56 protein-coding genes (2 of these 56 running past the window's edge) are annotated in these 54,818 nt (G+C 70.0%); 28 read left to right on the plus strand and 28 right to left on the minus strand.

Translation table 11 applies throughout. The features are described from left to right. Together ACIBVQ_RS35120 and ACIBVQ_RS35125 are read right to left on the minus strand one after the other, a co-directional pair. Positions 1 to 328, minus strand: partial view of an NAD-dependent epimerase/dehydratase family protein gene (locus ACIBVQ_RS35120; RefSeq protein ID WP_399182893.1) — the beginning only. Its footprint begins 527 nt before the window's first position; the window shows 328 of its 855 coding nt (coding positions 1–328); it begins with the start codon at positions 326 to 328; its stop codon lies beyond the left edge, outside the window. Continuing rightward, entirely contained in the window at positions 325 to 1,356 is a 1,032-nt protein-coding gene (locus ACIBVQ_RS35125) for an NADP-dependent oxidoreductase (RefSeq protein WP_399182895.1), read from the minus strand. Before ACIBVQ_RS35125 ends, ACIBVQ_RS35120 begins: the two co-directional genes overlap by 4 nt. An 89-nt stretch (positions 1,357 to 1,445) precedes the next feature. Between ACIBVQ_RS35125 and ACIBVQ_RS35130 the strand changes: the two genes are divergently transcribed. After that, positions 1,446 to 1,889 (plus strand): MarR family transcriptional regulator, encoded by a 444-nt coding sequence (locus ACIBVQ_RS35130; RefSeq protein ID WP_362912929.1) that lies wholly within the window; start codon positions 1,446 to 1,448, stop codon positions 1,887 to 1,889. Positions 1,890 to 1,969: 80 nt separating this feature from the next. Here ACIBVQ_RS35130 and ACIBVQ_RS35135 read toward each other — a convergent pair whose 3' ends face one another. Both ACIBVQ_RS35135 and ACIBVQ_RS35140 read right to left on the minus strand, forming a co-directional pair. Beyond that, complete coding sequence (locus ACIBVQ_RS35135) at positions 1,970 to 2,251, minus strand: hypothetical protein (protein WP_399182897.1); 282 nt, start codon at positions 2,249 to 2,251, stop codon at positions 1,970 to 1,972. Further along, positions 2,248 to 2,526, minus strand: coding sequence for a DUF4158 domain-containing protein (locus ACIBVQ_RS35140; RefSeq protein ID WP_399182899.1), 279 nt, complete (start codon positions 2,524 to 2,526; stop codon positions 2,248 to 2,250). Before ACIBVQ_RS35140 ends, ACIBVQ_RS35135 begins: the two co-directional genes overlap by 4 nt. Positions 2,527 to 2,776: 250 nt before the next feature. Between ACIBVQ_RS35140 and ACIBVQ_RS35145 the strand changes: the two genes are divergently transcribed. Continuing rightward, complete coding sequence (locus ACIBVQ_RS35145) at positions 2,777 to 3,217, plus strand: nitroreductase family deazaflavin-dependent oxidoreductase (RefSeq protein WP_352012194.1); 441 nt, start codon at positions 2,777 to 2,779, stop codon at positions 3,215 to 3,217. Positions 3,218 to 3,403: 186 nt separating this feature from the next. Here ACIBVQ_RS35145 and ACIBVQ_RS35150 read toward each other — a convergent pair whose 3' ends face one another. From ACIBVQ_RS35150 to ACIBVQ_RS35175, 6 genes are all read right to left on the minus strand, one after another. Then, a complete protein-coding gene (locus tag ACIBVQ_RS35150; protein WP_399182901.1) occupies positions 3,404 to 4,888 on the minus strand; it encodes an FAD-dependent monooxygenase in 1,485 nt (494 codons plus the stop codon). Then, positions 4,885 to 5,520 carry a PadR family transcriptional regulator gene (locus ACIBVQ_RS35155; protein WP_386196852.1) on the minus strand — a complete coding sequence of 212 codons (636 nt, stop codon included), beginning with the start codon at positions 5,518 to 5,520 and terminating at the stop codon, positions 4,885 to 4,887. Before ACIBVQ_RS35155 ends, ACIBVQ_RS35150 begins: the two co-directional genes overlap by 4 nt. 443 nt (positions 5,521 to 5,963) lie before the next feature. Further along, positions 5,964 to 6,827, minus strand: a complete 864-nt coding sequence (locus ACIBVQ_RS35160; protein ID WP_399182904.1) for an alpha/beta fold hydrolase — start codon at positions 6,825 to 6,827, stop codon at positions 5,964 to 5,966. 160 nt (positions 6,828 to 6,987) lie between these two features. Further along, complete coding sequence (locus ACIBVQ_RS35165; RefSeq protein ID WP_399182906.1) at positions 6,988 to 7,602, minus strand: TetR/AcrR family transcriptional regulator; 615 nt, start codon at positions 7,600 to 7,602, stop codon at positions 6,988 to 6,990. Between the two features lie 122 nt (positions 7,603 to 7,724). Further along, positions 7,725 to 8,180 (minus strand): hypothetical protein, encoded by a 456-nt coding sequence (locus ACIBVQ_RS35170; RefSeq protein ID WP_399182909.1) that lies wholly within the window; start codon positions 8,178 to 8,180, stop codon positions 7,725 to 7,727. Positions 8,181 to 8,425: 245 nt separating this feature from the next. Then, complete coding sequence (locus ACIBVQ_RS35175) at positions 8,426 to 9,928, minus strand: MFS transporter (protein ID WP_399182911.1); 1,503 nt, start codon at positions 9,926 to 9,928, stop codon at positions 8,426 to 8,428. A gap of 303 nt (positions 9,929 to 10,231) precedes the next feature. Between ACIBVQ_RS35175 and ACIBVQ_RS35180 the strand changes: the two genes are divergently transcribed. From ACIBVQ_RS35180 to ACIBVQ_RS35190, 3 genes are all read left to right on the plus strand, one after another. After that, positions 10,232 to 11,098, plus strand: coding sequence for a TetR/AcrR family transcriptional regulator (locus ACIBVQ_RS35180; RefSeq protein ID WP_399182913.1), 867 nt, complete (start codon positions 10,232 to 10,234; stop codon positions 11,096 to 11,098). A 333-nt stretch (positions 11,099 to 11,431) separates the two neighbouring features. After that, positions 11,432 to 12,775, plus strand: coding sequence for an MFS transporter (locus ACIBVQ_RS35185; protein WP_399182915.1), 1,344 nt, complete (start codon positions 11,432 to 11,434; stop codon positions 12,773 to 12,775). A 640-nt stretch (positions 12,776 to 13,415) separates the two neighbouring features. Beyond that, positions 13,416 to 13,841, plus strand: coding sequence for a nuclear transport factor 2 family protein (locus tag ACIBVQ_RS35190; RefSeq protein ID WP_362912911.1), 426 nt, complete (start codon positions 13,416 to 13,418; stop codon positions 13,839 to 13,841). A 336-nt stretch (positions 13,842 to 14,177) separates the two neighbouring features. Here ACIBVQ_RS35190 and ACIBVQ_RS35195 read toward each other — a convergent pair whose 3' ends face one another. Next, complete coding sequence (locus tag ACIBVQ_RS35195) at positions 14,178 to 14,690, minus strand: GtrA family protein (RefSeq protein WP_399182917.1); 513 nt, start codon at positions 14,688 to 14,690, stop codon at positions 14,178 to 14,180. A gap of 185 nt (positions 14,691 to 14,875) precedes the next feature. On the opposite strand from ACIBVQ_RS35195, the gene ACIBVQ_RS35200 reads away from it, so the two are divergent. From ACIBVQ_RS35200 to ACIBVQ_RS35210, 3 genes are all read left to right on the plus strand, one after another. Further along, positions 14,876 to 15,283, plus strand: coding sequence for a hypothetical protein (locus ACIBVQ_RS35200; protein ID WP_399182919.1), 408 nt, complete (start codon positions 14,876 to 14,878; stop codon positions 15,281 to 15,283). A gap of 110 nt (positions 15,284 to 15,393) precedes the next feature. Beyond that, complete coding sequence (locus ACIBVQ_RS35205) at positions 15,394 to 15,999, plus strand: sensor histidine kinase (protein ID WP_399182921.1); 606 nt, start codon at positions 15,394 to 15,396, stop codon at positions 15,997 to 15,999. Next, positions 15,996 to 16,712, plus strand: coding sequence for a response regulator (locus ACIBVQ_RS35210; protein ID WP_399182922.1), 717 nt, complete (start codon positions 15,996 to 15,998; stop codon positions 16,710 to 16,712). The genes ACIBVQ_RS35205 and ACIBVQ_RS35210 overlap by 4 nt, the downstream gene beginning before the upstream one ends. On the opposite strand, the gene ACIBVQ_RS35215 is transcribed toward ACIBVQ_RS35210, so the two are convergent. Beyond that, complete coding sequence (locus tag ACIBVQ_RS35215; protein ID WP_399182924.1) at positions 16,677 to 17,801, minus strand: alpha/beta hydrolase family protein; 1,125 nt, start codon at positions 17,799 to 17,801, stop codon at positions 16,677 to 16,679. The genes ACIBVQ_RS35210 and ACIBVQ_RS35215 overlap by 36 nt on opposite strands. Positions 17,802 to 18,115: 314 nt before the next feature. Here ACIBVQ_RS35215 and ACIBVQ_RS35220 point away from each other — a divergent pair, with 314 nt between their 5' ends. From ACIBVQ_RS35220 to ACIBVQ_RS35230, 3 genes are read left to right on the plus strand one after another with little or no spacing between them, the layout of a single operon-like run. After that, positions 18,116 to 18,538 carry a hypothetical protein gene (locus ACIBVQ_RS35220; RefSeq protein WP_399182926.1) on the plus strand — a complete coding sequence of 141 codons (423 nt, stop codon included), beginning with the start codon at positions 18,116 to 18,118 and terminating at the stop codon, positions 18,536 to 18,538. Positions 18,539 to 18,557: 19 nt separating this feature from the next. Beyond that, positions 18,558 to 19,706 carry a sensor histidine kinase gene (locus ACIBVQ_RS35225; RefSeq protein WP_399182928.1) on the plus strand — a complete coding sequence of 383 codons (1,149 nt, stop codon included), beginning with the start codon at positions 18,558 to 18,560 and terminating at the stop codon, positions 19,704 to 19,706. Beyond that, on the plus strand, positions 19,703 to 20,368 hold the full coding sequence (locus tag ACIBVQ_RS35230; protein WP_362912896.1) for a response regulator transcription factor: 666 nt from the start codon (positions 19,703 to 19,705) through the stop codon (positions 20,366 to 20,368). The genes ACIBVQ_RS35225 and ACIBVQ_RS35230 overlap by 4 nt, the downstream gene beginning before the upstream one ends. A 137-nt stretch (positions 20,369 to 20,505) precedes the next feature. Here the strand turns inward: ACIBVQ_RS35230 and ACIBVQ_RS35235 are convergent, their stop codons facing one another. Further along, positions 20,506 to 21,738, minus strand: coding sequence for a sensor histidine kinase (locus tag ACIBVQ_RS35235; RefSeq protein ID WP_399182930.1), 1,233 nt, complete (start codon positions 21,736 to 21,738; stop codon positions 20,506 to 20,508). Positions 21,739 to 21,749: 11 nt separating this feature from the next. Further along, a complete protein-coding gene (locus ACIBVQ_RS35240; protein WP_399182932.1) occupies positions 21,750 to 22,406 on the minus strand; it encodes a response regulator transcription factor in 657 nt (218 codons plus the stop codon). Between the two features lie 155 nt (positions 22,407 to 22,561). On the opposite strand from ACIBVQ_RS35240, the gene ACIBVQ_RS35245 reads away from it, so the two are divergent. The 3 genes from ACIBVQ_RS35245 to ACIBVQ_RS35255 all read left to right on the plus strand — a co-directional run bounded on the left by ACIBVQ_RS35245 (position 22,562) and on the right by ACIBVQ_RS35255 (position 25,282). After that, positions 22,562 to 23,887 (plus strand): hypothetical protein, encoded by a 1,326-nt coding sequence (locus ACIBVQ_RS35245; protein ID WP_399182934.1) that lies wholly within the window; start codon positions 22,562 to 22,564, stop codon positions 23,885 to 23,887. A gap of 172 nt (positions 23,888 to 24,059) precedes the next feature. Then, positions 24,060 to 24,908: an HAD family hydrolase gene (locus ACIBVQ_RS35250; RefSeq protein ID WP_399182936.1), complete on the plus strand. Its 849-nt coding sequence runs from the start codon at positions 24,060 to 24,062 to the stop codon at positions 24,906 to 24,908. Positions 24,909 to 24,997: 89 nt separating this feature from the next. Continuing rightward, positions 24,998 to 25,282: a pyridoxamine 5'-phosphate oxidase family protein gene (locus ACIBVQ_RS35255; protein ID WP_399182938.1), complete on the plus strand. Its 285-nt coding sequence runs from the start codon at positions 24,998 to 25,000 to the stop codon at positions 25,280 to 25,282. Positions 25,283 to 25,393: 111 nt separating this feature from the next. On the opposite strand, the gene ACIBVQ_RS35260 is transcribed toward ACIBVQ_RS35255, so the two are convergent. The 3 genes from ACIBVQ_RS35260 to ACIBVQ_RS35270 form a co-directional block, all read right to left on the minus strand. Continuing rightward, entirely contained in the window at positions 25,394 to 26,239 is an 846-nt protein-coding gene (locus tag ACIBVQ_RS35260) for an alpha/beta hydrolase (RefSeq protein WP_352012174.1), read from the minus strand. After that, positions 26,239 to 27,171: a VOC family protein gene (locus tag ACIBVQ_RS35265; RefSeq protein ID WP_399182941.1), complete on the minus strand. Its 933-nt coding sequence runs from the start codon at positions 27,169 to 27,171 to the stop codon at positions 26,239 to 26,241. Before ACIBVQ_RS35265 ends, ACIBVQ_RS35260 begins: the two co-directional genes overlap by 1 nt. 62 nt (positions 27,172 to 27,233) lie before the next feature. Beyond that, positions 27,234 to 28,793, minus strand: a complete 1,560-nt coding sequence (locus ACIBVQ_RS35270; protein WP_399182943.1) for a bifunctional 3-(3-hydroxy-phenyl)propionate/3-hydroxycinnamic acid hydroxylase — start codon at positions 28,791 to 28,793, stop codon at positions 27,234 to 27,236. A 138-nt stretch (positions 28,794 to 28,931) separates the two neighbouring features. On the opposite strand from ACIBVQ_RS35270, the gene ACIBVQ_RS35275 reads away from it, so the two are divergent. Then, positions 28,932 to 29,582: a TetR/AcrR family transcriptional regulator gene (locus ACIBVQ_RS35275; protein ID WP_399182945.1), complete on the plus strand. Its 651-nt coding sequence runs from the start codon at positions 28,932 to 28,934 to the stop codon at positions 29,580 to 29,582. Between the two features lie 3 nt (positions 29,583 to 29,585). Here ACIBVQ_RS35275 and ACIBVQ_RS35280 read toward each other — a convergent pair whose 3' ends face one another. Further along, positions 29,586 to 30,338, minus strand: coding sequence for an IclR family transcriptional regulator (locus ACIBVQ_RS35280; protein WP_386196880.1), 753 nt, complete (start codon positions 30,336 to 30,338; stop codon positions 29,586 to 29,588). 91 nt (positions 30,339 to 30,429) lie between these two features. Here ACIBVQ_RS35280 and ACIBVQ_RS35285 point away from each other — a divergent pair, with 91 nt between their 5' ends. From ACIBVQ_RS35285 to ACIBVQ_RS35300, 4 genes are read left to right on the plus strand one after another with little or no spacing between them, the layout of a single operon-like run. Beyond that, positions 30,430 to 31,584 (plus strand): cupin domain-containing protein, encoded by a 1,155-nt coding sequence (locus ACIBVQ_RS35285; RefSeq protein ID WP_352012169.1) that lies wholly within the window; start codon positions 30,430 to 30,432, stop codon positions 31,582 to 31,584. Continuing rightward, the gene (locus ACIBVQ_RS35290) at positions 31,581 to 32,414 is read left to right on the plus strand and encodes a fumarylacetoacetate hydrolase family protein (protein ID WP_399182947.1); all 834 of its coding nucleotides are present in this window, start codon (positions 31,581 to 31,583) and stop codon (positions 32,412 to 32,414) included. Before ACIBVQ_RS35285 ends, ACIBVQ_RS35290 begins: the two co-directional genes overlap by 4 nt. After that, a complete protein-coding gene (locus tag ACIBVQ_RS35295; RefSeq protein ID WP_352012167.1) occupies positions 32,414 to 33,061 on the plus strand; it encodes a maleylpyruvate isomerase family mycothiol-dependent enzyme in 648 nt (215 codons plus the stop codon). Before ACIBVQ_RS35290 ends, ACIBVQ_RS35295 begins: the two co-directional genes overlap by 1 nt. Beyond that, complete coding sequence (locus ACIBVQ_RS35300) at positions 33,052 to 34,344, plus strand: FAD-dependent monooxygenase (RefSeq protein WP_352012166.1); 1,293 nt, start codon at positions 33,052 to 33,054, stop codon at positions 34,342 to 34,344. Before ACIBVQ_RS35295 ends, ACIBVQ_RS35300 begins: the two co-directional genes overlap by 10 nt. Positions 34,345 to 34,463: 119 nt before the next feature. Here the strand turns inward: ACIBVQ_RS35300 and ACIBVQ_RS35305 are convergent, their stop codons facing one another. Both ACIBVQ_RS35305 and ACIBVQ_RS35310 read right to left on the minus strand, forming a co-directional pair. After that, entirely contained in the window at positions 34,464 to 35,348 is an 885-nt protein-coding gene (locus tag ACIBVQ_RS35305) for an esterase-like activity of phytase family protein (protein WP_362785272.1), read from the minus strand. A 491-nt stretch (positions 35,349 to 35,839) separates the two neighbouring features. Next, a complete protein-coding gene (locus ACIBVQ_RS35310; RefSeq protein ID WP_399182950.1) occupies positions 35,840 to 36,424 on the minus strand; it encodes an RICIN domain-containing protein in 585 nt (194 codons plus the stop codon). Between the two features lie 920 nt (positions 36,425 to 37,344). On the opposite strand from ACIBVQ_RS35310, the gene ACIBVQ_RS35315 reads away from it, so the two are divergent. The 4 genes from ACIBVQ_RS35315 to ACIBVQ_RS35330 all read left to right on the plus strand — a co-directional run bounded on the left by ACIBVQ_RS35315 (position 37,345) and on the right by ACIBVQ_RS35330 (position 40,766). Continuing rightward, the gene (locus tag ACIBVQ_RS35315; RefSeq protein WP_399182952.1) at positions 37,345 to 38,493 is read left to right on the plus strand and encodes an alanine racemase; all 1,149 of its coding nucleotides are present in this window, start codon (positions 37,345 to 37,347) and stop codon (positions 38,491 to 38,493) included. Beyond that, positions 38,490 to 39,776 carry a ferric iron reductase gene (locus ACIBVQ_RS35320; RefSeq protein WP_399182954.1) on the plus strand — a complete coding sequence of 429 codons (1,287 nt, stop codon included), beginning with the start codon at positions 38,490 to 38,492 and terminating at the stop codon, positions 39,774 to 39,776. The genes ACIBVQ_RS35315 and ACIBVQ_RS35320 overlap by 4 nt, the downstream gene beginning before the upstream one ends. Before the next feature lie 75 nt (positions 39,777 to 39,851). Beyond that, entirely contained in the window at positions 39,852 to 40,124 is a 273-nt protein-coding gene (locus tag ACIBVQ_RS35325; protein ID WP_399182956.1) for a helix-turn-helix domain-containing protein, read from the plus strand. 93 nt (positions 40,125 to 40,217) lie between these two features. After that, complete coding sequence (locus ACIBVQ_RS35330) at positions 40,218 to 40,766, plus strand: NAD(P)-binding domain-containing protein (protein WP_399182958.1); 549 nt, start codon at positions 40,218 to 40,220, stop codon at positions 40,764 to 40,766. Positions 40,767 to 40,788: 22 nt separating this feature from the next. Here the strand turns inward: ACIBVQ_RS35330 and ACIBVQ_RS35335 are convergent, their stop codons facing one another. Then, the gene (locus ACIBVQ_RS35335) at positions 40,789 to 41,751 is read right to left on the minus strand and encodes an alpha/beta hydrolase (RefSeq protein ID WP_399182960.1); all 963 of its coding nucleotides are present in this window, start codon (positions 41,749 to 41,751) and stop codon (positions 40,789 to 40,791) included. A 108-nt stretch (positions 41,752 to 41,859) separates the two neighbouring features. Between ACIBVQ_RS35335 and ACIBVQ_RS35340 the strand changes: the two genes are divergently transcribed. After that, positions 41,860 to 42,513, plus strand: a complete 654-nt coding sequence (locus tag ACIBVQ_RS35340; protein ID WP_362785251.1) for a TetR/AcrR family transcriptional regulator — start codon at positions 41,860 to 41,862, stop codon at positions 42,511 to 42,513. An 88-nt stretch (positions 42,514 to 42,601) separates the two neighbouring features. Here ACIBVQ_RS35340 and ACIBVQ_RS35345 read toward each other — a convergent pair whose 3' ends face one another. Continuing rightward, positions 42,602 to 43,252 carry a DUF3159 domain-containing protein gene (locus ACIBVQ_RS35345; RefSeq protein WP_386196899.1) on the minus strand — a complete coding sequence of 217 codons (651 nt, stop codon included), beginning with the start codon at positions 43,250 to 43,252 and terminating at the stop codon, positions 42,602 to 42,604. Continuing rightward, positions 43,249 to 44,436, minus strand: coding sequence for an FAD-dependent oxidoreductase (locus ACIBVQ_RS35350; RefSeq protein WP_399182963.1), 1,188 nt, complete (start codon positions 44,434 to 44,436; stop codon positions 43,249 to 43,251). The genes ACIBVQ_RS35345 and ACIBVQ_RS35350 overlap by 4 nt, the downstream gene beginning before the upstream one ends. A 102-nt stretch (positions 44,437 to 44,538) precedes the next feature. On the opposite strand from ACIBVQ_RS35350, the gene ACIBVQ_RS35355 reads away from it, so the two are divergent. Then, on the plus strand, positions 44,539 to 45,141 hold the full coding sequence (locus ACIBVQ_RS35355; RefSeq protein ID WP_352012153.1) for a TetR family transcriptional regulator: 603 nt from the start codon (positions 44,539 to 44,541) through the stop codon (positions 45,139 to 45,141). Positions 45,142 to 45,167: 26 nt separating this feature from the next. On the opposite strand, the gene ACIBVQ_RS35360 is transcribed toward ACIBVQ_RS35355, so the two are convergent. Next, positions 45,168 to 46,241 (minus strand): FAD-dependent monooxygenase, encoded by a 1,074-nt coding sequence (locus ACIBVQ_RS35360; protein WP_399182965.1) that lies wholly within the window; start codon positions 46,239 to 46,241, stop codon positions 45,168 to 45,170. 85 nt (positions 46,242 to 46,326) lie between these two features. Here ACIBVQ_RS35360 and ACIBVQ_RS35365 point away from each other — a divergent pair, with 85 nt between their 5' ends. Further along, positions 46,327 to 46,818: a TetR/AcrR family transcriptional regulator gene (locus ACIBVQ_RS35365; RefSeq protein ID WP_386196925.1), complete on the plus strand. Its 492-nt coding sequence runs from the start codon at positions 46,327 to 46,329 to the stop codon at positions 46,816 to 46,818. Between the two features lie 36 nt (positions 46,819 to 46,854). Here the strand turns inward: ACIBVQ_RS35365 and rox are convergent, their stop codons facing one another. After that, a complete protein-coding gene (gene rox / locus ACIBVQ_RS35370) occupies positions 46,855 to 48,375 on the minus strand; it encodes a rifampin monooxygenase (protein ID WP_399182967.1) in 1,521 nt (506 codons plus the stop codon). A 378-nt stretch (positions 48,376 to 48,753) separates the two neighbouring features. Between rox and ACIBVQ_RS35375 the strand changes: the two genes are divergently transcribed. Beyond that, positions 48,754 to 51,429, plus strand: a complete 2,676-nt coding sequence (locus ACIBVQ_RS35375) for an ATP-binding protein (protein WP_399182969.1) — start codon at positions 48,754 to 48,756, stop codon at positions 51,427 to 51,429. 78 nt (positions 51,430 to 51,507) lie between these two features. Further along, complete coding sequence (locus ACIBVQ_RS35380; protein WP_399182971.1) at positions 51,508 to 52,314, plus strand: alpha/beta fold hydrolase; 807 nt, start codon at positions 51,508 to 51,510, stop codon at positions 52,312 to 52,314. 135 nt (positions 52,315 to 52,449) lie between these two features. Here the strand turns inward: ACIBVQ_RS35380 and ACIBVQ_RS35385 are convergent, their stop codons facing one another. The 3 genes in view from ACIBVQ_RS35385 to ACIBVQ_RS35395 are tightly spaced (at most 41 nt apart) and all read right to left on the minus strand, a layout consistent with a single transcriptional unit that may run on beyond the window. Beyond that, positions 52,450 to 53,670, minus strand: a complete 1,221-nt coding sequence (locus ACIBVQ_RS35385) for an ATP-binding protein (protein ID WP_399182972.1) — start codon at positions 53,668 to 53,670, stop codon at positions 52,450 to 52,452. 41 nt (positions 53,671 to 53,711) lie between these two features. Continuing rightward, positions 53,712 to 54,419, minus strand: a complete 708-nt coding sequence (cseB, locus tag ACIBVQ_RS35390) for a two-component system response regulator CseB (RefSeq protein ID WP_352012145.1) — start codon at positions 54,417 to 54,419, stop codon at positions 53,712 to 53,714. 31 nt (positions 54,420 to 54,450) lie between these two features. Further along, positions 54,451 to 54,818, minus strand: partial view of a hypothetical protein gene (locus tag ACIBVQ_RS35395; protein WP_352012144.1) — the 3' portion only. The gene runs 229 nt beyond the window's last position; the window shows 368 of its 597 coding nt (coding positions 230–597); its start codon lies off the right edge, out of view — the gene reads right to left on this strand; it ends in the stop codon at positions 54,451 to 54,453.

Genomic DNA, 54,818 nt, shown 5'->3' on the forward strand with positions numbered 1-54,818 from the left:
CCCAGTGGTCCGGCGAGAGGGTTTCGGCTCCCTGCTCGGACAGCAGGACGACATGCGCGTCCGGGTTCACCTCGACCAGATCGGCGACGAGTTCGGGGGCGGTGGGATAGTCGGGGCGCATCAGGTAGATCGCGTCCACGGCCGCGGCCGCCTCGCGCCAGGTCGCCCGGTCGTGCCAGTCGAAACGGACCGGATCGGTTCTGGTGTCTGACGTCCTGGCGGGCTGCGACGACCCAGCGTGGACGAGGATCCCGAAACGGCGCAGCCGGGCGGCCACCTCGCGTCCTGTCTTGCCTCGGGCTCCAGTCACCAGCACCGTGCGGATCATGCCTGCTCCTGGAGCCGGACGACGGCCTTACCGATCGTGGGCGCCCCACTGCGCAGCAGGCCCAGCAGGGCTTCGGGCATCCGTTCGATGCCGTCCACCACCGTCTGCCGGTGGACGATCTCGCCCGAGCGTACCCAGGAACCCACCTCGGCGCGGAAGGCGGGCATCTGGTCCTGATGGTCGGTGACCAGGAAGCCGCGCGCGGTCACCCGCTTGGTGACCAACTGGTAGAGGTTCCGCAGGCCGTATGGCTCCCGGCCGTCGTACTGGCTGGCCATCCCGCACAGGGCCAGCCGGGCACCGACCCGGAGATGGTCGATCGCGGCCTCCAACTGGGCGCCGCCAACGTTGTCGAAGACCACGTCGATGCCGTCCGGGGCGGCCTGTGCAAGGTGCTCACCAACCGCACCGTCGTTGTAGTCGAAGGCGGTGTCGAAACCGAGGTCATCGACCAGATGGCGCACCTTGGCGGACGATCCCGCGCTGCCGATCACCTGCTTGGCTCCCCGCAGCCGGGCGATCTGACCGGCGATGCTCCCGACTGCCCCGGCCGCTCCCGTGACGAACACCGTGTCGCCGGGTCGCACCGACGCCACTTGGGTGATGCCCAGCCATGCGGTCAGGCCCGTCGCGCCGAGCACGCCGAGATAGGTTTCGGCGGGCAGATCGTCGGTGTCGATGGGTACGACCCCGGCCGCATCGATCACGGTGGCCTCGCGCAGGCCCAGGAAGTGCTCAACCACCTGGCCCGGCTTGACACCGTCCGCACGGGACTCGACGACCACGCCGATCGCTCCTCCCTCCAGTGGCGCCCTCAGCGGGAATGGCGGGATGTAGGACGGGCGGTCGTCCATCCGGCCACGCATGTACGGGTCCACCGACAGGTGCGTGTTACGAACCAGGACCTGACCGGGCCGTAATTCGGGAATCTCGGTTTCGACCAGCGCGAAGTCGTCGGCCGACACCTGCCCTTGCGGCCGTCGCGCCAGGTGCCACTCCCGGGCCCGTCCCTTGCTGGTGACCATCATCAGAATGCCCCCGTAGATACTTGAGCTAATCAAGTATCTACCTTGGCACATATACTTGAGTCCATCAAGTTCTTGGTAGAATCGGCTCCATGGCTGCACCTTCGGGGCCCGTCGCCGCGTCGACCGATGCCGAACGGGCGATGTTCGACTTCGTCGATGCCTACGACCGCGCATACGAAACCGCCGCCCTGGAGCACGGGCTGAGCGTGGCGCAGGCCTGTGTGCTCGGGCGGCTCACCCGGCAGATCGGGATGCGGGAACTGGCCGACGAACTCAACTGCGACGCGTCCAATATCACCCAGATCATCAGCAGGCTTGAGGCTCGCGATCTCGTCCACCGTCGACCTCACCCCGGCGACGGCCGCTCCCGGCAGATCGTCCGGACCCCCGATGGAGCCGCCCTCTACGCCGCCTTCGAGGAGTCCTTCGAATTCGCCCGGTCCGCCACCGCCAACCTCAGCGCCCGCGAACAAGACCAACTGGCCACCCTGCTCCGCAAGGCCCTCAACGGAACACGGGAGCCGAACAGCTGACCCTTCGGGGCGTGGTAAGCGGTCCGACCTGGCAGGAGGCGCGATGGAGCAGTTCCACATGGGCGATGCCTCGGGCATCGTCACCATGCCGGTTGAACGTCGACTTGCCGTACGGACCGACGAGCAGACCCTCTATCGGGGCCCGACCGCTGCAGGATCGTGGCGAAGACGGTGGCGTTCACCTCGGCGCGGATGCTGGTGGCCAGGTCCTCCAGCATCGTGTACCCGAGCAGTTCCAGCCGGAGCCGGAGTAACTCCTCGATCGCCACGTTGATCAGATCCGCCGGGTTGTTCTTGGCCTGGGCCGCCTTCCGGACCGCCGTCGCGGCGATCGCCCGGGCCTGGCCCGCGTCGTACTTCACACCCTGACGCTGGCCACCAGCTTGCGATGCGCCTTCGCGCTCGGGGAGGACCCGTGGTCCGGCCAGATGTTCTCGGCCAACTCCAGGCAGCGCCGGTCGTGGTCGATCACCACGTCGGGGATCTCGTCCGGGGACGGGAAGCGCGCCATCTTCTGAAAGCACTTCAACGCCGGCACCAGCGCGAAGCACGACTCGGAGCTGCCGGTGCGCTGTTCGGCCCAGGCCACCTCCTCCGACGACGGCGTGAAGAACACGTACAGCACTCGCGCTGACATCCACGAGGCCTTCCTCAGCCTCGGTTGTGCTCTGATCCGCTGGCGCCGCCCCAGCTCATTGCGTTAAGAGTGCTAAGTGTCCTCTTCCTGTTTGAGAGGTGATCTCGTTGTCCGGTTCACCGGCTGAAGCCGGCCCGCGCGCCACTTTCTCCGATTCCAGCGGCAACGGCAGCGGCCCCGCGAAGACCGCAGACTTGCATCGGTCTCCCGAACGGCTGTGTCCCTCTCCTCGAATTCTTTGGTAGGTCAGATGGGTTTCTCTTGGCCAACGTTGGTCTGGCGCCGCCTGGCCAACATCGACCGATGGGTACAGAAGGTCAGCAAAGGACGCTGGGCGCTGATCGGACGGGTCGACAACTCCCTTGTTCTGACGACGGTCGGACGCCGTAGCGGCAGAGCCCGTTCCAGCCCGCTGGTCTACGTCCGGGACCAAGATGCGCTGATCATCGTCGGCACCAATTTCGGGCAGCGGAACCATCCGTCCTGGTCAGCCAACCTGATGGCTCACCCCACGGCAACGGTACTGATGAAGGGCCGGTCTTTCACGGTCGACGCCGAGCCCGTCATAGACGAGCAAGCGCGCTCTCACGCCTGGGGTCTCATGACGCGCCATTGGTCGGGTTATGAGGCCTACGCCGAAAGATCAGGCCGGGAAATCCGCATCTTCCGCCTCATACCCCGGAAAGAATGACGAAACGGCCTCCCGCGCCGCGTCGAAGCCACGAATGGCTTGAGACCAAGGCGCTTTCGGAGTGCTACAGCGACATCATGTTCCAGACACCGCCTGGTCGACGCCACACCTCAACGACGAAGGCCACATCGCACCGTAGCGTACGGTATGGCCTCCCCGAGGGGGTGCTCTGTGGCAAGGGCGTCATCACCGACAACGACCCGATTGTGCGGCCGGGCCGTACCAGTGTTGCAGTGCCTGGTGGAGCCCGTCGGCGTGGTCGTGACCGGCGGCGCGCAGCCAGGCGGTGTGCCCGTCCGGCCGCAGGAGGACGGCCGCGAGTTCGGGATGGTCGGGGCAGGTCGCGGTGACGATGTCCACTCGGTCTGCCCATCCTGCGGCCGAATCGCGGATGGTGCCCGCTCCGGTCAGGTCGAGCAGCGCGCCGCGTCCCGAGGTGAGCAACTCGGCCAGGCGTGTACGGCCGTCGCCTGTGGTCAGGGCGAGGTCGGGCGCCAGGCGGCCCAGCCAGGGATGGCCGGAGTCGGGGCGCATCTCGTAGCGGGTGTCCAGCCCGGTGATGGTCTCGGTGAGAGCGCGGTTGCCCGCAGGGTGGCGGGCGAGGCGGGTGAGGAGGTCGGTGATCGGGGCGAGCCGGTCGTCGGCGTCGCCGAGCAGCACCTGGGCTCGCGTGTTGGCCAGCACGTGCGCACCGGCGGTGTGGCGTTCGGCGTGGTAGCTGGCGAGCAGGTGCGTCGGGGCGGTGCCGCGCACGGTGGCGGCGAGTTTCCAGCCGAGGTTGAACGCGTCGTCCAGGGCGACGTTGACGCCGATCGCCCCGGCCGGCGGGTGGATGTGTGCGGCGTCTCCGGCCAGGATGACCCTGCCTCGGACGTACTCGGACGCCTGCCGGGCCGCGTTGCCGAACCGAGTCAGCCAGCGTGCGGCGCGTAGCCCGACATGGCGGCCGAGCGCGTCGTCCACGGCGGTTTGGAGAAGATCCAGGGTGACCGGGGTGTCTTTGTCCGCAGGTGGTTGCCGGTCGGAGGTGATGATCCTGACGTAGCCGGGGCGGGGGATGACGAACACGGATCCGTCAGGGCCGGTGCTCGCGCCGAACGGCAATGCCTCGGGGTCGGCGAGCTCGACGTCGCCGAGCAGGAAGAAGCGGGTCGCGGCGGTACCGGGGAAGTCGATGCCGGCCTGTTTGCGGACGGTGCTGCGGCCGCCGTCGCAGCCGACCAGGTACGCGGCCCGGACGCGGTACTCGCGGTCGCCGGTGGTGACGGTGGCGGTGACGGATTCGGAATCCTGTTCCAGCACGCGCAGTTCGTGTCCGCGCCGGATGTCGGCTCCCAGGTCGAGGGCGTGCGCCTCTAGTATCTCCTCGACCCGGGTCTGCGGGATGCCCAGCGAGTACGGGTGGTCGGTGTGCGTGCCGGGGAGGGCGAGCGTCACCGGCAGGCCGGAGAACGCGGCGTGCGGCACTTGCCAGCCCTCGCTGATGAGCCTCTCGGCGAGGCCGCGCCGCGCCAGCAGGTCCAGGGCGCGGGCGTTGAGGTTGAAGCCCCGGCAGAAGTCCGGCCGTTGCGCGTGGCGTTCGACGACGACCGTGTCGACGCCGGCGAGCCGGAGTTCGCTCGCGAGTAACAGTCCGGCCGGGCCGGCTCCGACGATCAGCACCTCGGTCATCGGGTGGTTCCTTCCGGGGACGTGGGGGCGGACCAGGTCCATCCCTGTTCGGTTTGTTCGACCTTGGGCCAGAACAGGCTGCCGTCGCGGATCTCGGCGATGGTCCGCCGCGTCCAGGCCAGTTCGGCCTCCCAGGCGTGCAGTGCGCACTCGGTTTCGATCATGAACAAGCGGGGGACCTTGCCGGAGCCGACCGTGTCGGCCAGCACCGTGTTCGTCTCCTCGATCCGTTGGGCCAGATGCCCCGCCCGTTCGGCCAGTGCCTCCGCCGCCCTGTCCGGACCGAGAGCGCCGAGGTAGGACACCGCGGCCATGAACTTCGGGTATTCCGCGACGGGCATACGCAGAAGCTCGTCGATCCAGCGCACGAATTCGCTTTGGCCCAGCTCGGTTGTCGCGTACACGGTTCGCTCCGGCCGCCTGCCATCGCGCGCCGTCTCCACCGGCTCGATCCAGTCATGCCGGACCAACGCCTCGACCGTGTCGTACAGGGACCCGGAGTTGACCTTGAAGCTGCTGTCCTTGTGCCGCTCCCGCAGGGTGGCCGCCATCTCGTACGGGTGCATTGGCTGTTCCTGGAGCAGGCCCAGCACGGCCAGCGCCAGGGTGTTGGAGATCTTCCGCTTCGTCATCTTCATCACCGATCTCTAATAGTAGGAACCGACTATACGGTATCGACTATCGGAGGCAAGCCCTGCGGATTCGCGCGCAGGGCGACGGCGAACACGGATCGGGGGTCAGAGAGGTGTGGAACGGAATCCGGCGTTAACGGGTTCCCGTTCGTTGGCGAACTGCGGTTTCCCCGCCTCCGAACGTGCGCTGGCCCAGCCGACCGCACCCGGGCGCCAGGCCCTGCGAACCCACGAGGCGGCCCCGCTGCCTCCCATGTGTGCGACGCCACCAGTCGAGGGGCTCCCCGCCGCGCTCCAGGAGCGCGCCCGGCAACCGCTGGGCTTCCGTGATCAGATCGGGCGGGCGCCTGGCGAACTCGAACTGCCGATCAGTGCGGGCGTGGAACGTCGAGAATGCACGACCTGCCGTACGCGGGCGGCTCCCCGCGATCGACGGTTGTCGGCTATCGCCCGGTGTGCCGGAGGATCGCGGCGGAGATCCGGGGAATCACCGGCGGCGGGAACCCGTGCCCCATTCCCTCGATGGGCAGGAACTCGCTGCCGGGAATCGCCGCCGCCAGGGCCTGGCCGTGAGCGAAGGGCGCCATGGGATCGTCCGAGCCGTGAATCACCAGAGTCGGAGCGGTGATCGAGCCGACAAGCCCGGAACGGTCGCGGGAGGCGAAGGCCGCGAGGATGTGGTTCTTCGAGGCGTGGCCCGCATCGGTGGCGTTCTCGATCTCCCGCTCGATGATCACGCGCGTGGCCGCCTCGTCGAACGGCGTCAACTGTCCGGCGAGAATGCGTGCCAGTTTGAGGTGTGACTCGACGTGCTTCTCCCGGGTGCTGGGCGGATTGGCGATCTGTTCGGCGTCCCAGGCGGCCAGCCGTGGATCGCGTACCGTGCCCCGGAAGGTGTTGGTCGCGGGGTCGAGGGGCTCGGCGCTCGACATGATGACGGTCAGGCTGCGCAGCCGGTCAGCGTGTTCGAGCGCGATCTCCTGGGCGATCATGCCGCCCATCGACGCGCCGACCACATCCGCCGTGGCGATGCCCAAGCCGTCGAGCAGGCCGACGGCGTCCTGGGCGAGGTCGACCATGGTGTACGGGTTGGCCTCGTAATCCACGCGGCCGGACAGCCCGGTGTCCCGGTTGTCATAGCGGATGACGTACCGGCCTCCCTCCTGGAGAAGGCGGCAGAGCTCGTCGGGCCAGGTGGCACCTCGGGCGCCGAGCCCCATCACGAGCAGCAGTGCGGGGTCGGCCGAGTCGCCGAACGTCTCGCACCACAGACGGATTCCGTTGGCCTCGACGATGCGTTCCATCATGTTCTGCCCCTCGTTCTGGCTCGCACCAGTGGCGACGACCGGCGCTACGACATCCCGTACGAGGACGAGCGCTCACGGACCGTGCGCCGAGTCCGCTCCCACAGCACCCTCCCAAAGCAAAAAGTATATACACGTTAACTTTTTGCTTGATCCAGAGCCGTCACAGTCCAACCGGCGCATGCAGGACGGCGAGCATCTGGGCTCGCAGGTGCACGCCCAGCGCCCGGATGTCGTCGCTCAGCCGGGCGGCGAGCACCGCCGTCACCATCCCCATGACGGAGGTGACGGCGATCCGCGCCGCGAGGTCCGACAGCTCCGGCCGTACCTCGATCAGCAGCCCGACCCACTCCTCACGTATCTGCCGCATCTGGCGGTTGAGCCGCCGCCGATCCTGCTCCGGCAGCCACAGCAGCTCGGCCTGCATGATCAGAGTCAGGCTCCGGTTCTCGACGGCCGACCGAGAGAACCAGTCCACCAGGGCGATCAGCGCCTCCTGCGGATCCCGGTCCCGGTCGGCCAGCGCGGCTTGCGTCCCCTCCTGAAGGCGTTCCAGCGACAACTCGATCAGGGCGAGAAGGATGGCCTGCTTGCCGGGGAAATGCCGGTAGACCGCGGGTCCGGAGATGCCCACCGCGGCCCCGATGTCGTCGATCCCGGTGTCGGCGTAACCACGCTCCACGAAGAGCCGGGCCGCCTGCAACAGGATGACCCGCTTGCGCACCCCATGTTTGCGCCCCTGCGAGATGAGGGACTCCAGCTCGTCGGACTCGGCCACGTACGTACCTCTCTGAAAGAAACGGGAACCACGGTTAACATATTGGATAAGGGCTAACCAGGCACACCGCTTCTCGTCCGCGACCGCAGCGAGGTGAGCGCCCACCACGTCCACTCAGTTGGTCAGTGGGTACGGCGACGGGGCGCGAGGACCTCGGTGGCCGTGACGATGGCCTCAGGCCCGGGTTTGACGTAGCGGATTGCGGTGCGGGGGTTCTTGCGCCGGGTCTTGCCCATGATGAGCTGCAGCGGCACTTCAGTCTCGCCGAGGTGGGTGGCGGCGCTGTGGCGCAGCTGGTGCAGATCGAACCCGGCGTACTCGCCCAGCAGGACACGGGCGCGGTCGTAGCCGAGGCGGGCGCGCCCGGTGTACGGGCAGATGTCGGCCGGGCGGCGGGCGGGCGACGCTCGGACAGGAACACCGGTCGTTTCGTGCGGGTCCTGCCATCCGGAAGCCGGAGTAGCCGGGGCGGCAGGTGGGCGGTGCGCGCTGTTCCAGTACACCCACTCGATCGCGCCACCGGCTGCCCTGGCAGGCCCTGGACACCTCACCGGCCACGCCGTTCCGCCCTCACTCACGCTGCCGAGGACAGCGCCAGCACCTCCACCCTCCTGGCCCACTTCGGGCGTACCTCGGTCGCCTGTCCCCCAAGGCCCTGGCCCGCCGGCGGAACAACCGAGACTCGGCGGCACGGCGCCGGTAACGCGTACAGCGCATCAGATCAGGTTCGTATCCGCCCGATTTTCCGCGAGTACTACGGATCCCCTGGGCACCAGGGCCCGGGCAGCCGGGCGGGCGCCGGTACGGCCTGCGAGACCCCTGCTCACGATGGGGTCGCCGTGAAGTCCAGGTCACCTGCTTGGTCCCGGCCGTTGTGTCCTGCTGCGGATTCCGGGGCCTCGGGTCCGGGCCGGGTGTGTGCGGTGCGGAGCAGGAGGGCGATGAGGACGGCCGCGCCCGTCATCAGAACGACGCAGACCACCGAGGCGATTCGCATCTCCTGGGCGAAAGCGTCGAATGCCACGCTGCGCAGCATTTCGGCGGTGCCCTCCGGAAGGGTCGCGGCTGTGTCGACGGCACCGCCGAGGGTGCTCCGCGCGGCCTCCAGTTCCTTGGGCGTGAGGGTGTCAGGAGCCTTGGCCGCCAGTTCCGAACGGTAGACGGCGGTGCCGACGCTGCCCAGGATCGCGATGCCCAGCGCCCCGCCGAACTCGGTCGAGGTCTCGGCCGTGGCAGAGGCCGCTCCGGCCCGCTCCGGTGGTGCGGCGGACAGGATCACCTCGGTGACCACGGCGGAGACTCCGCCGATGCCGATCGCGATGATTGTCAGGCCGCTGACGAGGTAGACGATTCCCGAACCGGCTTGGATCAGGGTCAGCATGGCGTAGCCGGCGGCTGCCACGAGCAGCCCGGCGGCGATCACGTTGGGTTTACCGATACGGGGCGCGATCGCGGTGGCCAGTGCGATGCCCAGCGGCATCACGAGGAAGGTGGGCAGGGACCACAGAGCCGACTCGAACGGTCCCATGCCCAGAACGAGCTGCATGAACTGCCAGTTGAACAGGGAGAAGCCGACCAGCCCGAATGTCGCCAGCGCGCCGATGAGCAAGGGCACGTTGAACCGGCGTGTGCGGAACAGCGCAAGGTCGATCATGGGGTTCGCGGTCACGCGCTGACGGTGGACGAAGGCCGCCCCTACGGCGAGTCCAGCGGCGCAGTACAACAGGGGAACCCACTCAAGACCGCGCTCCGCCAGCAGTTTGACGCCGTAGATGACGCCGAGTACGGCCAGAAGGGACAGGGCGGCGCCGAGCAGGTCGAAACGGCCCGGCCTGGGGTCGCGATATTCGGGGAGCAGCAGCGGGCCGAGGACCAGGAGCAGGGCCATCACCGGCACGTTGATCAGGAAGACCGACCCCCACCAGAAGTGCTCCAGCAGCAGTCCGCCGATGATCGGGCCGAGTACGGCGCCGCCCGCGAAGCCCGCCGTCCAGACACCGACCGCGGCAGCCCGCTGTTTGGCGTCGTGGAACATGTTGCGGATCAGGGAAAGCGTGGACGGCGCCAGCGTGGATCCGGCGATGCCCAGGAGCGCGCGGGCCGCGATGAGCGACCCGGAGCCGGTCGAGTAGGCCGCCAGAACGGAGGCGGCACCGAAGGCCGCGGCGCCCGCCAGCAGCACCCGCCGCCGTCCGATCCGGTCACCGAGCGTACCCATCGTGATGAGCAGGCCGGCGAGGAGGAAGCCGTAAGCATCCATGATCCACAACAGTTCGGAGCTGCTCGGCTTGAGGTCGGCCGTCAGGGACGGGAGCGCGACAAACATGACGGACATATCCATGGACGCCAGTACGCAGGGCAATACCAGGACCGCGAGCCCGACCCACTCCCTGGCTCCGGCTGTTCTGTCTACTTCAGTCATTTCCTCGGTTCCTGAGTCGCGTTGGCCAGGTCGGGGCAAATCGCCCCGGTGGGTACTTTGTACGCACTGGAGCGTACACGATACGCATGAACGTTGAATTCGTACACATCTTTTTGAGCTGCTGGTTTTCCTGCACCGCGCGCTGTAGTCCTCGATGGTCTAGGATTTCGACACAACCCGGAGTGTGTGACGAAAAGGAGTGTGGTGATGTCGGTGCAACCGGCATGCGCGTCATGCGGAAAGTCGCTGGAACCCGCCGATCGGGGCCGGCCGAGGCTCTACTGCTCCCGCGCGTGCCAGGCGAAGGCGTACCGGGCTCGCAGAGTGGAGGCACCGGCCGGCACCCCGGACGACAACGACGGCGCGCCGCATCTCACCGTTGAACGCATCGTGCGAGCCGGGATCGTCATCGCGGACGCGGAGGGACTCGACGTGCTGTCGATGCGCCGGGTCGCCATGGACCTCGGCACCGGCACCATGTCCTTGTACCGGCACGTGGCGTCCAAGGACGACCTGGTGGCCCTGATGGTGGAGGCCGCGATGGCCGATGTGCCCCTGCCCGACTCGGCGCCGCGGGACTGGCGTCACGGCCTCGAACGCGCCGCATACCGTGACTGGGACCTGTACCACCGCCACCCGTGGATCCTGCCGAGAGTCATGGTGACAACCCGCGCGTACTTCAGCCCGGCTCTCGCGGCGGACAGTGAAAGCGCTTTCTCCGCGTTCGACGGACTCGACCTCGAACCCGCCGAGGCTTTCCGGTACATGTTCATGTTCGCCTCGTACGTGCAGGGCGTGGCGCTGACCTACGTCAGCGACATGGAGGCGGAACGGCAGGCGCGAATCGCCCCAGCTCAGGGGGCGAAGGCCTCGAATGAGGCACAGAATCCGCTTTTCGCACCCGGGGCATATCCCCGGCTCGCCCGCGCGATGCGCGCAGGCGCCACTCCCTGGGACCTCGACGCCCTGTTCGCCTCAGGACTTGCCGGCATCCTGGACGGCATCGCGGCCGATCTGGCCAGACGGGGCATCGATTCGAGGTCTGGCGACCATCGGAACGAGAAGTCACGCTAAACAGCCCAGTGGACTCGGCTCAGAGGTCGCGCGGACAGGTGATCCTGACGCGCCGGGGGGTGACAGGCGCTGCTGCTAGGCTGATCAGCATGTCAGGCGCATCGTGCTCGGCCGCTTGTGCGGCAGTGACCAGGACGTCCCGCTAGCGGCGGGACGTTCGACTCTCAGCACCACCCATCCTGGAACGTCCAGTCGCTTCGTGATCAGTCCGGAGCGGCCGTTTGTGCTGCTCGGAAACTCTTCAGAGCGACGGAGCACTCGATGCTTTCAGGCACTACTTCTTCCCGCGGGCAAAGCCCGTCTCCCGCACGCGCATGGCTCGTACTGTGCGCGATGGCCCTGCTGCAGTTCTTCATCGCGGTCGACGTGACCGTGGTCAACATCGCGCTGCCCTCAATCGGCGCGGATCTCGGCGCCGACGGCCAGTCGCTGACCTGGATAGTGGTCGGCTACACCATCACCGGCGGCGGGCTGCTCATGCTCGGCGGTCGCCTCAGCGACCTGCTAGGCCGCCGCCGCACGCTGCTGGTCGGCACGACCCTGTTCGGTGCGGCATCGCTGCTGGCGGGGCTGGCCCCCTCGTTCGCGGTCCTGGTGGCCGCGCGCCTCTTCCAGGGGGCCGGCGAGGCTATCGCACTGCCGGCGGCGATGGCCACCATCGTGCTGATGTTCCCCGAGGGCCCACGCCGGTCGCGGGCCCTGAGCGTGTGGGCCGCAGTCGCCAGCTGCGGGCTGGTGCTGGGATTCGCCCTCTCCGGAATCATCACCGCCCATCTGGGTTGGCGCTGGGTCTTCCTGATTTCGGTGCCGTTCGTCCTGGTCGTGATCACGGCCGCGCTCGTGCTCGTCAAGGCCGACCGTCCCGCTTCACGTAAACGGGCCCGGCTGGACCTGCCGGGCGCGCTCCTGCTGACTGTGTGCCCGCTGTCGTTCACCTACGCCGCGGTCGAAGCAGGAGAATCCGGAACGAGCCCGTGGGTGAGCCTGGCAGCGCTGGCAGGTGCGGTGCTGGCCGCCGCCGGGTTCGTGCGGGTCGAGTCGCGGTCCTCGAACCCGCTGGTGCCGCCGGCCTTCTTCGCCAACCGTGCCCGGGTGAGGGCGAACCTGACAACGATGCTGCTCAGCGGGGCGTTGTCGACCTCATTCCTGCTGTTCACGTTCTACCTGCAGAACCGTCTCGGAATCGGTCCGCTGGGAGCCGGCCTCACGATGCTCCCGCTGGCTGTTGCGCTGATCGCTGCCTCGGTTCTCGTGCCGAGGCAGCTGGGCCGTTGGGGAGCACGCGCGTGCGTGCTGGCAGGTCTCGGAGCCGCTGCGGGCGCGATGACGGTGATCGCGCTTGTGGCAGCCCTGGGTGCCGGGGCGACGTGGCTGCTTCCGGCGATGCTGCTGATCGCCGCCGGGATGGGCTTCGGGCTGGTGGGGCTGCAGTACATCGCGGTCAGCGGAACGACCGACGAGGACGCCGGGATCGCCTCCGGCGTCCAGCGAGCAGCCGACCAGCTCGGCGGGGCAAGCGGCGTAGCAGTCTACGTGGGCATCGGGTTCGCCCCCGCCGTGCACGCCGCAGACCCGTTCCTGATCGCAGCGGTCCTCGCCATTGCCGGGCTGGGCGTCGGTGCCGTGGTCGTTAGCCGTTCCTCGGCCATCACGGAGGTGCGGCCGCAGATCGAGTAGGAGACCGCGCCGCCACGCTCTGCCGTCAGGCAGCGGCGTGGCGGCGCGGCCATGTGTTCGGCTCGGGAACAGTGGCTCGATCCGCGCCCGCTGCGCGTCAGTCAAGGGCATGCCCAGATCAACGATTAAGCGATCGGAAAGAAGCTCAGCTCAGGGCGGCGATGTGGGCTGCGAGCCGGTCATCGGGGGATCAGGCTGCGGCGTCCGCCGTACCATCCCCATCGCCTCTGGGCGTGTCCTGATCGTCGGTGCCGAACAGCGTCAGTTGCTCGCCGTCCGGTTCGGTGCCGGTGAGTTTCAGACAGAGGTGCTTTCCATCAGGTCGTCGGTCACTGATCAATGTCTTTCGGATACCCCGGTGGGGGCAAGCGCTTATGGCTCGAAGATCTGGTCGGCGACGGCGGCCTGCTCGGCCGCGCCGGCGCGGAAGTAGCGGGCGCCGGTCTCGACGGAGGAGTGCCGGCGTCTACCACCAACGTCTGTGCCCAGCCTCCTCGCAGGTCAACGCCCGACGCCCTCCCAACCCGCTGCCGCCGAAGTCCGGTCCGATCCTTCTTCTGTGTTTTCCGGTGGCACCCCTATGTGAGAACCAGTGTTCCGTATGGTGTACGGTACGACGTACGTTACAAGGAGGAGCAGCATGTACCAGCCGAGTGCCGAAGAACTGAAGAGCGTCGAGGAATGGTTCGCCGACTACGATGCGCTGGCCGAGCGGGGCTCCATCGAGCAACTGGCTGACCTGGCGGTCTTCCCGATGAACGTGGCCACCGACACGCCGGGCGGCTACGCGAGCGTCCGCCAGTGGACGCGAGCCGAGTATGTCGAGGCGATGAAGGAGTCCATGGGCGGCGGCACCGCCGGGCTTGACCTGCGTTCGACGCGCACCCCGCGCTTTCTCACCCCGAACCTGGTGGTCGTGGAGACCGAGGCGACGATGACAATCGAAGGCCAGGAGCATCGCATGCACTACGTCGACCTGCTGGTGCGGGCGGAGAACGGGTGGGCGTTCCAGACCATGGTCCAGGGCGGCTGGGGTCACGGCTGGCCGTCCGCCAAGCGCGGCTGACCGAGCCGTTCCCGGTCAGGGCACGTCTGGATGCTGAGCCGGCCTCCCGGAAGGGGAACGGTGCCGCCCGCGGTGGGTCGCGGACGGCACCGTTCTGGGTGCGGGGTGAAGCGTTCCTTCGCGGTCCGGATACGACAGGTCCGGATACGACAGGAGGTGCGCTCTCGACGGTCGGCCGCCGGGCGGGGTGATGTGAACGACCTTGTCGTCCTGCCGCACCCGGCTGCCCGTGGTGAAATCGAAGGTGAAGAACCCACCCCCTCCAGGGATGACCCCTGAAGGAGCCCAGGGAATTGCCGACGCGCCCTTGAAGGCCGGCTTCTGGATTCGCCGCCGTCAGGCCGCCTTGTCCGTGGCATCGGAGGCGGGGGCCAGCCGTACACGGCCGGGCCGGATCCTCTCCTCGGGGAAGACCCACTTCCGGAACGCCCAGAAGCGGAAGACCATGGCGATCAGCGTGCCGACGACCTGCGCGCTCACGAAGTCGGCGATCTCCTGGGCCACCAGGCTCACATCCGGCGTCTCCATGCCGAACACGTACCGCGAGACCCACAGCGGTGCGGAGTTGAGCACCAGGCCGATCCCGCTGACCAGGAAGAACAGCGCCGCCTCGTGACGGCGCTCGCGACCGCCCCTGGCCCGGAACGACCATTCGCGGTTCAGCACGTAGGACACGATCGTCGCCACGAGCACTGCGATGATCTTCGCGGTCACGGGCTTCGGTTCCAGAACGGTCAGCTTCAGCCCATAGAACATCGCGTTGTCCACGAGGAACGCCGTCCCACCGACCGCTGTGAACTTCAGTAGTTCGCGGTGCTTCAGCGCAAGCGCGTGCAGCGGTTCCGGCAACCTTGCGAGTACCGCTTTTGCTATTCGGAGCACCCCCGATCTTCTCACCAGTCAGACGTTCCATGACAAGTTTGACGAACACGATTTGCCCGGCTGGAACCATACCCGACGGCGAAGCCGCGTGATCATGAGCTTTGACACGGCGCCGTGGTGCCTGGTGAGGCCCGTCCCTCTAGGGTGGGCGCATGGCCGAACGGCGTCCCTTGATCGCGCGCAGGCTGCGACCGGGACACTGGGTCGCCGTCGACGTGTTCGCGGCCTTCGCCCTGGCCGCCGGGTTCTCAGCGTCGGCGGTGCTGGTGCCGGAGTCCGCCCGAGTGCCGACGTACGCGGCCGTGCCGGTGATCGCGCTGGCCTGCCTGCCACTGGCGGTCCGGCGCCGATGGCCGGTGACGGTCTGCGTCCTGGTCCTGGTGGCGGCGGTGTTCGCGCCGTTCACCGGGTGGGAGGAGCCGTTCGTGCCCTTGGCGGTCGCGCTGCACGCGGTGGCGCTGCTGGAGGCGCGCCGGACGGCGGTGGCCGCGCCGCCGGCTCCGCGATCGGCTCGCTCTCATGGGCAGAGGCCGCGTCGGCGTGCGGATTCGCCTGGCTGACGCTCGGCCTGGCGTGGACGATCGGGCTTGCCGTACGGGAGCAGCGCGCGTACGCCGCGCAGGCCGTCGCACGGTCGGCGCAGGCCGCGGCCACGGCGGAACGGCTGCGCATGGCTCGTGACGTGCACGACGTCGTCGCCCACAGCATGGGGCTGATCTCCCTGCGGGCCGGCATCGCCAACCACATCGCCGCCACGCACCCAGAAGAGGCGAGCGAGGCCCTGTCGATCATCGAGGAGACCGGTCGGAAGGCGCTGGCGGACCTGCGCAGGCTCCTCGGTCTGCTCCGTGACGACTCAGCAGACCGGGACGGCCCGCCGTACACGTTGGACTCGTTGCACGAGCTGGTCGCGGCGATCCCGGCCGGTGACGTACGGGTGGAACTCGACGTCGAGCCCGGCCTCGCGCTCGGCGACGAGGAGGCCCTCGTCGTCTATCGCCTCGTGCAGGAGTCGCTGACCAACGTGCTCAAACACGCCGGACCGGCCCGATGCCGGGTGGCCGTCGGCACCCGGACGGAGCATGAGCTGGTGGTCGAGGTCGTCGACGACGGCCGCGGGGGCGCGCCGCGGGAGGGGGGCCACGGGCTGGCCGGGTTGGAGGAGCGGGTGACCCTGTACGGCGGAACGTTCTCTGCGGGGCCGGAGCCCGGAGGCGGCTTCGCCGTCCGCGCAAGGCTGCTGTCGCCGGGCGGTTCCGGGAAGGACGAGAGATGAGCACGTTCACAGTGCTGGTCGCCGAGGACCAGGCGTTGCTGCGCGCGGGGCTGCGCAGGCTGATCGACACCGCCCCCGACCTGGAGACCGTCGGCGAGGCCGGGACCGGAGAGCAGGCCGTGGAGCTGGCCCGCGGCCTCCGGCCCGATCTGGTGCTCATGGACGTCCGCATGCCCGGCCTCGACGGGATCAAGGCCACCGAGCTGATCCGGACCGGCCCGGTGACCGCCGCCACGCGGGTGGTGATGCTGACCACGTTCGATCTCGACGAGTACGTCTACGGGGCGTTGCGGGCCGGAGCCAGCGGATTCCTGCTGAAGGACACCCGGCCGGGCGACCTGCTGGAGGCGCTGCGCATCGTGGGGGAAGGACAGGCGTTGCTGGCCCCGTCGGTCACCACGCGACTGATCGGGGAGTTCGCCCGGCGCGGGTTCACCGGGATTCCGGCCCGGCTCGCGGCGGGGCTGACCCAGCTGTCCGCCCGGGAGCGGGAGGTGCTCCTGCTGGTGGCTCAGGGACTGACCAACCCGCAGATCGCCGAGCGGCTCGGCATCGGGCAGGCGACGGTCAAGACCCATATCCGCAGCCTGCTGGCCAAGCTCGCCGCGCACGACCGGGCGCAGCTCGTCATCGCCGCCTACGAGGGCGGCCTGGTCACGGCCGGCGGGCAGGCGCCGTCAGCGGCGGTAGGAGACCTCGGGGAAGGCGGCTGACGGGCCCCGCAGCAACGCCTGCGGACGGCCGCGCAGGTTCTGCTCGAAGAAGGCCAGCGGGTAGGCGCGCTGGAAGGCCAGCGCCCGCTCGGCCGGGATCGTGCCGACGACCTCCTCAAGCTGCTCCTTGCCCAGCCCCAGTGGCTTGGCCGACATGGGGATGAGCAGGACGTCGTCGCCGAAGGAGTTGTGGGCCGCACCCTTGAGAGTCACGTTGAGCCGCCAGCCCCGCAGCCCGTCCCAGAAGGCGTGCAGTGTCGGATTGGTCGCCATGCCGCCCTTCCCGTTGGTGTCGACCACCATGTACGGCCGGTCGAGACCGGACTGCGCGACCTTGCCGAGGATGGCGCCGTCCAGGCCGAGCCCGGCCTTGATCCGGGGGTCGGCGTACATGGCGGAGGAGGTGGCCGCGCCACCGAGCGAGTGCCCGAACATTCCGATGCGCGCGAGGTCGAAGAGCGGCTTCCCGTCACGACCGGGCAGTTTCTCCTCCAGGGAGGGCAGGCTGTCCAGGACGAACCGCACGTCGGCCACCCGGATGTCGACCGCCTTGGCGAAGTCGGTCACCTCGTCACCCGTCTCAACCCGGCCGCCGGGGAACTCCACCACCGCCGCGTCATAGGGGTGATCGACGGTGACCACCGCGTATCCCCGGCTGGCCAGTTCCTCGACGACGCCGGTCCCGTACGCGCGTGAGGCGTTGGCGCCCGGTGAGTACAGGACGACCGGCAGTTCGCCCAGGCTCGTGTCGGCGGGCGCACCCTCGTGGCCGTCGGTTCTGTCCGTCAGCAACGAGCCCGGCTCCAGGTCGTTCGTCTTCAGGTACTGCTCCGCCGCCGCCTTCGGCATCCAGGGGGCGATCGGGTGGGCCTGCGTGTTCCGGGCCGGGTACCACAGGCTGACCATCAGCTCCCGCTTCCTGCCGGAGCCCTTCCAGGGATCCGAACGGGACTGATCGACCAGGTGGACCGAGACGGTCCCCACCGGATGCGGGCCCGTCGGCTTCGGGATCGTCAGGCGTTGCGGTGGGGTGGAGCCGCATCCGGCCAGTGTGAGGGCCATGGCGGTGATGATGAGTGCACGTTTCACCCTGTTCACGGTGTCAGTCGTGTACGGCTGCCGCCTCTGGCGTGAGGAGGACCTCCGGCTCAACCCAGGAAGGTAGCGCTCGACGGAGATCGTTTTCAGGGATGACGCTCGCGACCGGAACCGGCCGTCAGCGGCGGACCTGCGGATTCAGGGCGCGGGTCACCGTCCTTGAGGCTCGATGCCTACTCCCTTTGGAGTAACGCGTACGGCGAACGGTGCAAGATCAGGTGACGATCGACGGACGACGCGCTCCCGCCACTGCCCGGCCTAACGTTTCCCCTTGAAACAACGACACGAAAGCTGGAGGAATCACCATGAACAAGCGAGTGATGACGGCGATCGCCGGGCTGAGCCTGACGGCCGGTCTGCTGGGATCGGCCTGGGCACCGGCCGGCGCCCAGACCGGCACGGCCGGTGAGGCCACCGCTGCGACGGCCGCGCCGAAGCCGCCGAAGGGAGCCAGGGCCGTGGTTCAGGTCAGCCCCAACCCCACCACCGAGCGGGGCCAGGAGGTGACGATCACCGGCCACTGCGGCGGCGGCAAGGGGCTCAAGGCAGTGATCGCCGGGATCGACTTGAAGAACCCGGTGCTGCAGAACATCCGCATCGTGAAGGACGACCCGAAGGGATTCGTGGCGAAGGCGACCCTTTCCCCCAAGATCGGTAACGGTGTCGGCCCTGTCTTCGTCGACTGCGGCGGTGAGGCGGGCGTGACCCTCCTGGTCACCCACGTCTGATCGGATCCGGGGCCTCCGCATGGCCGAGTCGTTCGCACGGCGCGAACCCACTCCTGTCCGGCACTTCGCCCGGATCATCGACATCACGCTCGCCGTCCTCACCCTGGTCTTCTTCGTCGCCGTGGCCCTCGCCACCGGGGTGCACAGCCCCTGGCAGGGCCAGATCCCCCTCGGTCTGTTTCTCGGAGCGCTCCTGCTGGTCAGACGCCGCTGGCCGATGACCGTGCTGCTGTTGTCGATCGGCGGTGTCTTCGTCTACCACCTCACCGGACACTGGTCTCCCCCCGGTTGGATCTGGCCGGTCGCGGTCGCCTACTTCACCGTGGCCACCACACCACGTGTGCGCTGGGTGCCCGTCATCGGCCTGGCCCAACTGGTCTACTCCGCTGTCGACGCCCGCTGGGTCCTGGACAGGAACCCGACCCACTACCTGACCCACGTCGTGGGGGAAGGACTGCTCCTGGCGATCCTCATCGCCGCCGGCCTCACCTACGCCGCCACGACGCGCTGGCGTGAGCGGTTGCGCGAATCCGACAACCGCGCTCGCGCCGCCGAGGAACGGCTGCACGTCTCGCACGAGGTACACGACATCATCGCGCACACCCTGGCCGTCGTCGGGGTGCAGCTCAACGTCGCCGCCGACACCCTCCAGGAGGACCCGGCCGAGGCCGCCGCCGCGCTACGCCTGGCGAAGGACGTCAGGAACCGGGCGATGAGCGACCTCCGCTCGCTCATCGCGACCCTGCGTGACAGCCCGGCCGACATCGCGCCCCAGGCGGACCTGGCCTCCCTGGACGCTCTCATCGCGGACATCCGCGCCGCCGGGCTTGAGGTGATCCTCGATGAGCGCGGCGACCGCGCGGCCGTCTCCGCCACTCCCGCCATCGCCGTCTACCGCGTCGTTCAGGAGTCCCTGGCCAACACGCTCAAGCACGGGGAGGCGAGCAAGGCCGAGGTGACGATCGGCTACCGGCCGCACTCGATCACCGTCGAGATCATCGACGACGGCCGCGGCGTCCCGGGCGGCGCCGATGTCGCCGAGGGCCACGGCCTGGCCGGCATGCGCGAACGGGTGAGCGCGCTCGGGGGCGAGTTCACCGCGGGCCCCGTCCCCGGTGGCGGCTTCGCCGTACGGGCCGACATCCCTGTGGCAGGCTCGATGGCATGACGATCAAGGTCCTCCTCGCCGACGACCAGGCGCTCGTACGGGCCGGCTTCCGCAGCCTGCTGGCCCGCTCCCGGGACATCACCGTCGTCGGCGAGGCCCAGGACGGCGACGAAGCCGTACGGCTGACCGTGAGCACCCGCCCTGACGTGGTTCTCATGGACATCCGCATGCCGGGCACCGACGGGATCACCGCCACGCGCCGCATCGTCACCGACCCGGCCATCCTGGGCTGCCGCGTCATCATCCTCACCACGTTCGACACCGACGAACACGTCTTCGCCGCCCTGCGCGCCGGAGCCAGCGGCTTCCTCACCAAGGAGGTCGAGCCCGCGGAACTCCGCCGGGCGGTCGCCGCAGTCGCCGGTGGGGACGCGCTCCTGTCGCCGGGCGTCACCCGCCGTGTCGTCGAGCGGTTCGCCCATCGGCAGGACTTCACGCCTGACGCGGGGCGGCGAATGGCCGCCCTCACCTCCCGGGAACTGGAGACGGTCAAGCTCGTGGCGCTCGGACTCTCCAACAACGAGATCGCCGAGCGCCTCGTCATCAGCCCGTTCACCGCCAAGACCCACATCACCAGGGCCATCGCCAAGCTGAACGTGCGCGACAGGGTCCAGCTGGTCATCCTGGCCTACGAGAGCGGCCTCGTACGGCCCGGCGCGTGACGACGACTCCGAGGAGGTGGTGAGGCCGGACGGACCGGGTGGCCGGGAGTGTGCCTTCTGCGATCGCCGAGCCGCTGGAGCTCGGCCATGATGACCGGCAGGCGTGCCAGCCCGCCCCGCAGCGGTCCAGCATGTGCTCAAACGGGCAGCGTGACCGTGACGGTGAGGCCGCCGCCGGGTCGCGGCACGGCGGTCGCGGTGCCCCGGTGTGCGGTGGCGATCGAGCGGACGATGGACAGACCGAGGCCGCTGCCTGCGGTATGGCGCAGGCGTTGCCCGTCGCCTCGATGGAACGCGGCGAACAGCTCTTCGGTCTTGTCTGTGGTGATCTCAAGACCGGTGTTGGTGATGATGACCTCGGCATGGCCGCCGATCCGGCGGGTGACCACCTCGACCCAGCCGCCGGGTGTGTTGTAGCGGACGGCGTTGTCGAGAAGGTTGCGCGTCAGGTGGTTCAGCAGGACCGGGTCGCCGTCGAGCGGGGCGGGGCCCAGCCGCGGGACGAGGCGTACGTCGTGGGAACGGGCGAGGTCGGCGAGTGTGTCGGCGGCCTCCTGGGCGGAGCGGGCGAGGTCGGCGGGCTGGGTCTCGTCCAGGCCCCGGTCGGAGCGGGCGAGCAGCAGCAGGCTCTCGATGAGGTGCTCGCTGCGCTCGGCGGCGTCCAGGACACGGCGCATGGCGGGCAGCAGGTGGGGCGGCACCTGCCCAGTGGTGAGGGGGACCTCGACGGCCGCCCGCTGGATGGCCAGCGGCGTACGCAGCTCGTGTGAGGCGTTGGCCGCGAAACGCCGTTGGCTGTCGAAGGCCGCCTGCAGCCGGGCGAGCATCGCGTCGAACGTGTCGCCGAGGTCCTTGAGCTCGTCGTGCGGGCCGGACAGGGCCAGCCGTCGGCCGAGATCGTGCTCCGACAGGTGGCGCGCGGTTTCGGTGACGCGGTGCAGCCGGGCCAGGGCCCGTCCGGCGATCAGCCGTCCGGCGAGCGCGGCCAGCGCGACGACGATCAGCAGGGCGACGGCGGACCGCAGCACCAGGTCGGACAGCACGGCGTCGCGATACTCGCCAAGCAGCCGGAAGGGGCTCACCTGGACGATCTGGCCCACGACCGTGGGCGCGGCGTCTTCGGCGGGCGCCGGACCGGCGTCGGTCAGGCCGGATGCGGTGGTCCGCACGATCGGGATGGCCTCGGCCAGGGACAGGCCGTGCACGTCGAGGCTGCCCGCCACGACCACATAGTTGAAGGCGAGCAGCAGGAGCCCGCCGACGGTGAAGACAACGGCGTAGAACGCGGTGAGCTGGCCCCGCACGGTCAGCCGGGGACGAGGCAGCTGGGGACGGGGCAGCCGCGCCAGGGCGAGCCGGAGGTGAGACAAGACGGGCATGATCAGATCCGGTATCCGTGGCCGGGAACGGTGTGCAGCACCGGCGGGTCGCCAAGCTTGCGGCGCAGCCCGTGGACGACCACCTTCAGCACCCCGCTGAACGGGTCGAGGTTGGCGTCCCACACCTTCTCCAGCAGGTGCACCGTGGAGACGGGCGCGCCGTCGGCGCGCAGCAGCTCCGCCAGCACGCCGAACTCCTTGGGGGTGAGATCCAGCGCTCGCCCGTCCCGGCTCGCCGAACGACGGCGCGGGTCCAGGACCAGGCCAGCCCGGGACAGCACCGGCGGGCTGGCGGGTCCGGAGCGGCGGGCCAGGGCGTGCACGCGGGCCACCAGCTCGGGATAGGCGAACGGCTTGGGCAAGTAGTCGTCGGCGCCGAGCGCGAGCCCGTCCACCCGGTCATCGACGGTCCCAGCGGCGGTGAGCATGAGGATCCGGGCGTTCGTCTCGGGCGCGGTGGCCAGGGCGCGGCAGATCTCGTCGCCGTGGACGAGCGGCAGGTCCCGGTCCAGAATGATCACGTCGTATCCGTGCACGGTCGCCATCTCCAGCCCGTTGTCTCCGTCGTAGGCGGTGTCGACGGCCATGCCCTCGGCACGCAGGCCCTCGGCGAGGATGTCGGCGAGTGCGGGCTCGTCCTCGACGATCAGAACGCGCATGTGGTGCTTCCCCCGGGAGACGACGGCGATGGACCGCTCCTTTGTCCCAGTCTGCCGGTTAGGTCGGAGTAAACGAGCCGCTGACCTGCTCGAACCCTCGATACAGCCCTAACCACGGCCTAACCCGGCACCTGATGTCCTTCGATCCTCTACCAGTGTCGAAAGGTACGGAAGATCACTTGAAGCAGGCACATTCAGGCTCGCACAAACTCAAATGGCTCGCCGGGGCGGTGGCAGTCATCGGCATGGCCGGACTGGCCGCCTGCGGCGGAACCACTCAGGACGCCGGGACGCAGCCGGTCCAGAGTTCCTCGGCCACCACCGGTGTGGATCCCAAGCAGTCGCCGGTCGAGCTGGTGGACTATCCGTCCTCGTCCACCTGGGGGAAGCTGCCCTCGCTGGACCGCAGGATACTGCTGCAGGTCGCCGATATTCACCGGGTCTTCTCCCGCCCGGGCGGGGCCGCCGGTATCTGGGACGAGGGTTTCCGGCCGGACAGGACGCCCATGGTCCTGGGGCCCCGCCAGGGCACAGAAACGCCGAGCTACGCCTACGTCATCGGACATCCCGATCCGGGCAAGCTCGGCGATGCGACCAGGGTGGATCTGCCCGCGGAACTGGGACTGCCCGATGTCTACCGGATCACCAAGGGGTCCGGCCTCGGCGCGTTCGTCTCGCAACCGTTCTGGTCCACGGAGCTGGGCGGTGTGAAGACCTGGGTCATGGCCTACGGCAAGGGCGAATACGAGGACCTTACCGCCGCCGCCAAAAGGTCGTACGCCACGGCGGAGTATTGGGTGACCGCCTCCATCATGGTGCACGAGCTCTTCCACTACTATCAGGCCAAGTTCCGGTTCCAGGGCCCGCAGATACCTGCCGCCTCCCAATTCCCGGCCGACAGGCCCGCCTGGTCAGCGATGGCTCTGCTGGAGCATCAGGTGCTGCGACAGGGGGCGACCACCGCCGAGCAGGCTCGGCAGATCTTGCGGACTTTCCTGGCCGTCCGCCGGGCCCGCGACGCCATGGCCACCCCCGATGTCCGGGCGAACGAGCAGCACCAGCTACTGCTGGAGGGCACGGCCCGCTACGTGGAAGTGCTCTATGTCCGGGCCGCCGGGCGCACGCCCCCGGGCGACCGGATTCAGCTGGACACGCCCTTGGACCTGTACCGGGAGGTGGCCCCACCTATGCCGGGCCGCGCCTACCCTGACGGCAAACGCCTCAGCGAGTTGCTGGACCTGCTCCACAGCGGACACTCCTGGCGGGCCAAGCTCTACACCGACGACGTCGGCCTGGAAAAGCTCGTTCGCGAGAAAGTCACCCCACCGGCCCCCGCCGAGGGCGACCGGCTCATCAGCAGGGCCAAGCAGGACCATGACTATGAAAGCCTGCTTCGCCTCGTCAGGGAGGCCGACCTCCCCGAACGCAAGAGAGAGACGATGGAGGCACTGAAATCGATGAACCTTAAAATCGGAGCCTGACACACTGCTGGCGGGAGCGGCTCTCCCGGAAATCTCGACGATTCCCAGTTCTCAGCTGAACCCTGGGCTCGGGTCGGACAGCGAACGCACGGACCCCCACAGACCGGACGGCCGGTGGCGAGGTTCTCCACCCCTCGCATGGCGGGGACGGGCGCCAAGGGATGATCCTGCCATGGCGGATGTGATTTTCTTCGACCTGGACGGCACCCTGGTGGATCACCGAAGTGCGGTCCTGGCAACGATCGGCCAGGTCATCCGGGCCGCGCCCAACGCGACGGCTCCGTTGGAGGAGCTGGTGACGTCGTGGTGGACGCTGGAGGGACGCCACATGCGGGAGTACCTCGCCGGTCAGTGTTCCTTCGCCGAACACCACCGGCGCAGGGTCCGCTCCTTCCTGCCCATGCTCGGCGAGCCGGTTCCGGAGGACCCCGCTCTTCTGGACGCCTGGATCACCGAGCGCTACCTCACCGCGTTCGAGGAGGCCTGGCGGAGCTATCCCGACGTCCGGCCATGCCTGGAGACCCTGAAACGACTCCCCCACGGACCGCGTCTGGCCGTCCTCACCAACGGCGACCCCGGACAGCAGCGCGCCAAGCTCGCCCGCTTCGGCCTCCTGGAGTACTTCGAGGCCGTCCTGACCCCGACCGAGCTCGGTACGGCCAAGCCCGCCGCCTACGCCGCCGCCTGCCGGTGGATGCGGACGGACCCGGCCCGGGCGGTCAACGTGGGCGACATGCTGGAAAGCGACGTGAACGCGGCCTCCCTGGCCGGGCTCACCGGCGTCTGGCTGGACCGCGGCGTCGACTTCGTCACCGGTGAGCCGTCACCGGCTGCGGACGAGATCGTGCTTCGCGTCGAACGTCTCACCGACCTCCCCGGCCGCCTGTCGTTGACGGAGTCGACACGCCGGCACAGGTCTTCGAGCGGCGCGACAACCCCACCGGCATGGTCGATCAGCTCATCCCCGGGGCTCCCGTGGGACGAGACGACCGCCGGGTCCGGCGGTGGTGGCCGGAAATAATCCGAAACTCGGAGCCGACGGACGTCGAGAACGCTCCGGCGGCTCCGTCCCCGGGGCGGAACACGACGACGACCCTGGAGGGAACGGCCATGCGAGCGAACGAGATCACCGAGATTCTGGACCGGCCGATCAGCCGGGAACTGCCGGCCCGTGACGTGGCCCGGCTGGCGTACGTGGCCAAGGACGGTACGCCCAGGAACATTCCGATCGCGTTCACCTGGAACGGCTCGGAGATCGTCATGTGCACCACGAAGAACGCCCCGAAGCCTCCGGCCCTGCGTGAGAACCCGATGGTCGCCCTGACGATCGACACCGAGGTGCACCCGCCCAAGATCCTGCTGATCCGCGGACGGGCCGAGCGCGAGAACGCCTGAGAACGGCCCCGCCCACAGCGAGGAGAACTCAAGCACTGCCGGGGCGCTCCCGCACCGGCAGCCCGGTCGTACGGCTCAACCGCGCGGGGCCGGTCGGCCCCGCCGGTCGGGTCAGTTGTTCGCGACGAAGTCGACGACCAGCCGGTTGAACTCGTCGGCGTGCTCGATCATCGCCCAGTGCCCGCAGTGGTTGAGCAGCACCAGCCTGCTGTTCGGGATGTTCGCCAGCAGGTACAGCGAAGTCTCGAACGAGACGACGCGGTCGTCGCGGCCGTGGATGAGCAGGGTCGGCACCTGGATCGCCGGCAGCGCCTCCGGCTTGACCCACTTCGGCAGCGGCGCGCCCTTCGGCAGGCCGTCCACGTAGTTGCGCAGATGGTCCGGACGGGCGAGCGCGGCGTCCGAACGCGCCTGGCACAACTCGGGGGTGGCGAAGCGGGCCTTGTCGTAGACCATGATCTCGACGAGCCTGCGCATGTTCTCCGGGCTCGCGTCGTGGTAGGCCTCGATCAGCACCTTGAGGCCTTCGGAGGGGCCGCCGCCGGCACCGAAGAGCGTCGGCATCCGGCCGACCGGCGGGCCCATGGTGACCAGGTGCGAGATCCGGTCCGGGTGCTCGGTGGCCAGACGCAGCGAGGTCTGACCGCCCATCGAGTTGCCGACGAACGCGGCCTTCTCGATGCCGAGGGCGTCCAGGAACTGGATCACCGCCTCCACATGGTCGAGCCGGTCGACGGTCGCGGGGTCCGACTCGCCCCAGCCGGGCATGTCGACGGCGTACACGTGGAAGTGCTCGGCCAGCGCCTCGATGTTGCCCGCGAAGTTGCTCCACCCGGTCGCGCCCGGCCCGCTGCCGTGCAGCAGGACGACCGGGTGGCCGGAGCCCGCCTCGTAGTAGCGGAGCTTCCAGTCGTTCGTCTGGACCGTGCGGGCGATGTCCTTGGGGTCGAGGGCCATCAGTGGTCTTCTCCGTTCGGTGCGGGTGCGGCGGCGAGCAGTTCGGCGACGACGGCCGAGGGGCGGTGACCCCAGCTGTGCAGCTTGTCGAGCGTCCTGACCTCCCACGTCTCGTCGTCGATGATCAGCCCGCCCCAGCCGTACTCGACGCTGAAGCCCGAGGGCGTGAAGACGTAGAAGCTGAGCATGTGGTCGTTCGGGTGCATGCCGAGTGTCATCTCGAACGGCTGCTTGGCGTCCATGCACCGGTCGTAGGCCCTGCCGACGTCGCGGATGTCGGTCACCTCGACCATGAAGTGGTGGGTCCTCTTCGGCGACGGCAGGTCACCGAAGGCCACGGTGTGGTGGCGGCCGTTGCAGTGCAGGAAGATCAGGTCGGCGACCACACCCGGGGTCACCTCCTCGACGATGATGTCGCTGACCTTGAATCCGAGCAGGTCGATGTAGAAGCCCAGGTAGGTCTCCCGTGGGACGTCGTGCGCCAGGAGGACCTGGTGGCCCGCGCCGCCCGCGCCCGTCACGAAGCCGCCGAGCAGCTTGGCGGACTCGAACGGAGTGCCGGCCTCGGCCAGGCCGGTGACCAGCTCGATGCGGTTGCCCATCGGGTCCGCGGTGACGAAGATCCGCTCCACCTTACGGGCGGCGGCGAGGGCGGGGTCGCCCTCGGCGACCTCGATCCCGGCCGCGCGCACCTTCTCGACCAGCGCGTCGAGCTCGGCCGCGTCGACGACCTCGTAGCCCGTGGCCACCAGGTCGTCTGCGGGGCCCTCGGTGACGATCCAGCGGTGGGCCTTCTCGTCGGTGCGCAGGGTGAACCCGGTGCCGGTTCTCTCGCCGATCGGCATGCCCAGCAGCTCGACGCCGAAGTGCTCCCAGTCGGCGAGGTCGCTGACCTCGTAGACGACGTAACCGAGCTCCTTGACTCGGGGCATCTCTCTTCTCCTTCTTCTCAGGCTTCTCAGATTTCTCAGGCCGGTGGCCCGGCAGGCCGGTCTCAGGCGGGCACGGCGAGGGCGGGTACGGCGAGGCCGCCGACGTCGGACGCGGCGACGAACCTGTCGGGGCGCAGCGCCACGGCGCGGGCGCCGTACCTGCGCAGCCACGGCAGCAGGACCTCGTCCAGGTCGACCAGTTCGTCCGGCCCCTGCGTGTACGCCGTCTTCGGCCGCACCGCGACGTAGCGCGCGCCGAGCGCGTCCCAGCCCGCCTTCTCCTCCGCCGTCAGCAGGGTCGAGGGATCGACGTCGCCGCCGAGCAGCACGAAGCCGTCGCCGAGGAGGTCGTCCAGGCGCACCATCCGGCCGATCGCGTCGCCGGTGATCGGCTGCGGGACCATCCGGCCGACGATGCTGGCATCGCCCAGCGGGCCCCTGATCCAGCCGCCCTCAAGCACCGGCGGGGCGATGAGCGGTGGCTCGAACGGGGTGACCGTGTCCTGGGGCACCGCGTTCATCGCGGCCTGCTCCTGTTCGGACAGCTCCTGCTTGATGACCCGTCCGAGCTGGACCGCGAGGCCGGTGTAGAAGGCGGCGTTCGGACGCCGCTCCGCCTCGTAGGTCTCCAGCCAGCTCTCGGGCAGCTCGCCTTTGATCACGCGGGCGAGTTTCCAGCACAGGTTGTGGGCGTCGCGCATTCCGGTCTGCATTCCGGCGCCCGCCCACGGCGGCATCAGGTGGGCCGCGTCGCCGGCCAGGAAGACCCGGCCCCGGCGCCAGGTGTCGGCCATCCGGGTGTGGTGCCGGTAGAAGGCGTGCTGGTGGATCTCGACGTCCTCCTCCGTGACACCGAGCGCCTGGAGCAGCGGCCACACCTCGGCGCTGGTCGGGTAGTCCGCCGGGGACTCGTCGGGCTTGAGCGGGATCTCCCAGCGGTGGTTGCCCGCGGACAGCGCGATGTCGACGACCGGGCGTTCCTTGTCGGACCAGAAGGTCAGGAAGTCGCGGTCGGGCCACCACCGCTTGACGCGGCAGTCGATGACCACCCATGTGACGTCGTTGGTGTCGCCCAGCAGCCGGCAGCCCACCTCGTCCCGGGTCGTGCTGCTGCCGCCGTCGGCGCCGATCGCGTACCGGGCGCGGACGGTGCGGGTCTCGCCGGTCGCGGTGTCCGTCGAGGTGACGGTGACGCCGTCGTCGTGCTGGTCGATCCCGGTGACCTCGGCGCCGTAGTGGACGGTGATGCGGTCGCCGTACTCCAGCGCGGCGGCGCGCAGTTCGGTCTCCATCGTCGGCTGGTAGATGTTGTAGAAGCGCGGCTTGCGGCCCAGCGTCGAGGGCGGGTGCTCGACCCGCATGATCTCCGTGCCGTCGTAGGTCACCCAGCGCAGGGCCCGCTGGGGGTCGATCTTCTTCTCGATCCGCTCGTCGATGCCGAGATCCTGGAAGATCCGCATCGTCCAGTCGTTGACGGTCACGGCCCGGGCTCGGGGGTAGATGTCCCTGTCCCGTTCGAGGGCGACGGCGGAGACTCCGTACCTGGCGAGGGTGAGTGCGGCGATCACACCGGTCGGGCCGTATCCGATGATCGCGACATCCGCGTCGTAGCTCTCGGTCATGCGCTGACTCCGTTGTCCTGGCCGCGTGTGCTCGGCGCGGCGGTTTTGGACCGATCGGTCGGTACGATAGTGAGGAGGGTAACAATGACCAGCGGCGATGTGTCAAGAGCCGTTCTCCGAGTCCCTAGAATTCGGCGAGTGGACAAGCCCGCGCCGAAGGCGCAGACCGGGAACCGCCGAGGCCGACGGTCACGCCAGGAGATCCTCGACGCGACCGCCCGGGTGATGTCCGTGCGCGGCTACGCGGGCACGTCGATGTCGACCCTCATCAAGGAGACGGGCCTGCCGAGGAGCGCCTTCTACCACCACTTCGAGTCCAAGGCGGGGCTGCTGTCGGCCGTCATGTCACAGGGGGCGAGCGACTACTTCGACGCCATGCGCGAGGCTCACCGCGACCCGCCGGAGGGCGGCACCCCGCGCGAGCGCCTCGGGTGGTACCTGCGCAGGACCGGTGAGGTCTTCGAGCACCGGGAGGCGTTCCTGCGCCTGCTGCTGGTGCTGGTCATGAGCAACGAGGCGGCCGAGGCTCCGGAGGCGCTGCGAACCGTGATCGCGGTCCGCGACGAGGGCCGCGACTACATGCGGCACATGATCCGCTCCTCGTTCCTGAGCGAGGGCGAGGAGGCCGCGGACACGGTCGCGGACGCCCTCGCCCATTTCGGCATGGCCGGATTCGACGGCGCGTTCGTCTCGCTCCAGTCGGAGGACGGCAAGCCGATCTCGGAGTTCATGGAGCAGCTCGCCGACGCCATGACGGCGATCGGCGAGGCACTGATCGCCCGCCACTGAGCCTCAGAGGGCGCGCGTGATCGCGTCGGCGGCGGCCGTGAGGGCGGCGGTGAGCGGCTTGACCTGCTCCGGCGAGTAACGGACGCTGGGCATCGAGATCGACAACGCCGCGACGGTCGCACCGGAGCGATCCCTCACCGCGCACCCCATCGCGGTCACGCCCCGCTCGGTGCGCTCAAGGTTGAGCACGACACCGCTGAGCCGTACGGACCGGAGCTCACGGCGAAGCCTCGTCAGGTCGGGCAGCTCCTCGGCGGGGTCGTGCCGGTCGTCGGCGGCGTACAGGGTCACGAGTTCCTCGTCCGGGAGCGCCGCCAGCGCCACCAGGCCGCCGGTCGCCTGGTGGGCGGGGAAGACCATGCCCTCGCGGCTGCCCACCCGCAGGGCCTGGGCGCACTCGACCGAGGCGATGAACCGGACGTTCCTGCCGGTGCGGATGCTGAGGTTCACGGTCTCGTCGATCCGGTCGACCAGGGCCCGCATCGGCCCGAGGGCCGCCGCCCGGAGCGTGCCGACGTCGGACTGGGCACGCTCGGCGAGGGCGAGGATGGGGCCCACCCGGTAGGTCCGGTCCTCGTCCTGCACCGCGAAGTCGCGGTAGACCAGCGCGGTCAGCAGCCGGTGGGCCGTGGAACGGGCGACGCCCAGCCGTTCGGCCGCCGCGGAGACCGTGATCGCCCCGTCGAGCTGGAGGATCTGCGCGAGCCTGAGGGCGTGGTCGACGCTGTTCGAGGCGTAGGCCGGCGGAGTCTTCATCGGCTTCACCATGGTCCGATCCTGACACAGCCTGTTCTGCTGTGCAGAATCCTCTGTTCCTGATCCGTCGCGTCGGCGGATAGTCAGGACCATGTCCGACGCGCACGCCATCACGTCGCCGGTCAGCGTCACCGCTGAGGACCGGCCCGACCAGCCTCCCGTCAGCCCCGAACTCGAAGACCTCTACCGCGGGTTCGAGAAGGCGCTGCTCGTCCCGCTGTGGACGGAGATCGGCGACCTGATGCCGCGGCACCCGCGTTCCAAGGCCCGGCCGCACCGCTGGAACTGGAGCGAACTGCTCGAACTCGCCGGCCGTTCCGGGAACCTGGTCCCCGTCGGCCGCGGCGGCGAGCGCCGCGCGATCGCGCTGGCCAACCCGGGCCTGGGCGGCAAGCCCTACGCGACCCCGACCCTGTGGGCCGCGATCCAGTACCTCATGCCGGGCGAGGACGCGCCCGAGCACCGGCACACCCAGAACGCCTTCCGCTTCGTCGTCGAGGGCGAGGGAGTGTGGACCGTGGTCGAGCGCGACCCGGTGCCGATGCGCCGGGGCGACTTCCTCCCCCAGCCCGGTCTGCACTGGCACGCCCACCACAACTCGGCGAGTACGCCGATGGCCTGGATCGACGGGCTCGACATCCCGTTCCAGTACGGCATCGAGGGGCAGTTCTTCGACTTCGGCCGGGACACCCTCACCGAGGAGGAGCACGCCACCCCCGATCGTTCCCGTGCCGAGCGGCTCTGGGGGCACCCCGGCCTGGCACCGGTCTCACAGCTCGGCCGCCGCGAGGGCACACCCCTTCTGCGTTATCGCTGGACCGACACCGACGCCGCGCTGACCGGCCAGCTCACGCTGGAGCGGGAGGGCCACCCGGCCACGGTCGAGCCGGGTCACGCCCTGGTCCGCTACACCAACCCGACCACCGCCGACGACGTGCTGCCGACGATCCGGGCGCAGTTCCACCGGATCACCACCGGCACGGAGACCGCGCCGTACCGGGAGACCGGCTCGTCGGTCTACCAGGTCTTCGACGGGTCCGGCCGGGTCACCGTCGGCGACCGGACCTGGACGGTGACCCGCGGAGATCTCTTCGTCGTCCCGTCCTGGCAGCCGCTGTCGATCCGCTCGGAGGCGTCGGCGTCCGACTCCGACTCGGGCGCGCTCGACCTGTTCCAGTTCGGCGACGCCCCGATCTTCACCAAGCTCAACCTGTTTCGCAGCCACACCGAAAGGGACAGCCGATGAAGCTCGCCACCATCCGCCTGGGTGACCAGCGCACCGCCGCCGTCCGCGTCGAGGGCGACCAGCTCGTCGAGGTGGGCCTGCCCGACGTCGGCGCCGTGCTGGCCGCGCCCGGCGGCCTGGCGACCGCCGCGACGGCCGACGGCACCCGGCACCCGCTCGCCGGAGCCGACCTCGCCCCGGTCGTGCCCCGGCCCGGCAAGGTCATCTGCGTCGGGTTGAACTACCAGAACCACATCAAGGAGATGGGCCGCGACCTCCCGGAGTACCCGACCCTCTTCTCCAAGTTCACCGACACCCTCATCGGCGCCACCGACGACATCCGGCGCCCCGAGGAGACCGAGCAGTTCGACTGGGAGGCCGAACTCGCCGTCGTCGTCGGCCGGCAGGTACGCCGGGCGGACGAGGAGCAGGCGGTCGCCGCGATCGCGGGGTTCACCGTGCTCAACGACATCACGTGCCGTGACTGGCAGTTCCGGACCCGGGAGTGGCTGCAGGGCAAGAACTGGGACTCGACCACCCCGATCGGCCCGTTCCTCGTCACCGCCGACGAGACCGGCCCGCGGCCGGCGTTCGACATCCGCTGCGAGGTCGACGGTCAGGTGACGCAGTCCGACAACACCGGCGACCTGCTCTTCGACCCGGTCCACCTGATCCGTTACGTCTCGACGATGGTGCGCCTCAACCCGGGCGACGTGATCGCGACCGGCACCCCCGGCGGGGTCGGTCACGCCCGCAGGCCACCGGTCTTCCTGAAGGGCGGCGAGCTGGTCGTGACCGAGATCGAGGGTCTCGGCCGCCTTGAGAACCGCGTCGTCCCCGAAGGCGCGTGATGGCACGCGACCTCGCCACCACACTCGCGTGGGCCGAGACGGGGACCCGGCTGTGCGTGTCGGCGATCACCGGCCTGTCCGAGGAGGAGTACGGCGCCGCCTCGGCCCTGCCCGGCTGGACGCGCAAGCACCTCGTGGCGCACCTGGCCGCGAACGCCGAGGCGGTCGGCAACCTGATCCACTGGGCGCGCACCGGCGAGAGGACCCCGATGTACGGCTCCCCGCAGGAACGCGCCGAGGGGATCGAGCGGGGTTCCCGGCTGGGCGCCGGCGAACTGTCACGGTGGTTCACGGAGTCGGCCGCGACCCTGGCCACCGCGATGGCGGCGCTGCCCGACGAGGCGTGGCGGACCCAGGTGGTGACCGCGCAGGGCCGTACCGTGCCGGCGAGCGAGGTCCCGTGGATGCGCAGCCGGGAGGTCATGGTGCACGCCGTGGACCTCGCCACCGGGCTCACCTTCGCCGACCTTCCCGACGGCTTCCTGCTGGCGCTGCGGGAGGACGTCCTCGCCAAGCGGGGTCTCGACGCGGTGCCCGGCGTCGAAGGGTCCCTGGCCGACGTCACCGCCTACCTGGCCGGACGTCCCACGACCGGGGTGACCGCCGTCGGCGGCGGCCTCCCACCGACCCTGCCTCCGTGGCTGTGACGAGAAGGACCGATCCCATGGGCGTCTTCCCCTCAACCCGTGCCGACGTGATCGTCGTCGGGGGCGGCATCGGCGGCCTGTCCGCGGCGCTCGCCCTGACCCGTCAGGGGCTGCGGGTCAGGGTGCACGAGCGGTCGTCGGTGTTCGGCGAGGTCGGTGCGGGCCTCCAGCTGGCGCCGAACTGCACCCGCATCCTGGATCGCTACGGGCTGCTGGAGGAGGCGGCCTCCCTCGGCGTGCTGCCCGAGGCCATGGTCATGAAGGACGCCGTGGACGACGACGACCTGACCCGGCTGGATCTGCGCGATCTGGAGCGCCGTTACGGCTACCCCTACCTGGTGATCCACCGCAGCGACCTGCACGGGATCCTGCTCCGCGCCTGTGAGCGGGCGGGTGTGGAGCTCCTGACCGACGCCCACTGCACGTCGTACGAGAACGTCGCCGGTGGCGCCCGGGTCCGTTTCGCCGACGGCGGCGCCGACGAGGCGGAGGTGGTGATCGCCGCGGACGGGCTGCACTCGGTCGCCCGCGAACTGCTGGTCAAGGACGAGCCGGTGAGTTCGGCGTACGTCGCCTACCGCGGCGCCGTGCCGTTCGAGAAGGTCGCCGACAACGGCATCCACGACAAGGACGTCGTCGTGTACGTCGGCCCCCGCTGCCACTTCGTCCAGTATCCGCTGCGGGGCGGCGAGATGTTCAACCAGGTCGCCGTGTTCGAGTCGCCGAAGGCGCTGGCCGGTGAGGACGACTGGGGAACACCGGACGAGCTGGACGCGGCGTTCGCGGGGACCTGCGAGCGGGTCCGGAAGGGGCTGCCGCTGATGTGGCGCGACCGGTGGTGGCGGATGTACGACCGTGACCCGATCATGACCTGGGTGACCGGCCGGATCGCGCTGCTCGGTGACGCGGCGCACCCGCCCCTGCAGTACATGGCGCAGGGCGCGATCATGGCGATCGAGGACGGCTGGGTGCTCGGGGAGCACGTCGCCGCCCAGCGCGCGCGGCGGACCGGTGACGGCTCCGGCGTCGACTGGGACGCGGCACTCGCCGCCTATGAGGCCGTACGGCCCGAGCACTGCCGCCGCGTCGTCACCACCGCCCGGGCGTGGGGCGAGCTGTGGCACCTCGAAGGCGTCCTGAGGCTGCGGCGCAACGCCCTCCTGCGTGGCCGTGACGTCTACGACTACTCGTTCGTCGACTGGATCTACGGCCCCACGGCGCTGGTCCCCGAGGACGAACCGGAGATGTTCCAGCCGATCCCCCTGGACACCGTGCCGCTCTGACCGTGCCACTTTTGACCGCTTCGCTTCCGCCCGAGGCGGGCGGTACCGCCCCGGGCGACGACCGGCGGCACCGGACACGTTGGCGCCGGGTCGCCCGGGAACGTGTTCTCCACGGCCGGTCAGCAGGTGACGGTGCCCCTACGGATGGCGTGGCCGCCGTCGTTGTCGTCGTCGGCCCAGTAGACGGGCTTGGACCCGTTGACGCATTCGTCGGCTCCGGCGAGGGAGAAGCCCTCGTTGTTGTAGTCGGGCATGCCGGTGGGCCGGTCGTGGACGGCGGTGACGGCGAAGGCCCCCGAGGCGTCGACCTTCAGGGTGCGGTGCTGGCCGCCGCAGTTGTCGTCGCAGACGGCCCACAGCCGGAGGGCCTGCGGTTCCCACTGCAGTTCCATGACACCGGCCATGCCGCTGCTGGTCGAGGAGATCCGGGTGAAGGCCCCGGAGTCCTCAAGGACGTAGCCGTGGATCATGCCGGTGCCTTCGACGCCGAGAAAGAAAACACCTCCGGTGTGGGCGCCGTAGCCGCCGGGGTCGTAGGCCGCGCCGGTCGAGGCGTCCTTGAACCCGGCGCCGGTGAGGTAGCCGTCGGGGATCCAGGTGACGCCCTCGAAGCCGAGGTTGGAGCCCACGGACGGCAGGCTCGCGGTGAGGTTCCACTCCTTGGTCGCGGTCAGCGTCGTGCCGCTGCCGGAGACGTCGTAGCGCAGGACGGAGAGCCTGCTGCTGCCGGAACCGTTGCGCTCGCTGGAGACGAACACCCCTCCGGCCGCGCCGGAGCCGGTGACGGTGACGCCCTCGCTGTCGGGGGCGCCGGAGCCGCCGGGGAAGCGAAGCGCCTTGCCGGAGGTCCAGCCGCCGGTGGTGTCGGGCTTCCAGCCGCCGGAGCCGTTCGGGACCAGGCGCCACAGCCTGCCGCTGTTCTGCGCGCCCCACAGCACCCCGCCGGTCTGGTGGAGGCCGCTGAGGTCCTCACCGAAAACGTTCGACCCGTCGGCGGTGGACACCGAGGAACCGCCCGGCCAGGCGACCGATGCCAGGGAACTCGCCGGGGCGACCCCGTTTTCTGTGGCTTTTGTAGCTTCTTCGACTTGTGTGACGGGCGCGACGGATGTCGCGTTGGCGATCGTCGGTGTGGCCGTCATGCCGAGCGCCATCGCGCCGGCGATCAGGATTCCGCGGGCTGGTCGTCCGGATAACGGGTGGGGGGTCCGAAAGGTACTGCCATTCACAGGCGAACTGCCTTTCAACGAGCGAACGGCTGCCGGCAGCAGCCGGAACAGGCATAAACGACAAAATTCTGATCATTCGGCATGAATGCCGAATGAATCGCATACGTCGTCACGCCGTCCGCAGCGTGAGGCAACGCCGACGTTCCCGGTGGGCTTGCCCGGCCGACGGCCCGCCCCGCAACCCCGAGGGGACGTCTCCCGCTCCGCCCGCCGCCGTTCGAAGGGCCGCCCGGACGGCGGCGGGCGGAGCCCCCGACGTGACGGCCTCAGCGGACCGGAGGGTTGCCCCCGGGGTACTGGAAGCCCCACACCTGGTTCCAGCGGTTCCCTTCCGTACCCGTCCTGATGCAGCTCCATGCCTGCAGGCGTGCCTGCTGGCCGGGTATACCGCTGGAGGAGGCGTCCAGGCACCTGCCGTTCGCGCGGTTCCTGATGATCATGTAGGTCTCGGGAAAGCACACGCAGGGCTCGTGCGGCGGGATGATGTAATCGGTTCGCCACTCGGCCGGCGCGTACCCGGACTCGCAGTAGGTGTCCTGAACGATGGACACACCCTCCCGGGGGTCACCGTCCAAGGGTTGCAGGCACTGACCGGAGTGACGGGCCTTTATGCGGAAGTATCCGTTTCCGTTGTCGAGGAACTCGAACTCCTGCGAGTGGCTGGCATTGTCCGGCCACAGGAAGACGCCCTGCCTCGGATTGGTGGACGCCCACATCACGTCGGCGCGCAGTCCGCTGATCCGGTTCACGATCTCCGCGTAACGCGTTTCCGCGTACGCCGGCGTGGACGTGCCTGCCGCGAAGGACACGGCGACCAGGACCAGCGCCATGACCAGGGCGCTGAACGTCAACCGCCTCTCCCCGGGATTCAACGAGGTCGGCCTTCTGCCTTTTCGCGGCAGAAAGCCGATCCTGGCACGGGAAAATCTCATGATTTCTCCTCGTCTGGTCTGGACAATGAGGGCCGCGCGGGCGGGTTCACCGTGGTCCTGTCGTGGCACGGTTTCGGTGGTCTCCGGCACCGGTAACGGCCATGCCGGAAAATGGGCCGCTCCCTTCGGGGGTTGAGCGTGGTCGGCTCTGATGATCAGGAGGATGAACCCGGCGTAGGGGTGATCGGTGACTCGCGACGCTCGGCACGCCTCCGATTTCTCAGGTGCCGCATTCGCTTTTCGCCGACACCAATGTTAAACAGGCGTGCCGCGGACGGCGATGGCGTTCACCCACCGAATGTTCACCGAGCGCCGGACGAAATGGGATGAGCGATTCCGGGGCCGTATTACGGCTCGCCGCGGCGCTGGCCGGAAAGGCGAAAAACAGCGCCAGGAAGTTCCGGGCCGTCAGCGCCCTCCCAGCCGCGATCAAGACTTGGCACGATGCTTCTCAACGCCCGGACTCCGGGCGAAAGATCAATGTCACCGCGCCGGTAGTACACCTCTGATCACAAACAACTACCTTTCGTATTTATCCTCACACCTTGCGTGACCACGGTTGGAGTTCCATGCCCTCACGACGCGCTCTGCCGGTCACCGCCACGACCCCGTCTCTCCCCCTGACCCGCTCCCCCGGCCCGGTGTCACAAGGCCGAAGCCCTGAACGCGGCCTCGCCCGTACGCCTGCCCGCGCCAAGCCCGTCCCCGCCTGCCGGAACGGGATGGGCTGAGCCCCTCACCGGGGGCTTCGGTCGTCACGGAAAACGACGTCCCCTCGACGTGACCCGCCCTGAGGTGTCGTGTCACAGCCATGCGCGAAACCCGACCTTGGAGGTGCGATGCTCCCGCAGGAGAAGGCTCTGCGACTCGCGGCAGCCGGCATGCTGCCCGCGTACATCTACGATCTGGACGGTCTTCGCCGCCACGCCGGCGTGGTCATCGGCGCCGTGAACGGCGCCGCTCAGGTGTTGTACGCCGTCAAGGCCAACCCCGACGCACGGGTTCTGCGCGCCCTCGCACCCTTCGTTGACGGGTTCGAGGTGGCCTCGGGCGGTGAGCTGGCCTTCGTGCGAAAGCTCCTGCCGCAGGCATGGGTCGCCTTCAGCGGTCCCGGCAAGACCGACGCCGACTTGAGGCTCGCGCTCGAACTCGGCGTCGAACGGGTGCACGTGGAGAGCCCCGGCGAACTCACCAGAATCGCCCGGATCGCCCGAGGGCGGCCGGTGGACATCCTGTTGCGGGCCAATCTGCGTCCGCCCGCCGTGCACGGGCAGACCACGACCGTCACACCCTTCGGCATGGACGAGCCCACGCTGGAGGCGTGCCTGCCGATCCTGCGCGCGGCTCCCCGGATCCGCGTGCGCGGCATCCACAGCCACCTGGCATGGGGCCTGCCCGCCCCCGCCATGGCCGAGGTGGCCGCCTACGTCGTCACCTGGGCCTCGTCCTGGCTGAACCGGCACCTGCCGGGCGTCGAGCATCCCGAGATCGATCTCGGCGGGGGGATGCTGGTCGACTACGCCGATCCGGACAGTCGTTTCGACTGGGCGGCCTACGGTGCCGCCCTGGCGGCCCTGCGCTCCCCCGGGCCGCTGCGCATCGAGCCCGGACGCTCACTGTGCGCCTACCAAGGCTGGTACGTCACCGATGTCCTGGACATCAAGACCAGCCACGGACAATGTTTCGCGGTGCTGCGCGGCGGCACCCAGCACCTGCGCACCCCGGTCGCCAGAGGGCACGACCAGCCGTTCACCGTCATCCGCCCCACCGGCCGGACACCCGCCTACAGCGGCACGATCACCCTGGTCGGCCAGCTCTGCACCCCCAAGGACGTCTTCGCCCGGGACGTGTCCGTCACCGGGCTGAGCCCCGGCGATCTGATCGTCTTCGGTCTGGCCGGCGCCTACGCCTGGAACCTGTCCCACCACCAGTTCCTCATGCATCCCGAACCCACCTTTCACTACCTCGACCGGGAAGGCGCATCGTGATCATCGACGAGTCCGGAGACCCGCAGCAGACCTGGCAGTACGCGGAGCGATACCTGGGCGGCGGCACCCGTGACTACAGCGCCTATGCGGCACACCTGGACATCGGCGACCGCTACCACCCGCAACGGGGACTGCCACGCTTCCAGGTGCCCACCTTCCGGGTGCCGCCCGAGATGGGCACGTTCCTGGCCGGAGACCTGCCGAGCAAGGTGAGCGGCCTGTACGGCGACGCGGACGAATTCCTGCTGCCCGTCCATCCGGAGACGCTCGCCCATCCGGACCTTCCCGAACGCCGGACACTGCGTCGCCTGCGACGCGGCCCCGAGCTGACCGTGGTGCCCTCCGCGAACGCCCGCACCGTGTTCGTCGAACGCGTCGGCGGCGCGTCCACCGAGCCGCACTTCGTCAAACTGCACTACCCCAAACGGCTGTCACGCTTCACCCGCCGCCTGCGGCAACCGATCATCACCCTTGAACTGTGGACGGCCGCGGAACTGACCCGCAACGAGCTCCCCGTGCTCTGCGAGGTGGCGGGCGGAGTCCTGGGACACCGGCCGCGCGACGCCTGGGGCTTCCTCGTCCGCGAGGCGGGCCCGCGCACGGGCACCGCCGTCGGACCGCCCGGCGGGAACTCCGCAACCGCTGACATCCTCGCCTCGCCCCTGCGGTACACGGTGCCGCTGTTCGCCCTGTACGGCCGTGACATCCTCCAGCCTCGGCACCCCGCCGTGCTGACGCAGCTCATCTCCCGTAGCGGCGAAGACCCGACACAGTGGCTGGTCCGCCGCGTGGTGGCACCCATGGTCGCCCTGTGGACCCGCGCCGCCACGCGCACCGGATGCGCCCTGGAGATGCACGGCCAGAACACCCTGTTCGGCTACGACCTCGACGGGCGGCGCACGGCCGTCTTCTACCGGGACTGCGCCATCAACGTCGACCCGGCCATCCGCCTTCGGCAGGGCCTGACGCGTCCGCTGCCACCGGTCAACATCATCTCCCGCGACGTACGGCACCCCGCGGCGCACGTCTTCAGCCTCGCCTACGACAGCTTCATGGCCCACCACGCGCTGGAGCGCCTGGTCCAGGTCGCCACCGACACCCTCGCCGTGGACCCCCACCGGCTGCGGCAGGCGGCCTGCGAGGCCTTCGTCGCGCACGATGGCCCGACCCTCGGCCTGCCCTCCACCGTCTTCTACTACGACGACGAACTGCACCCCGACGGGCAGTGGTCCCTGCGCGACACCGGCGCGAGCCCCCGCTGGCGGCCCGGATCGCCCACATGAAGGGCCACACCTACTGTTCAGTCTTGACTGGATAAACTACTAGCTTGATTCAGTATCGACTGTATTGTCCGGGGCATGGAGAGCTCCGATCGCCCCGCCCTCGCCGTGCACCTGTCCGGCGGCAGGCTGTCCCACCTGTTCGCCGGCGAGCTGGGGCTGCCGTTCCGGCCCTATGTGCTGTGGACGCGGCTACGGGCGGCGATGTCGTCGCTGGCGGACGGCGCCCTGCTCACCGAGGCCGCGCACACGGCCGGGTTCGCGGACTCCGCCCACCTGACCAGGGTGGTCCGCCGGATGATGGGCCAGGCACCCTCCACCCTGACGACCGGGGTGCGATGGGTGCCTTGACGCTCTCCGGCCCGAAGGACGGAGTACCACGGACGAACCCGGTAGCAGGATCGTTCAAGCCCCGCCGCCACTCTCTCGGCCAGGCTTGGTTTCGTGATTCTCGTGATCGGCGCCGGACAGGCGGGGCTCGCGGCAGGCCGCGAACTGCGCATGGCCGGACATGACGTGCTGCTGCTGGAGGCCCACCCGCGGCTGGGCGAGTCCTGGCGACGCCGCCGGGAATCTTTGCGCCTGTTCACCCCCGCCTCCCTGAGCGCGCTGCCCGGCCTGCCCATGCCCGGCGCCGACCGCTATCCGGGCAAGGACGAGGTGGCCGACTACCTGCGGGCGTACGCGGCCCACTTCGAGTTGCCGGTCCGGCTCGGCACCACCGTTTCCCTGCTGCGCACCGCCGACGGCCGGACCATCGCCCCGTGGAGCGTGATCTGGGCGACCGGCTACCGCCCCGACTACCGCTGGCTGCGGGTTCCCGGTGCCCTGGCCGGCGGGCTGCCCCGCCACAGTGAGGGGATCAGCCCGGTACCCGGTTTGGCCTACCTGGGCCTGCCCTTCCGGCGCTGCCGAGGTTCGGCCCTGCTGGGCTGGGTGGGCGAAGACGCCGCACCGGTCGCCAGGGGCCTGGAGGGCCGCAGACGCCGCTGAGATGGTTCGCGTCGCCGTCCCGTCACCCCGCCAGAGCCGCGCGGAGGAACTCGAAGATCTCCGCCTGGGCGACCTCGGCCTGCGGTTCCACCCCTGGCAGGGTGAGGAAGGCGTGCCGCGCCTGCGGATACTCGGTGAGCCGTACGGACGTCCCGGCCGCCCGCAGTCGCCCGGCGTAGCGGCGGCCGTGATCGGCGACCGCGTCCTTGGTCGGCACCACGAGCAGCGCGGGAGCGAGCCCGCTCAGATCATCGGCGTACAGCGGCGAGAACGCGCGGGCGTCGGTTCCCGGCGGGACGGCGAGCCGTCGCAGGAACCGCAGGAGCGACAGGGCAGGGGTCGGGCTGTAGGCGTACTCAGCCACGGAGGGGTAGTCGCACATCGTCTCGGTCACCTCGACCACGGGGTTGACCAGCACCTGCGCCCGGAGCCGCAGGCCCGCGTCCCGGGCCCGGACGGCCGTCAGGGCGCTGACCAGTGCGCCGAAGCTCTCGCCGGCGACGGCCGTACGCGTTGGATCGACGCCCCACCGTGCGGCGTTTTCCACAATGTGCCGCAGGACGTCCCAGCCGTCGTCGGCGGCATTGGCGAGGGGGCTGCCCGGGGCGACGAGGCGGTGCTCGACGGAGACGACGAGCGCGGGCAACCGGGCGGCGAGGTGGCTGTTGGTCCAGTCGCACTGCGCCGCTGTGCCCACAAAACCGCCTCCGTGCACGTGGACCACGAGGGGCAGGCCGGTCCTGGCGGTGGTTTCGCCGCCGGCAGGAGACACCGGCCGGTACACCCGGACCGGAAGGTCGCGACCCGGCAGCGCGATGTCCTGCCATTCGACGGCGGCTCCGGGGTCCGGCTCTCCGAGGATCGCCCGTGCCGCGCCGGAGGCCCGCCAGCGGTTCTCCGCAGTGCGGTAGGCGATCAGTTGCTTGACCGTCATCGTGGAGAAGTCCGGCTCCGGCGGCCGTTTGACGGCAGTGGTCTCGCTCATCTCGCCTTCTCTCTTCTTCCAGCCAGCAGACGCCTCCATTATGCACGCAGTGCGTGCATCAGCAAGTGCATAAGATATGCTGATCCGGGCGCGGACGAGAGGGGCGAGATGACAGGCCGAAGGCGTTGGTCGACGGAGGAAATCCTGGACACGGCGGCGGAACTGCTGCGCACGGACGACGCCGAGTCGTTCAGCGTTCGCAGGCTCGCCGCGACGCTCGGGACCGACTCCTCCAGCCTCTACCGGCACTTCCGCAACAAGACCGAGCTTCTGCGCGCGGTCGCCGACCGGATCCTGGTGGCCGCGATGGACGGCTACCGCCCCGAGGGTGACTGGAGGCAGCGCATCACCGCGACAGCCCTGCGCCTGAGAGAGGCCTTCGGCCGGCACCCCCAGCTCGCCGCGGTCTGGGGACGCTACGGATCCGGCGGCGCCGGTTCCCGGCTGGTCATGGAGGAGGCACTGCAGGCTTTGCGGACCTCTGGCCTGCCCGATGAGGAGATTCCCTCCCGCTACCACCGGCTCGTGATCCTCCTCTCCGCACTGATCGTCTCCGAGGCCGGAATCGGCACCCTCACCCCGGACGAGTACGAACAGGGCATGGAGCAGTTCCGCGTCGCGGTCCTCGGGGCCGACCCCGACCGCTTCCCCGCCCTGGCCCACTTCGCCCGCGAGATCCGCCCCCTCGGAGCCGACCGCCGGGCCGCGTTCGATGAGATCCTCGCCGCCCACCTCGCCCGGATCGAGGCCGCGATCCCCTGACACGCCTCCCGGTGGTGCCGTGTCACCACGCTCCGTTCGAAACGCGGCGGTCGCAGAGCCGGCGCACCGGTCGGACCGGACGCGGCCGTCAGCCGGGGCTCGGCGTCGTCACGGCGGGGCCCGGTCCTGCGGGGTCCGCCTCGGCGCGGAGGATGCGCCAGCTGAGATAGGCGCAGACGCCCGTCGCGGGCGTGGTCAGCAGTGTGCTGGCGATCCCGAGCGCGACCACCTGCCCGGCCAGGTACAGAGGCACCATCAACGCCGTGCCGAGGGCGAACTTCGCCAGGAAGATCGCCGTGCACCTCTGGTAGCGCCGCCGCCTCGCGCGATCCCGCCGCCAGCCGAACCGATCGTCACGCGCCGCCCCCAGCACCAGCCCGACCACCGGCCACCGCACCAGCACGGACACCAGGAACACGGCCCCGCCGACCGCACTGGTCAGCACGCCCACAAGGTAGAAGTCGACCCCGCGCCCGGTGCTCCCCGCAAGCAACGCGGAGACCCCCACCACGAGCAGCCCACCGGCTGCCTGCCAGTACTTCCTGTCGGTCCACACCCGGGCCACCGCGAAGGCGAGCACGCCGACGACCGCGATCAGCGCGGAGGCCGATACGCGACCGCTCGTCAGATAGGCGACCAGGAACAGCGCACGAGACGCGACGGCCTCCGCGAGTGTGCGCCAGCCACCCACCGCGGCGAACAAGGACAGCGACCTCCGCGTCAGCATGGTGAGGTTCATGCGCTCGGCTCCGTGGCGCCGGTCCGCTGCCGGGCTCCCGGGCCGGTTCCGGCCGCCGCGCCGGGAGTGGAGAGGTTGTCGCGGCGCGTCGCGTCCTCGTAGGCGCCGATCGCGGCGCGCAGGTCCCGCTTTCCCCGGGCGGCCTGGACCAGTTCGTCACGCAGGCGGCGGGCGTCCCGCATCGCCAGGTTGCCCCCGAAACCCGGTGCCACGTGGATGGCGTCGCCGATGAGCGTCACCGGAGTGGCCGGCCATGCCGGCGTCGGAGGGATCAGCCCGATCCGCAGCGCGACGGTGAGGTCCGGCCATGCTTGGTCGATGACCAGCCGCAACGTCTGGTGCATGCCGACGGCCAGTCCCCTGGCCCGGTGCCACGCGTCGGCCGGTGAGCCGGTGGAACCGAGCCGTTCCCGCGTGACGGACAGCGTCCACATCACGTAGTCCTCGGCTTCGGCGACGGCGCGGCGGTCCAGGGCGGGCAGCCACTTCTCCCGCGCGGCGGCCGGTGGCCGGGTGAACCGCAACGCGCCCATCGCCATCATCGTGCCGTGCGAGCGCGCGCTGGTGGCGCTGTGGCCGATCAGCTCGGGCAGCCCGGTACCGGCCACGGCCCGCAGCGGTGTCGCGCCCATCACCATGCGCTTTCCCGCGTCGGCCACCCGCACGTGCGGCAGGTACTGGCGCCGGACCGCGGAACCGATGCCGTCCGCGCCGACCAGCACGTCCGCCGTGTCGGTGCCGCCATCGGCGAACCACGCCCGGACGGTGCCGTCGGCCCGCTGCTCGAACCGTGTGAACCGCGCCCCGAACCGCACCGTTTCCTCCAGTCCGGTCAGCAACACCGCCCGTAGCAGCGGCCGGTGCGCCTGCCGGCCGGGCCGCACCGGTCCCGCGGTACCGGCGAGCGGCTGGGTGCGCACGACCTTGAGTTCCCCGTCCACGTCGGACAGGAACAGCCTCCGCTCGCGCGGACCGCCCATGGTCGCCTCCGCCATCGCGACGTGCCGCGGCGGCAGGCACGCGCGCAGCGCGGCGGTTCCCCTGTCGTCGAAATGCAGGCTGACGCCCTGCGGGCGCCCCTGCGGCCCGTCCCTCTCGTACACCATGACGTCGACGCCCGCCTGGCGTAACCCGTGGGCAAGCGTCAACCCGCCAAGTCCGGCACCGACAACGATCACCCGCATTCCGTCCCACCTTTCTTCATCGGTTGATGAAGTTCATCGTACCCGCGCCGGGGAAGAAACATCATCGACTGGTGAAGAAATGTCCGATAGGATCTACCCGCCATGACAGAACACAGTCGTCCCGGACGCTGGCGATCCGGTGAGCAGAGCAGGCAGCAGATCCTGGAGGCCGGCCGCACGCTGTTCCGCGAGAACGGCTACGGCGGCACGACGGTGCGCGCGGTCGCGGCCGAGGCGGGGGTGGACCCGGCCATGGTGTTCTACTTCTTCGGCACCAAGCAGGGCCTGTTCGCCGCGGTCACCGAGATGCCCGCCCACCTGACGTCGGCCATCGAGTCGATGTTCGCCGGCGGTCTCGACGGCATCGGTGAGCGCATCATCCGGACGCTCTTGGAGAACCTGGATAAATCCGACCGCACGCCGCTCGTGATGCTCACCCGGTCGGCCCCCACCCATGAGGCGTCGGAAGCGCTGCTCCGCGAGTTCATCGACCGGGAGATCACCGGCCGGCTCGTGGCGATGCTCGGCACACCGGACGCCGCGCTACGGGCGGGGATGGTGAACGTCCAGGTTCTGGGCCTCGCGGTGGCGCGTTACATCATGCGGATCGAGCCGATCGCCTCCGCGCCCACCGATGAGCTGGTGGCCCGGTTCGGTCCGGTCGTACAGCACTGCCTCACCGGACGACAGGAGACGGCGTGGTGAACGCCGCTCACCATGTTCTCCGCCTCCTATGAGCCGGTCAGGCCGGCGTCGCCGCCGAACATCGTCGCGGCCTGGCGGCCCGCGGCCTGGTTCCCGGTGACGTAGGGCCGTAGCTCTTCCTCGTAGGCGGCGAAGGCGGCCGTGTGGTCTCCGGCCGCCGAGGCGAGGTTTCCGGCGAGCGCCCGGGCGCCGATCAGCGCCTGTGAGGTGCCCATGCCGCTGGTCGGGGCGGCGCAGTAGCCCGCGTCGCCGACCAGGGCGATCCGGCCGCACGACCAGCGGTCCAGATGGACCTGGCAGGCCGAGGAGAAGTAGAAGTCGTCCGCTTCGCTCATCGCCTCCAGCAGCCGGGGCGCCTGCCCACCGAAACCGGCGAAGGCCTCCCGCACCGCGTTCTCCTGCTCGTCTCGGCCGCGTCGGTCCAGTGCGGGTGAGGCGGTGGCGAAGGAGAAGCTGACGGTAAGGCGGTCCGGCGCGCCGGAACCGAACAGGTAGAGGGCCGCGCCAGGGCCTTGCTGCAGCAGGCCGCCACGCTCCAGGCCGAGGTGGTTGGCGGTGCTGAAACCGGCTCCGGACAGGCCCAGGTGGCGTAGCGCCCCGGCGTGCGGGCCGAAGGCCAGTTGCCGCACCTTGGAGTGGACGCCGTCGGCTCCGATCACCATGTCGAACTCCCGGGCGGCTCCGCGCTCGAACTCGACCGTGACGCCCGACCCGTGCTGGGTCAGCGCGCTGATCGAGTCGTCGAACACGTAGGTCACGTCGTCGGCGGTGATGCGGTGAAGGATCCGGGTCAGTGCCTGCTTCGGCACCTCCAGTTCACCGGCGAACGCCTCGGCGGGCAGCCGTCCGGTCTCCACGCCCTTGTCGTCCAGCAAGGTGGTGCCGCGCATCTTCGTGTCGTGCCCACGCATCTCGACGAGGACGCCCAGGTCCTCCAACACGTCGAACGCCTCACCGCGGAAGTCCACCGCGTATCCGCTGTCACGAAGCTCAGGGGCTCGCTCGACCACGCTCACCTCGTATCCGTCGCGGTTCAGGAAGAAGGCGAGGGCGGGCCCGGCCACACTCGCACCGGAGATCAGAACTTTCGTCTTGGTCACGGGGCATGACGGTAAGCCGATTTGCCCATTTGGTCAATCCATTTGGATAGACCGAACGGTCAAATCATCGGCTATGCTGCACCGCATGGGAAACCGAGAGGATCTGCTGGCCGGGGCCAAGCGGTGCCTGATCGAACGCGGCTGGGCTCACACGACCGTCCGGGACATCGCCTCGGCCGCCGGAGTGAGTCATGCCGCCATCGGCTACCACTTCGGCTCCAAGGACGCGCTGCTCACCCAGGCCCTGGTGGAGGCGGTCGACGAACTCAGCGACGAACTCGCCCACCGCACCTCTTCGGACGAGCCGGAGCGACACTGGCAGGCCCTGATCGACAGCTTCACCACCCACCGGGCGTTGTGGGTGGCGCAGCTTGAGGCCGTGGTGCAGGCGGAGCGGTCACCGGAGGTGCGCGAACACCTCGCCAGAGGGCAGCGGGAGGGGCGAGAGGGACTCGGCGGCTCGGTCCCCCTCGCCCTGCTGACCGGTCTGATGATGCAATGGCTGCTTGATCCGGACCACGCTCCCTCAGGCGCGGACGTGATCGCCGAACTCCGGTCGCTCACCACCGAACCCTGATCCGGCTCGGCCCCGAAGGTGACCGCTCAGGCGAAATCAGTCGGCGGGCCTGCCGAACCAGCGGGAGAGGTGGTCGTCCAGATCCTGCTGGTCGTCGCCGACCCAGGCGACGTGGCCGTCGGGACGTAGCAGAACGCACGGAACATCCAGCGCCGCGGTGGGATCCGCGAGGTGGTCGACCCGGTCCGACCAGCCGCCCGCGGTCAGGCGTTCGGTGCGGTCCAGCAGCAGGCCGCGGCCGTGACGCAGCAGATCGTAGAGGCGGCCCTGCTTCACCTCGATGTCACGCAGGTGGCGGCCAAGCAGGTCGGGGCCCGCGCCGAAGTCGTAGCGGACGCCGATCGCGGTGATCTTCTCGATCAGGTGGCGGTTCACCTCGTCGAAGTCCATCAGTTCGGTGAGCAGCCTGCGCACGGCCTGCGGGCCCGGTTCGGTGGACAGCAGTTCCGTCTGCGCGCGGGTGTTGTCCAACACGTCCTCGGCGACGGGGTGCCGTTCGGCCTGGTAGGTGTCCAGCAGTGTTTCCGGGGCCCAGCCGCGGATCTGCGCGGCCAGTTTCCAGCCGAGGTTGAACGCGTCCTGAACGCCAAGGTTCAGGCCCTGTCCGCCGATGGGTGGATGGATGTGCGCCGCGTCACCGGCCAGCAACACCCGCCCGACCCGATAACGCTCGGCCAGCCGGGTGGCGTCCCCGAAGCGGGACAACCAGCGCGGGGAGTGCACGCCGAAGTCCGTTCCGGCGACGGCGCGCAACCGCTGTTTGAAATCTTCGAGGGTGGGCGGTTCCGCGCGGTCCCCGACTCCCTCGGCGGGGACCAGAACGCTGTAGACCCCTCCCCCGAAGGGCCGCAGCCAGAATCGCTGATGGCTCTCGCGGACCTCGGCCGTCCTGGCCGCGATCTCCTCCTGCGGCGCACCCACTTCCATCTCGCCCATCAACGTCTCGGCCCGCGAGGGCTCGCCGGGGAAGCCGACGCCGAGCAGTTTGCGCACCGTACTGCGCCCGCCGTCACAGCCGACGAGATAGCGCGAACGCAGCCGTCGCCCGTCGGCCAGCTCGACGGTCACGCCCTCGTCGTCCTGCTCGAAACCGGTCACCGTCCAGCCACGCCGGACCTGAGCGCCCAGCTCGATGGCGTGTTCTTCGAGGAGACGTTCGATGACCGGCTGCGGGATGCCCAGCAGATAGGCGTGCGCGGAGTCCAGGTTCTCGGGCGCGGGTTTGGGGATGGCGGCGAAGAAACCACCGGCCGGACGCCGCCTTCCGTGTTCGAGGACGCGGTCCAGCAGTCCGCGCATCGCCATCAGCTCAAGACTGCGGGCGTGCAGACCGACTATGCGGACGAACGACTTGGGCTCGGTCTCCTTCTCAAGGACGAGCACCCGCACATCGTGCAGCCGCAGTTCCGCGGCCAGCGTCGCGCCGGTCGGCCCGCACCCGGCGATGATCACGTCGAAAACGAGAGGCGCGTGATCGGCGCCCGGGGCTGCCGGGGTGAAGTCGCGCTCGACCGTGTCGTTCGACGACAGCCCAGCGGTGACCTGCGAAAAGTCCATGGTGTTGCCTTCCGGGAGTGCCTTGTTGGCGAGGCGCTCCCGGCGACACCTACGTCAATCGCCCGGCCGTGACGGGAAGGGGGAGCACCCACATCGATACAGCGTTCATGGGTCTCACCTCCTCGGCGGTGTCACGGTCAGCTGCAAGCTACCAGTCCGATGCGATCCCGCCCACTCCTTTTTCCGCCACGTGATCACGGCGCCGAACAAGTCCGTACGGTGGTCCGGTCGACCCTCTGTTCGCAGAGCTGGGAAGCCATTGGAAGACCCCAAGCCGACCCAACGGGGCCGACGGCGGTCGCTCACTCACAGCTTTGCCGCCTCAGAGCGCCCAACAGACGCGATCGACCTCTCCGGGAGGGCTCCTAGGGTGGGGATGTGCTTTTTGGGAGATCGGTGGAGATCGGTGCGCTTGACGAGGTGATCGCGGGGGCGCGTGAGGGACGCGGCGGCGCCGTGGTGTTGCGGGGGGAGGCGGGGACGGGGAAGACCGCGCTGCTCGACGCGGCGGCGGCGCGGGGCGGGTCGATGCGGGTGTTGCGCACCACGGGCGTCGAGTCGGAGTCCGATTTGGCGTTCGCGGCGTTGCACCAGGTGCTGTGGCCGGTGACCGGGTCACTCGACGCGTTGCCCGAGCCGCAGCGCGACGCCGTGCGCGCCGCGCTGGGCATGGCGGCGGGGGGCGCGGGTGACCGGTTCCTGGTGGGGGCCGGGGTGCTGTCGCTGCTGGCCGAGGCCGCCGCGCCGGACGGGCTCATCTGCGTGGTCGACGACTTCCAGTGGGTCGACCGCGCCTCGGCCGACGCGCTGCTGTTCGCCGCCCGGCGGCTCGGGACCGAACGCGTCGCCATGCTGCTCGCCGTACGCGGTGACGCGCCGGTCAAGGGGGTGACGGCGGCGGTGGACGTACGGGGGTTGCCGGAGGCGGCTGCGGACGAGTTGCTGGAGACGCGTCACGGGGAGATGCCCGCGCCGGTGAGGCGCGAACTCGTCACGCTGACCGGCGCGAACCCGCTCGCGTTGGGCGAGATCGCCGCCCGGTTGACGCCCGCGCAGCTCACCGGCCGTGAGCCACTGCCCGATCCGTTGCCGGGCGGCTCCCGGCTGTTCGGCGACCTCGTGGCCGGTCTGTCCCCCGATGCCCGGCTGGTCGCGCTGGTCGCCGCCGTCGAGACCGACCTGTCCCTCGTCCTGCGCGCCGCCGCCGGCCTGCTTCCCCGGCCCGGCTCCGAACCCGGGCGGGTCGCGTTGGGCGAGCTGGAGACGGCGGGGCTGGTCGAGACGGCGGGCGACGGGGTGCGGTTCAGGCATCCGCTCATACGCTCGGCGGTCCACGAGGCAGCCCAAGGAGCTGACGTGCGGCGGGTGCATGCCGTCCTCGCGGAGTCGGCCACGGGCGACCGGCGGGCCTGGCATCTGGCGAGGGCCGCGCTGGGCCAGGACGAGAGGGTCGCCGCCGAACTGGAACAGGCCGCCGAACGGGCACGCGACCGGGGCGGGTACGCCGCCGCCGCGACCGCCCTGGCCAGGGCCGCCGAGCTGACGCCCGGACCGCACACCCGAGCCGTACGGCTGAAGGACGCCGCCGTCGCGGCCTGGCTCGGCGGCCGTCCGGGACAGGCGGAGTCCCTGCTGGCCGAGGCCCGCGAACGCGCGGGTGCCGACGCCACCCTGGCCATGGAGATCGCCCGGCTCAGGGGCAGGTTCGAGCTCAACTCGGGCAACGCCGCCGAAGCCGTACGGATCCTCGCGGCGGGCGACGGCCTGGACATGCTGGCCGACGCCTCGGAGGCGGCCTCGTACGTCGGCGACATGGGCTCGGTCGTCGAGCTCGGCAGGCGGGCGGCGGCGCACCCGGAGGGGTTCCTGCGGGACGTCGTGGCCGGGATCGGCCTGACCGTGGACGGTGACGCCTCCGGACCGGTCCTGCTGCGGCGGGCGCTGGCCAGGACGGGCGAGCTGGAGGACGCGGCGGGATGGCTGTGGGCGTCGGCCGCGGCCAGTTACCTGGGCGAGCCGGATCTGGCCAACGAGCTGGCGGGCCGCGCGGGGCGGGTGGCCAGAGTGTCGGGGATGGCCGGGCAGCTGCCGGTGGTGCTGGAGTTCGTGGCGACCGCCGAGCGCATCGCCGGGCAGCTCGCGCGCAGCCAGGCCGTCTCGGAGGAGGGCCTGGAGCTGGCCCGGGAGGCCGGATACGCCAACACGGTGGCCGCCCATCTCGCCAACCTGGCGGTGCTGGCCGCGCTGCGCGGCGAGGAGGAGGCCTGCGAGCGGCAGGCGCGGGAGGCGCTGGCGATCGCCGTCCCGCACCGGGTGGGGCTGCGGATCGGGGTGGCCGCGTACGCACGGGCGCTGCTCGACCTGTGCCTCGGCCGGTACGCCTCCGCGCACGACCGTTTCACGGCCATCGCGTCGGCGGGGCCGGGCGGCGGGCACCCGACCGTGGTGTGGCGCACGACCCCCGACCGGTTGGAGGCGGCCGTGGGCGCGGGTGACGAGGCGGGCGCGCGGGCGGCGCTGGAGGCGTACGAACGATGGTCGGCGAACGCGGCGACGCCCGAGTCACGCGCGCTGCTGGCCCGCTGCCGCGGCCTCGCCTGCTCCTCCGAGGACGCCTTCCTCGAAGCGCTGAAGCTGCACACCAACCCCTTCGAGGCGGCGAGGACGTCCCTGCTGCTCGGCGAACGGCTACGCCGCGCGCAACGGCCGGGTGAGGCGCGGGCGCACCTGCGTACGGCATGGGAGACGTTCGAGCGGGCGGGGGCCAGGCCGTGGGCGCGGCGCGCGCAGGAGGAGCTGCGCGCGGCGGGTGAGTCGCACGCGGCCCCCGCGTCTCTGCTGGACGCGCTGACCCCACAGGAGCTGCGCATCGCGGGCCTGGTCGCCGACGGTCTGTCGAGCAAGCAGATCGCCGCCCAGCTGTTCCTGAGTCCGCGTACGGTCGAGTACCACCTGTACAAGATCTATCCCAAACTGGGCATCGGCTCCCGTACGGATCTGGCGCGGCTAGTAGTTCTACAGAAGGCGCCCGTAGCCGGCGACGGCATGCTTTGAGACATGCAAAACGTCACCATCTGGAGTGAAGAGTTCGGCGCCGAGACGGATGCGCCGATCCTATTGATCATGGGTTCGATGTCGCAGGCCATCCTGTGGCCGGACGAGTTCGTCGGCCGGCTGACCGCAGGAGGCCGCCGAGTGATCCGGTACGACCACCGGGACACCGGCATGTCGGGCACCGTCGACTTCGCGGCCCACCCGTACACGTGGAACGACATCAAGGACGATGTCTACCGCGTGATGGACGCCCACGGGCTGGACAGCTCCCACCTGGTGTGTCACTCGGCGGGCGGCCTGCTCGGCCAGTACGTCGCCGTGGAACGCCCGGAGCGGGTGCGTTCGCTGACCGTCATCGGCTCCTCGCCGCTCGGCGGCAGGGAGGGCGAGGTGATCATGCGGGCCCTGATGGGACAGCCACAGCCCGAGGGCAGCCTGCCGGAGCCGACGCCGGCGTTCGTGGACTTCTACCGCGCGCTGATCGCCGGCCCGCCGCCGGAGGGCAGGCGCGCGACGATCGACGGCATGATCGCCGAACAGCGTCTCCTGCACGGCGACGAACTGCCGTTCGACGAGGACGCGGCGCGCCGGCTGCAGGAGCGGATCTACGACCGTGCCCGCGACCTGTCGGCCGTGGCCAACCACCGGCTGGCCGCCATGGCCAAGCCGGACTTCGAGCCGGAGGGCGTGCTGCACCGGGTGAAGGCGCCCACCCTGGTCATCGAGGGCAGCTGCGAGCCGGCCAAGCCGGGCCACAGCGCGATCATCGCCGAACGCGTCCCCGGGGCGCGGCTGATGATCATCGAGGGCATGGGGCACACGCTGCCGCCGGAGGTGCACGAGGAGCTGGCCGCCGCCGTCCTCGCGCACACGGCCGGGCGGTGAGCGCGGCTCAGGCGGAAACCGCGTCCGGCGGAGGCGCGGAGGTCGGTCAGGGGCCGCCCCTCACACGGTGTTCATGGGGCGGATGCCCGCCGCGTGCCGTTTCGACCTGTTTGAAACCGCCTTGAGCAGGCCGCGTCATGGAACGTCGGAGGCCACGGGCAGGTCGAGCGTGGCCAGCGCGCCGCCTTCGGGAGGGTTGGTGAAGGTGAGACGGGCACCCAGCACGGCGGCCTGGCCTGCGGCGATGGTCAGACCCAGCCCGTGGCCCGCGGCGGCCGGGTCGCCGCCTTTGCGGAAACGCATCGGCCCGTCGCGCAGCAGATGGTCGGGGAAGCCGGGACCGTGGTCATGGACGGTGACGCGGAGGCCGTCCACGACCACGGTGATCGGCGGCCGGCCGTGCCGGGTGGCGTTGGTGAGCAGGTTCGCCAGGATGCGCTCCAGGCGGCGCGGGTCGGTGGCGACCACGGTGCCGGTGCGGACACGCACCTGCGCGTCGGGGACGAAGGCGGTCGCCCGGCGCGTGACGAAATCGCCGAGGGCGACGTCGGACAGGGCGGGGCGTTCGGTGGCGGTGTCCAGGCGGGCCACCTCCAGCACGTCCTCGGTGAGGGCGCGCAGCGCCTTGACGCGGTCCTGGACGATGTCGGTCATCCGTCCCGGCGGCAGGAGCTCGGCGGCGGTGGTCAGGCCGGTGAGCGGGGTGCGCAACTCGTGGGCGATGTCGGCGGTGACCCGGCGTTCGGCCTCCAGACGGCCCTGCAGGGCCTCGGCCATGGCGTCGACGGCGTGGGCGAGTTCGGCGGCCTCGTCATGGGAGCGGCCGCCGATCTCCGCGCCGACCCGGACGGTGGGATCGCCCGCGCTGACGTGGCGGGCGGCGGCCGCGGCCCGCCGCAGCCGGCGTGACAGGCGCGCGCCGACGGCGATCCCGGCCAGGGTGCCGCCGACACCGGCCCCGGCCGAGCCCAGGACCAGGACCCGGTCCAGCGCGGCCAGGTCCGCAAGGCTGGGGCCGTAGTCCGAGCGCAGTGACAGGACGTGACCGCCGGTCCCGGCCGCCGCCCAGACGAAGGTGCCCTCGCGGGTCCGGCGCAGCGCGGTGGCGACGACCCCGTCCCGCGCCGCCGCGCGCAGGTCCGCCGGCACGGCCGGGTCGTCCAGCCGGCTGCCGAAGACCGTCTGGCCGCCTCGGTGGTACTCGCGCAGCAGCAGGCGGATGCGTTCGGCCTGCAGGCGGTGGGCGTCGTCGGCCTGCCTGCGGGCGTAGGCGAGATGGACGCTGAGGCTCAGCGCCACCGCGACCAGGACGCTGACCACGGCGACGGCGGCGCTGATCTTCCAGCGCAGGCTCATCCGCCGCGCTCCCGCCGTACGCTGAGGTCTCGGCCAGGAGCTCACTCGTTCTCCGCGCGCAGTTTGTAGCCGAACCCGCGCACGGTCTCGATGCGGTCGGCGCCGATCTTGTTGCGCAGGCGCTGCACATGGATGTCGGCCAGGCGCGAATCGCCGCCGTAGGCGTAGTCCCAGACGCTCTCCAGCAGCACGTCCCTGCTGAGCACCGTGCCGGGGGACTCGGCGAAACGCAGCAGCAGCCGCATCTCGGTCGGGGTGAGCGCCACCGGCCTGCCGCCGCGCAGCACCCGTACGCCGTCGACGTCGATGTCGACATCACCGAAGCGCAGCTGACGGGCACGCTGCCCGGTGTCCGCACCGGCCGCGCCGTTGCGCCCGCTGCGGCGCAGCACCGCGCGAATGCGGGCCAGCAGCACCGAGCCGTCGAAGGGCTTGGTCACGTAGTCGTCGGCTCCGGCCTCCAGACCGACGACCACGTCGACGGCGTCGTCCCGGGCCGACAGCATGATCACCGGGACGAGGCTCTCGGCGCGGATGCGCCGGCACAGGCTCACCCCGTTCATCCCGGGCAGCATCACATCCAGCAGCGCCACATCGGGAGTGCGGGCGCGAAAGGCCTCCAGCCCGGCCGGCCCGTCGGCGGCGGTGGTGACCGTGAAACCGTCGCGTTCCAAGGTCAGCTGGGTCACCTCCCGGATCACCTCGTCGTCCTCGACGAACAGCACATGCGGGGTCTCGGCGGCGTCCATGGAAATCCTGCCCTCGTCCTTTCGCGTCGTCTCACGCGCCGTCGAGAACGAGCGTGCGGCCGTTCCAGCGCAGCGGTGTCGCCCGGGTGGTGGTCGGGCAGGAGGCGTCGTCGCCCGGAAGGTAGTCCGGCCGGATCAGGACCAGGGCCGCGTCGCGGACCTCCACGCGGCTGCCCGCTCCCTGGTGGGCGTAGACCCGTTCACCCGGCCTGCCCTGTTCGAGGCGGTAGACGTAGGTGCCGCGGGTCCCCTCGTACCCGCAGCTGCGGCCGGGACAGGTGTAGACGGTGACGGCCATCAGGTGGACGCCTTCCGACTGACCGGACAGGGAGATCTCCTCGGAGTAGACCGGGAACCGGCCGCCCTCGCAGCGTCTGATCGCGGAGGTGGTCTTCGTGC

Origin of the sequence: Streptosporangium sp. NPDC049376 (assembly GCF_044466505.1) — a bacterium.
Classification (GTDB): domain Bacteria; phylum Actinomycetota; class Actinomycetes; order Streptosporangiales; family Streptosporangiaceae; genus Streptosporangium.

Coding starts and splice junctions, on each gene's coding strand:
- ACIBVQ_RS35140 (WP_399182899.1), bottom strand. CDS start 2,526: ATGTCAGCGCGAGTGCTGTACGTGTTCTTCACGCCGTCGTCGGAGGAG.
- ACIBVQ_RS35315 (WP_399182952.1), top strand. CDS start 37,345: ATGCTCCCGCAGGAGAAGGCTCTGCGACTCGCGGCAGCCGGCATGCTG.
- ACIBVQ_RS35240 (WP_399182932.1), bottom strand. CDS start 22,406: ATGCGCGTTCTGATCGTCGAGGACGAGCCCGCACTCGCCGACATCCTC.
- ACIBVQ_RS35325 (WP_399182956.1), top strand. CDS start 39,852: ATGGAGAGCTCCGATCGCCCCGCCCTCGCCGTGCACCTGTCCGGCGGC.
- ACIBVQ_RS35355 (WP_352012153.1), top strand. CDS start 44,539: ATGACAGAACACAGTCGTCCCGGACGCTGGCGATCCGGTGAGCAGAGC.
- ACIBVQ_RS35180 (WP_399182913.1), top strand. CDS start 10,232: ATGTCGGTGCAACCGGCATGCGCGTCATGCGGAAAGTCGCTGGAACCC.
- ACIBVQ_RS35145 (WP_352012194.1), top strand. CDS start 2,777: ATGGGTTTCTCTTGGCCAACGTTGGTCTGGCGCCGCCTGGCCAACATC.
- ACIBVQ_RS35200 (WP_399182919.1), top strand. CDS start 14,876: ATGGCCGAACGGCGTCCCTTGATCGCGCGCAGGCTGCGACCGGGACAC.
- ACIBVQ_RS35295 (WP_352012167.1), top strand. CDS start 32,414: ATGGCACGCGACCTCGCCACCACACTCGCGTGGGCCGAGACGGGGACC.
- cseB (WP_352012145.1), bottom strand. CDS start 54,419: ATGGACGCCGCCGAGACCCCGCATGTGCTGTTCGTCGAGGACGACGAG.
- ACIBVQ_RS35225 (WP_399182928.1), top strand. CDS start 18,558: ATGGCCGAGTCGTTCGCACGGCGCGAACCCACTCCTGTCCGGCACTTC.
- ACIBVQ_RS35345 (WP_386196899.1), bottom strand. CDS start 43,252: ATGAACCTCACCATGCTGACGCGGAGGTCGCTGTCCTTGTTCGCCGCG.
- ACIBVQ_RS35160 (WP_399182904.1), bottom strand. CDS start 6,827: ATGATGGAACGCATCGTCGAGGCCAACGGAATCCGTCTGTGGTGCGAG.
- rox (WP_399182967.1), bottom strand. CDS start 48,375: ATGGACTTTTCGCAGGTCACCGCTGGGCTGTCGTCGAACGACACGGTC.
- ACIBVQ_RS35265 (WP_399182941.1), bottom strand. CDS start 27,171: ATGCCCCGAGTCAAGGAGCTCGGTTACGTCGTCTACGAGGTCAGCGAC.
- ACIBVQ_RS35335 (WP_399182960.1), bottom strand. CDS start 41,751: ATGAGCGAGACCACTGCCGTCAAACGGCCGCCGGAGCCGGACTTCTCC.
- ACIBVQ_RS35210 (WP_399182922.1), top strand. CDS start 15,996: ATGAGCACGTTCACAGTGCTGGTCGCCGAGGACCAGGCGTTGCTGCGC.
- ACIBVQ_RS35185 (WP_399182915.1), top strand. CDS start 11,432: ATGGCCCTGCTGCAGTTCTTCATCGCGGTCGACGTGACCGTGGTCAAC.
- ACIBVQ_RS35130 (WP_362912929.1), top strand. CDS start 1,446: ATGGCTGCACCTTCGGGGCCCGTCGCCGCGTCGACCGATGCCGAACGG.
- ACIBVQ_RS35380 (WP_399182971.1), top strand. CDS start 51,508: ATGTCGCAGGCCATCCTGTGGCCGGACGAGTTCGTCGGCCGGCTGACC.
- ACIBVQ_RS35270 (WP_399182943.1), bottom strand. CDS start 28,793: ATGACCGAGAGCTACGACGCGGATGTCGCGATCATCGGATACGGCCCG.
- ACIBVQ_RS35260 (WP_352012174.1), bottom strand. CDS start 26,239: ATGGCCCTCGACCCCAAGGACATCGCCCGCACGGTCCAGACGAACGAC.
- ACIBVQ_RS35175 (WP_399182911.1), bottom strand. CDS start 9,928: ATGTTTGTCGCGCTCCCGTCCCTGACGGCCGACCTCAAGCCGAGCAGC.
- ACIBVQ_RS35155 (WP_386196852.1), bottom strand. CDS start 5,520: ATGACGAAGCGGAAGATCTCCAACACCCTGGCGCTGGCCGTGCTGGGC.
- ACIBVQ_RS35255 (WP_399182938.1), top strand. CDS start 24,998: ATGCGAGCGAACGAGATCACCGAGATTCTGGACCGGCCGATCAGCCGG.
- ACIBVQ_RS35230 (WP_362912896.1), top strand. CDS start 19,703: ATGACGATCAAGGTCCTCCTCGCCGACGACCAGGCGCTCGTACGGGCC.
- ACIBVQ_RS35340 (WP_362785251.1), top strand. CDS start 41,860: ATGACAGGCCGAAGGCGTTGGTCGACGGAGGAAATCCTGGACACGGCG.
- ACIBVQ_RS35205 (WP_399182921.1), top strand. CDS start 15,394: ATGGCTCGTGACGTGCACGACGTCGTCGCCCACAGCATGGGGCTGATC.
- ACIBVQ_RS35350 (WP_399182963.1), bottom strand. CDS start 44,436: ATGCGGGTGATCGTTGTCGGTGCCGGACTTGGCGGGTTGACGCTTGCC.
- ACIBVQ_RS35190 (WP_362912911.1), top strand. CDS start 13,416: ATGTACCAGCCGAGTGCCGAAGAACTGAAGAGCGTCGAGGAATGGTTC.
- ACIBVQ_RS35150 (WP_399182901.1), bottom strand. CDS start 4,888: ATGACCGAGGTGCTGATCGTCGGAGCCGGCCCGGCCGGACTGTTACTC.
- ACIBVQ_RS35290 (WP_399182947.1), top strand. CDS start 31,581: ATGAAGCTCGCCACCATCCGCCTGGGTGACCAGCGCACCGCCGCCGTC.
- ACIBVQ_RS35250 (WP_399182936.1), top strand. CDS start 24,060: ATGGCGGATGTGATTTTCTTCGACCTGGACGGCACCCTGGTGGATCAC.
- ACIBVQ_RS35385 (WP_399182972.1), bottom strand. CDS start 53,670: ATGAGCCTGCGCTGGAAGATCAGCGCCGCCGTCGCCGTGGTCAGCGTC.
- ACIBVQ_RS35125 (WP_399182895.1), bottom strand. CDS start 1,356: ATGATGGTCACCAGCAAGGGACGGGCCCGGGAGTGGCACCTGGCGCGA.
- ACIBVQ_RS35285 (WP_352012169.1), top strand. CDS start 30,430: ATGTCCGACGCGCACGCCATCACGTCGCCGGTCAGCGTCACCGCTGAG.
- ACIBVQ_RS35280 (WP_386196880.1), bottom strand. CDS start 30,338: ATGAAGACTCCGCCGGCCTACGCCTCGAACAGCGTCGACCACGCCCTC.
- ACIBVQ_RS35365 (WP_386196925.1), top strand. CDS start 46,327: ATGGGAAACCGAGAGGATCTGCTGGCCGGGGCCAAGCGGTGCCTGATC.
- ACIBVQ_RS35220 (WP_399182926.1), top strand. CDS start 18,116: ATGAACAAGCGAGTGATGACGGCGATCGCCGGGCTGAGCCTGACGGCC.